Here is a 57121-nt window from a genome sequence, read left to right as displayed (position 1 = left end):
TGCGCCAGGGCATCCAGAGCCTCAACAAGGAGGCGCGCGAGCGGCTCCTGACCTCGTTCGAGGTCGTCAACAACCACTTCAAGCGCCTGTTCGTCGAGCTGTTCGGCGGCGGCGAGGCGGCGCTGCACCTGATCGAGAGCGACGACCCGCTCGAAGCCGGTCTCGAGATCATCGCAAAACCGCCGGGCAAGAAGCCGCAGACGCTGTCGCTGCTCTCGGGCGGTGAGCAGGCGCTGACCGCGATGGCACTGATCTTCGCGGTGTTCTTGACCAACCCCTCGCCGATCTGCGTGCTGGACGAAGTCGACGCACCGCTCGACGACCACAACGTCGAACGGTACTGCAACCTGCTGCACGAGATGACCGGCTCGACCGACACGCGCTTCATCATCATCACCCACAACCCGATCACGATGGCGCGGATGAACCGTCTGTTCGGCGTGACCATGGCCGAGCGCGGCGTGTCGCAGCTGGTGTCGGTGAGCCTGTCAGAAGCGGTGGACATTCTCGACCAGAACGTGGCGTGAGGCTGCGCGCGTCCCGGAACCATTGACGTCATCATCCGCCTTGTGCGCAAATTGCGCACTGGAGCGGATGATCCAGTATGCCGCGGCTTCTCGGTTGACGGCACTGTCTCGGAGTACTGGATGCCCGCCTTCGCGGGGCATGACTGCGGATGATGATAGCCCCCACCCTCCCCGCCGAACTGAAAGCCGCCCTCGACGGCAAGCTCCAGGGCTTCTCCCGCACCGACGCCGCACAGCGCTCGCAGAAAATCTCGACCACCTATCGCGCCGGCGGCGGCTCCGGCACGATCAAGTCGGAGGCCGATGCCCTCGCCTATGCGCTGGCGCGCATGCCGGCGACTTACGCGGCCGTCGCCGCGAGCCTGAATGCGCTGAGCGAGATCGCACCAAGCCTCGCCCCGGAAACGCTGCTCGACGTCGGTGCCGGCCCGGGCACCGCGAGCTGGGCCGCCGCGGAAGCCTTTCCGTCGCTGCAGGATTTTACGCTGCTCGACGCCAACGCCACGCTCAGCCGGCTCGCGCTCGAACTCGCCCGCGACAGCTCGCGATTGGCCGATTGCCGCTATTTGCCGGGCGATGCCGGCGGCAACCTCACTGAAGTCTCGCAAGCCGACCTCGTCATTGCCAGCTACATCATCGGCGAGCTCAACGAAGGCGATCAGCGCAAGCTTGCGGAGGCCATGTGGGCCAAAGCCCGCCATGCGCTGGTCGTGATCGAGCCCGGCACGCCCGCCGGCTACGCCCGCATCCTCGCGCTGCGCCAGCAACTGATCGCAGCTGGTGCCTACGTCGCTGCCCCCTGCCCGCACGAAAAACCCTGCCCGCTCACAGCAGCCGACTGGTGCCATTTCTCCCAGCGCCTGCCGCGCTCGCAGGCGCATCGCCAGATCAAGGGCGCCGAGGTGCCGTTCGAGGACGAGCGCTTCATCTACGTCGCCCTGACCCGCACGCCGCCGGCGGCGCGCCCCGCGCGCGTGCTGGCGCCGCCGGATGCCGGCAAGGTCGAGATCACGGCCAAGCTCTGCACCGAGGACGGCGTCGAGCTCACGAAGGTGCCCCGCCGCGACAAGGCCGCCTACGCAAGCGCCCGGCGCTGGCGCTGGGGCGATGCCGTCATTGCCGAAAGTTAACCTCGTCCAAGGCTTTTGCCTTGAACTCGGACGGTTCCTCACCCGACCAAGCCTTACCTCTCCTCTGCGCCGGGGCTCTCGCTCCGCGCCAATTTGGTCTACCCTAGCGCCCGCCTTCTTTCCCTTCAGGAGTTCTCCATGTCGACCGGCTGGATCGTTCTCGGCGTTGTCGTCGTCCTCGTGTTCCTGGCCTTCAGTGCCTACAACCGCCTGGTGGCGCTGAGCCAGCGCGTCGGCCAGGCCTTTGCCGATATCGACGTGCAGCTCAAGCAGCGCCACGACCTGGTCCCGAACCTGGTCGAGACCGTGAAGGGCTATGCCTCGCACGAGCGCGGCACCCTCGACGACGTCATCAAGGCGCGCAATTCGGCGATGTCGGCGCAAGGCCCGGCGCAGGTATCCGCCGCCGAGAACCAGCTCTCCGGCGCGCTCGGCCGGCTGATCGCGCTGTCGGAGGCCTATCCCGACCTCAAGGCCAACGCCAATTTCCAGCAGCTCGCATCCGAACTCTCGGACCTCGAGAACAAGATCGCGGCGAGCCGCCGCTTCTTCAACAACGCGGTCCAGGAATACAACACCGGCATCCAGCAGATGCCCGCAGCGCTGTTCGCCGGCATGTTCGGCTTCACCAGGAAGGAGTTCTTCGATCTCGGCGCCAGCCGCACCGAGGTCGAGGCGGCGCCGCAGGTGAAGTTCTGATTTGAGCCGATAGGCCGGCAGGGCATCGCGTCATGGCCGCGTATGGTCTCTACACGCACATCGCCTCGAACAAGTTTCGTTCGATGCTGCTGCTCGGTGGCCTGTTCGCGCTGGTCTACGTGCTGGTCTATGCCGGCGCGCTGATCGCCGAAGTGCTCATCGACAGCAACCGGACCGTCGCCTTCTACCTGAGCCACGCCTTCCAGGATCTGAAAGTCGCCGCGCCAGTCGCGACGGTCGTGACGGCGCTCTGGGTCGTGATCGCCTATTTCTTCCACCAGTCGATGATCGATGCGGTGACCGGCGGCCACGACGTCACAAGGCAGGAGGAGCCGCGACTCTACAATCTGCTCGAAAATCTCTGCATCTCGCGCGGCATCACCATGCCGAAGCTGAAGATCATGGAGAGCCCGGCGCTGAACGCGTTCGCGACCGGCCTCAACCCGCGGCAATATTCGGTCACCGTCACCACCGGTCTTCTCAATACGCTGAACGACAAGGAGATCGAGGCGGTGCTGGGCCACGAGCTGACCCACATCAGGAACGGCGACGTGCAGCTCATGGTGGTCGCCGTCATCATCGCCGGCGTGGTCGGCTTCTTCGGCGAATTGTTCTTCCGCCTGTTCACGAATCTGAGCTGGAACTCCGGCGGCTCGTGGTCCTCGGGCTCCTCCTCGTCGTCGCGCTCGTCCTCCTCGTCGAGCGACAGCAAGAACTCGGGCGGCGGCGCGGTGATCGTCATCATCATCGCGGTCGTGCTGATCGTGGTGGCCTGGCTGATGTCGCAGGTGGTGAAGCTCGCATTGTCGCGCTCGCGCGAATATCTCGCCGACGCCGGCTCGGTCGAACTGACGAAAGATCCGGATGCCATGATCTCGGCGCTGCGCAAGATCGAGAATCGCGGCGAGCTGCCGGGCGCAACCTCGGCGGTAATGGAGCTCTGCGTCGACAATCCGCGCGAAGGTTTTGCCGACCTGTTCGCGACCCACCCTTCCGTGCAGTCCCGCGTCGATGCCCTGGTCAAGTTCGCCGGCGGCCATGACCCGGGTCCACTGCCGGACCCGACTGAAGAGACGGATCAGCCCGAAACGGAACAGCCCGAGGCACAGGATACCCCGCCGCCGCTGTCGCAGGGGCCATGGGGCGATGCTGCCGGTCCGGCCAACCCGCCGCCCGTTCCCGCACCAAGCCCCTCAGGCGCCCCGGCAACCAATCCGATGGGACCGTGGGGCCGTCACTGAGCCACGCGATCGACCGCGGTTCGTTGCGGGTTTGACACCGATCGGGAAAATCCTCGGGAATTGCCGCAACCGGGGCGCAAGGAATTGAATTCTCCCTTGTTTCTGCCATGTTCGCGCCCAACAGCAGACTTGGGACGTCTTTTGGGACATCGATTTGGGGCCCGGCCGATTGCGACCTCGCGATCGGGGGCGCGCGTTAGGGGACAGCAATGGCAAAGCCAGCAGTGGTTGTGGTGGGCGCGGACAAGGGCGGGGTCGGCAAGACCACGGTATCGCGCACCCTGCTCGATTATTTCTCAGCCAATAACGTGCCGACCCGTGCGTTCGACACGGAGTCGCCGCGCGGAACCCTGAAACGCTTCCACCCGGACATCACCGAGATCGTCGACATGACGACGACGGCCGACCAGATGAAGATCTTCGACACGCTCAACGCGGTCAGCCCTTCGGTCACCGTCATCGACGTCCGCGCCGGCCTGCTCTCGCCGGCGCTGGCTTCGCTGCGCGACATCGGCTTCCTCGACGCCGCCAAGGCCGGCCAGATCACCTTTGCCGTGTTCCATATCCTGGGACCCTCGATCGCCTCGCTGGAGGAGATCGCCGAGACCGCGGGCTTCATGACCGGCGCGAAATATTTCCTGGTCAAGAACTTCATCAACGACACCCAGTTCTTCCAGTGGGACCAGTCGACCTACAATTCCTACTTTCACCGCATCAAGGACGCGACCGAGCTCACCATCCCCAAGCTCAACGAAATGGCCTATGAGCAGGTCGAGGTGTCCTCCGTCCCGTTCCTGAAATTCGTCGCCAACAAGGGCATCAGCGACGAGGCCGCGAACTATTCGTTCGTGCTGCGCGGCTATGTCCGGCACTGGCTGGCCAATGTCTGGAGCGAATTCGACCGCATCCGGCTGACCGACATCGTCGGTTCGAAGCCGGCGAGCCGCAACAGCGAAAAATAGTTGCGGACCCCGGACGGATACGGCTGGATTGGGCGACAAGTTCGCTCAAATAATAGCCTGCAATGTCCGCGACCCCGGTCTACATCATCTGCTCGCCCCGCCCGCAGGTCGGCAAGACCCTGCTGGCGCGGCTTCTGAGCGAATTCCTGCTGCTCAAGAACGGCAACGTCGCGGCCTTCGACGTCAATCTGAAGGAGCCGTCGCTGCTGGATTATTTGCCGAAGATCACGGAGACCGCCGACGTGATCGACACCTACGGCAAGATGCAGCTGATGGACCGCGTCATCGTCGACGATGGGCTCGCCAAGGTGATCGACCTCGGCTTCCACGCCTTCGACGAGTTCTTCAAGATGACCGAGGAGATCGGCCTGCTCAAGGAAGCGGCGCGCCGCCATGTCGCGCCCCAGATCCTGTTCGTCGCCGACACCGACCGTGTCTCGGCCCGCGCCCACGAGATGCTGCGCGGGCAGATCCCGCGGATGAACCTGATCACGGTGGACAATGAATATGTCGTGCGCGGCGAGCTGCCGCCTGCAATGGCGACCGGCCGGCTGTTCCGCCTGCCCGCGCTGCCGGGCTTCCTGAAGACCTATATCGACCGGCTGAACTTCTCCTTCACCGGCTATCTGCGTCAGGAGAAGGACCACTCCACCGAGCTGCACCAGTGGACCCGGCGCAATTACCTCGCGTTCCGGGAGCTGGAGCTCAGCCTGATCCTGCAGCGGTCGTAGACCGAAACGATCGGCCGCTCAGTGCCCCTCGAACGTCATCAGCGTGCGCACCGGGACGTCCATGGCGCGCAGCTTGGCGGCGCCGCCGAGCTCGGGCAGGTCGATGATGAAGCAGGCGGCGACCACGTTGGCACCGATCTGGCGCAGCAGCTTCACCGCGCCCTCGGCGGTGCCGCCGGTGGCGATGAGGTCGTCGACCAGGATCACGCGCTCGCCGGGCTGGATCGCGTCGACATGCATCTCCATCTCGTCGATACCGTATTCGAGCGAATAGGCGATGCGCACGGTGGTGTGCGGCAGCTTGCCTTTCTTGCGGATCGGCACGAAGCCGGCCGAGAGCTGATGCGCCACCGCGCCGCCGATGATGAAGCCGCGTGCCTCCATGCCGGCGACCTTGTCGATCTTGTTGCCGGCCCAGGGATTGACGAGCTCGTCCACCGCGCGGCGGAACGCGCGCGCGTCGGCAAGCAAGGTGGTGATGTCGCGGAACATGATCCCCGGCTTGGGATAGTCGGGGATGGTCCGGACGCTCGCCTTGATGTCGTGGTCGAAGGTCATTCGTGCCTCTCAATTGACCGGCGCATCCAGCCGGAACGCGTTTTCGACAATACGCAACCCCACCTCGCCGCCGAGCGACATCAGCGATTCCGGGTGGAATTGCACGCCGGCGACTGGCAGGGTCTTGTGCTCCAGCGCCATGGCGACGCCGTCCTCGGTGCTGGCGGTGACGTTTAGCACCTCCGGCATGCTGTCACGCTCGACAAAGAGCGAGTGATAGCGTCCGATGACGATCTCGTTCGGCAGGTTGCGCATCAGCCGCCCGCCGCGCACCTGGACCCGCGAGGGCCGGCCGTGGGCGGGATGGGTGAGCTGGCCGAGTTCGCCGCCGAAATATTCGCCGATCGCCTGCACGCCTAGGCAGACGCCGAACACCGGCAGCTTCTTCTCCAGCGCCGCATCAATGGTTTTCTTGATCCCGAAATCCTCAGGGCGCCCGGGGCCGGGCGACAGCACCAGCAAGTCCCACCTCTTCTGCTTGAGCATGTCGAGCGCATGCACATAGCGGACCACGGTGACGCTAGCACCGACCTGGCGGAAATAGTCGGCGAGCATGTGCACGAAGCTGTCGTCGTGGTCGATCAGCAGCACCTGTTTGCCCGAGCCGGTGGCATCAGGTGCAAAGGTCGAGAGCGGCTTCGGCGGATCGCCGCGCAGCGCCTGGAACAGGGCAGCCGCCTTGACCTGGCACTCGCGGTCTTCCGCAGCGGGATCGGAATCGAACAGGCAGGTGGCGCCGACGCGCACTTCGGCGAGGCCATCCTTCATGCGGATGGTGCGGATGGTGAGGCCGGTGTTGATGCTGCCGTCGAAATTCACTGCGCCGATCGCACCGGCATACCAGCGCCGCGGCGAGCGCTCGTGGTCCTCGACGAACTGCATCGCCCACAGCTTGGGCGCGCCGGTGACGGTGACGGCCCAGGCATGGGTGAGGAAGGCATCGAGCGCGTCGAAGCCGGGGCGCAGCATGCCCTCGACGTGATCGACGGTGTGGAACAGCTTTGAATAGGTCTCGATCTGGCGGCGCGCCAAGACCTTGATCGTGCCGGGCACGCAGACGCGCGCCTTGTCGTTGCGATCGACGTCGGTGCACATGTTGAGCTCGAACTCGTCCTTCTCCGAGTTCAGGAGCTGGCGGATTTGCTCGGCATCGCCGATCGCGTCGGTGCCGCGCGCGATCGTGCCCGAGATCGGGCAGGTCTCGACGCGGCGGCCGTCCGAGCGCACGAACATTTCGGGCGAAGCCGAGACGAGAAACTCGCCGTCCCCGAGATTCATCAGCGCGCCATAAGGCGACGGGTTGATGACGCAGAGCCGCTGGAACACTTCGGCCGGCGAACGGTCGCAGGGCTCGGCGAACAGTTGGCCGGGCACGGCCTCGAACAGATCGCCGCGGGCAAAAGCTGCGCGCGCGGTCTCGACGGTGGCCTGATATTCGCCGGGGGCGTGATCGGCAAAGCCCTGGCGCGGCGTCTTGAGGTACGGGCTGTCGGCGGTCTCGCGCGGCAGGCCCTCGGTGGACTTGCCCTTCCAGGCGAAGTCGTAGGAGAGCACCACGCCGCGGCCGGTGGCGCGGTCATAGGCCAGCAGGCGATCGGGCACGTACAGCACAATGTCGCGCTGGTCTTGCTCGCGCGGACGCTTCTGCACGAGGTCCTCGATCTGGAAGACGAGGTCGTAGGCGAAGGCGCCAAACAGGCCGAGCAGGCCGTCGTCGTTGGCGGAGAAGGCGGCAATGATATCGCGCACCAGCGACATCACGCTGGCGCGGCGGGTGCGCTGGTCCTCCTCGACCGGGGCATCGCCGCGGATGATGTGACCGGCAAGGCGCGTCGCCGTCTTCTCGGAGATCACCACACAGGGCTCGCGCAGGACGTCGCCGAGGAAGGCGATCAGCACCTCCCCGCGCGCGTTCAGCGCTTCCAGCTTGAAATTGACGCCGGTGGTCTCGAGCTTGAGCGGCGGATCGGAAAAGCCGAGGTCAAAGCTCTCGTAGCGGCCGGGCACGGTCGTGCCCGAGGACAGCACCACGCCGCGGCGGCGGTCGAGCAGGCTCACAAGATCGTCGAGCCTGTTGGCGCCGCCGGTAAATTGCTCCGCCGCGCGGGTGATCGCGAGACCCGCGCGGGTCGCGTACTCACTTCTGGCCGGGAGGGCAAAGACTGTCCTGTTCATGTGATCCTCTTGGGGTCCTCTTACGAGACTTGCCGAGGGAACGCCACACAGGACAAACGATTAGGCCGCCGCGCTGTGCTGGCGACCTTCGACGATTTTGGGAAAAGAAATCGCACCGGCCACCTCGTCAGGAGGTGCGCCACCAAAGACGGGCTGGGCGGACGGCGGTGCTCATGGGGGCGATACTCACCATGGCCCGGGGGCGGCGTCAAGGGTGGCGCCGGTGCCGTAGCCCGGATGAGCGAAGCGACATCCGGGTCTTTCTTCAGAGGTTTCCCGGATATCGCTTCGCTCATCCGGGCTACGGGCTGCCCTACCCCAAATGCTTCCGGAAAAACTCCGTCGCCCGGCCCCAGGCGAGCTCGGCGGCTTCGCGGTCATGCACGTCCTGGCGCTGCTCGTTGACGAAGGCGTGCCCGGCGTCATAGCGGAACAGCTCCAGCGACTTGCCGGCGGCCTTCATGGCCTTTTCGAAGCCGCCCACCAGCTCCGGCGTGCACCAATCGTCCTTGTTGGCGAAATGGGCCTGGAGCGGGATCTTGACGTCGGCGGGCTTGGCCGCCTGCTCCGGCGGGATGCCGTAGAATACGACGCCGGCGGCGAGCTCCGGGATCTTGGTCGCGCCGATGATGGTCACGGCGCCGCCGAGGCAGAAGCCGGTTAGCCCGACCTTGGCGCCGTTGCGCGACAGGTACTGCGTGGCGCCGCGCACGGTCTGCGTGGTGGCGTCCATGAAATCGAGCGAGTTCATCTCCTTGTTGGCGGAATCCGTGTCGTGATACGGCACCACCTTGCCCTTGTAGAGATCGGGCGCCAGCGCATCGAAGCCGGCGAGCGCGAAGCGGTCGCACAGGCCCTTGATCTGGTCCGACAGGCCCCACCATTCCTGGATCACGACCACCCCCGGCGCGTTGCCGCGCGCCGCATTGGCGAGATAGCCCGAGGCGTCCTTGCCATCCGGGCGCTTGAAGGTGATGGTGGTTCCCATGGTGTCCTCCGATGAGTTTCTGGGGGAGCGGTTGAGGGTATTTTGGCCGGTGAGAGGGCGATAGGCAATCGCGCCAAGCAACACACGCTCGTGTCCAACAAAAAAGCCCCCTTGCGGGGGCTTTTCCATTTCGTCCCGTCGCGCCGCTCAGTGCGAGTCGGCCCAGACCTTCTTCTTGGTGAAGTACATCATGAACGCGAAGATGATCAGGAACACAAACACCTGGAAACCGAGCTGCTTGCGCGCTTCCATGTGCGGCTCGGCGGTCCACATCAGGAACGTGGTGACGTCCTTGGAGTACTGCGCGACCGTGGTCGGCGAGCCGTCGTCATAGGTCACCTGCCCGTCGCTGAGCGGCTTCGGCATCTTGATGGCATGGCCCGGGAAGTACTTGTTGAAGTACGAGCCCTCCGGGATGGTGACGCCCTCCGGCACCTTCTCCTCAAAGCCCTGAAGCACCGCCGCGACGTAATCCGGGCCCTGCTCCTGATACTGGGTAAAGAAGTCGAAGATGAACCAGGGGAAGCCGCGCTTATAGGAGCGCGCCTTGGTGATCAGCGACAGGTCGGGCGGCGCCGCACCACCGTTCGCCGCGCGGGCAGCCTGCTCGTTCGGGAACGGCGAGGGGAAATAGTCCGCCGCCCGGCCCGGACGCTCGAACATGTCGCCGGCATCGTTCGGACCGTCCTTGACCTTGTACTCGGAGGCGAAGGCGGCCGCCTGCGCCACGGAATAGCCTGGTCCGCCGGGCTCGGCGAGGTTGCGGAAGGCGATGTAGGACAGGCCGTGGCAGCTGGCGCAGACCTCCTTGTAGACCTTCAGGCCGCGCTGGAGCGCACCGCGGTCGAACTTACCGAAAGGGCCGGAGAACGACCATTTGTTGCCCGGAGGCGTATCGCTGCCTTCGGAGGCCTTCGCGCTGTCGATCGAGCCCGCGAACAGCGAACCGGCGAGCGCCAGCACGATCGCGGTCGAGACCATCGGCGTCGAACGGCTGCCGGTCTTGGCGAGCACCGCGTCCGAGATCGAGTTCGGCACCGGCCGCGGCTTCTCGATGCGCGAGAGCAGCGGCAGCACGATCAGGAAGTAGGCGAAGTAGCAGACCGTCAGGACGCGGCCGGCGATCACGTAGATGCCCTCCGGCGGCTGCGCGCCGAGATAGCCGAGCAGGATGCAGACGACGACGAAGATCCAGAAGAACTGCTTGGCCAGCGGACGGTACTTCGACGACCTGGTCTTGGCGGCATCGAGCCAGGGCAGGAAGCACAGGATGATGATCGCCCCGAACATCGCGATCACGCCCGCGAGCTTGTTCGGGATCGAGCGCAGGATCGCGTAGAACGGCAGGTAATACCATTCCGGAACGATGTGCGGCGGCGTCACGCCCGGGTTCGCCGGGATGTAGTTGTCGGCGTCGCCGAGATAGTTCGGCATGTAGAAGATGAACCAGGCGTACAGCAGCATGAAGCAGGCGACGCCGAACATGTCCTTGATGGTCGCGTGCGGCGTGAACGGCACCGTGTCCTTTTCGGTCTTCGGCTCGACGCCATCAGGATTGTTCTGGCCGGCGACGTGCAGCGCCCAGACGTGGAGCACGACGACGCCCGCGATCAGGAACGGCAAGAGATAGTGCAGCGAGAAAAAGCGGTTCAGCGTCGGGTTGCCGACCGAATAGCCGCCCCACAGCAGCGTCACGATGCTCTCGCCGACATAGGGAATGGCGGAGAACAAATTGGTGATGACGGTGGCGCCCCAGAAGCTCATCTGGCCCCAGGGAAGCACGTAGCCCATGAAGCCGGTCGCCATCATCAGGAGGTAGATGATGACGCCGAGGATCCACAGCACCTCGCGCGGCTCCTTGTACGACCCGTAGTAAAGGCCGCGGAACATGTGGACGTAGACCGCGACGAAGAACATCGAGGCACCGACCGCGTGCATGTTGCGCAGCAGCCAGCCGTAGTTCACGTCACGGACGATCAGCTCGACCGACTTGAAGGCGAGATCGGCGTTCGGCGTGTAGTGCATCGCCAGGATCACGCCGGTCAGGATCTGCAGCCCCAGCATGAAGGAGAGGATGGCGCCGAAGGTCCACCAGTAGTTCAGGTTGCGCGGGGTGGGATAGGCGACGAAGGAGGAATGGATGAGACCAAAGATCGGCAGACGTCGCTCGATCCATTGCAGGGCCGGATTGCTCGGCTGGTAGTCGGATGGTCCGCTCATGATGCGATCCTGAGGAAATAACTACGACGAGACGGCGCGAGGCTTCGGACGTAGGTCCGAAGCTCAGCCGATCTGGATTTTGGTGTCGGAAACGAACTGGTACGGCGGCACCGGCAGGTTCGCGGGCGCGGGCCCCTGGCGGATGCGGCCGGACGAGTCGTACTGCGAACCATGGCAGGGGCAGAAGAACCCGTCGTAGCTGCCTTCATGAGCGATCGGGATGCAGCCGAGATGGGTGCAGATACCGATCACGACCAGCCACTGCTCGTGGCCGGACTTGACCCGGGCCTCGTCGGACTGCGGATCGGGCAGGCTCGCCACGTTGACGGCGCGCGCCTCGTCGATCTGCTTCTTGGTGCGGTGGCTGATGTAGATCGGCTTGCCGCGCCAGAACACCTTGATGTCCTGGCCCTCGGCGATCGGGCTGAGATCGACCTCGATCGGCGCACCGGCGGCGATGGTCGAGGCATCAGGATTCATTTGCGAGATGAAGGGCCAGAGCGCGGCCGCGCCCCCTACTGCTGCAGCTGCCCCCGTTGCAACGAATAAGAAATCACGGCGTGTCGGATGGTCCGCCGAAGACGCTGTCGTCACGATTCCAACCCTTTCTTCTCATGCTGCCGGTGGAACCGCTCCAGGAGCCCCCCAAAGGTCCCCGGAACAGCGCTGCCGGCGCCCGCGGCCCCCCGCGGCGGCAGAACTTCGCTTGTCCCCACCAAAACAGGGCGAAAACAGCAGTCCAGAATCGTTCTATTGGCACCCTTGCCGGGCGAGCGCAAGCCCGCTAACGGCGGGGAAGCGTGCAATGCACGAATTCCCGGCCGGGCGATGTTTTATTGAGACATTTCCGGCCCACAACCCACCCGCCGCCGCCCATGCAGATCGCACTTTTCCAGCCCGACATTCCCCAGAACACCGGCACGATTCTCAGGCTGTGCGCCTGTCTGGACATCGCCGCCCATATCATCGAACCGGCAGGGTTCCCGATCTCCGACCGACATTTCCGCCGGGCGGGAATGGATTACCTCGACCAAGTCACCATGACCCGCCACGACTCCTGGACGAAGTTCGAGGAGTGGCGCGCGGCACATGGCTACCGGCTGGTGCTGTTCACCACCAAGGCCGCCACCGACTACCGCGATTTTCGTTACCAGACGTCGGACATCCTGCTATTCGGACGCGAGAGCGCCGGCGTCACCGACGCCGTGGTCGAGGCCGCCGATGCGCGGCTGGTGATCCCGATCGCGGCAGGGCTGCGATCGCTCAATGTCGCCATGACCGCGGCGATGGCCGCAGGCGAGGCGCTGCGGCAGACCCGGAACCCCAGCGGCCCACAGGATTGAGGAGAGACCAGTGAGTTACGCGGTCAAGGAGATCTTCCTGACCCTGCAAGGCGAAGGCGCCCATGCCGGGCGCGCGTCGGTGTTCTGCCGCTTTGCCGGCTGCAACCTCTGGAGCGGCCGCGAGGCCGACCGCTTGGATGCGACCTGCAAGTTCTGCGACACGGATTTCGTCGGCACCGACGGCACGCTGGGCGGCCGCTACGCCTCGGCCGCGGAACTCGCCGATACGATCCACGCACAATGGACGGCATCAGCCGCCAACCGCTATGTGGTGCTGACCGGCGGCGAGCCGCTGCTCCAGGTCGACGACGCCCTGATCGAAGCGCTCCATGCGCGAGGTTTCGAGATCGGCGTCGAGACCAACGGCACGATCGAGCCGCCCGAAGGGCTCGACTGGATCTGCGTCAGCCCCAAGGGCGGCAGCGAGCTCGTGCTGCGCCGCGGCCACGAGCTGAAGCTGGTCTATCCGCAAGCCCTCGCCGCGCCCGAGACCTTCGAAGGTCTCGCCTTCGAGCGCTTCTCGCTGCAGCCGATGGACGGGCCGGAGGTCGCCGAGAACACCGCACGGGCGATCGACTATTGCCTGCATCATCCGCAATGGCGGCTCAGCGTGCAGACGCATAAATCGCTCGGCATCAGATAGGATTGGTTTTCGAACAGATGTGGGAATTGACGAAATCGTTCCGCTTCGAGGCGGCGCATTCGCTGTCGGGAACGACCTTTGGTGCTGCCAGCGAAGAGATCCACGGCCACTCCTTCCGCGCCGAGGTGACCGTGCGCGGCACGCCCGATCCCGAGACCGGCATGGTGGTCGACCTCGGCCTGCTCCAGCGCGCCATCGAGGACGTCCGGCTCACGCTCGACCACAAGTACCTCAACAAGATCGAGGCGCTGGGCAAGCCGACGCTGGAAAACCTCTCACGCTTCGTCTGGGAGCGGCTACAGCATATCGGCAAGCTGACCCGCATCAGCATCCACCGCGACAGTTGCAACGAGAGCTGCACCTATTACGGTCCGCAAGGCTGACAGTATGACATCCACGATGGACCCAAGCTCGATCGAAGATCGCAAGGCCCGCGCCCGCGCCTGGTTCGAGGCCTTGCGCGACGACATCTGCGCGAGCTTCGAGCGCCTGGAAGACGATGCGCCCCCAAACCTCTGTCCCGGCGAGGCCGGCCGCTTCAAACGCACGCCCTGGCAGCGGACCGACCACACCGGCGCGGCCGGCGGTGGCGGCGTGATGTCGATCATGCATGGCCGCCTGTTCGAGAAGGTCGGTGTGCACTGCTCGACCGTGCACGGCGAATTCGCGCCCGAGTTTCGGGCGCAGATCCCCGGCGCCGCGGAGGATCCAAAATTCTGGGCGTCCGGCATCTCGCTGATCGCGCACATGCGCAATCCGCACGTGCCCGCCGTGCACATGAACACGCGCTTCGTCGTCACCACCAAAGCCTGGTTCGGCGGCGGCGCCGACCTGACGCCAGTGCTCGACCGCCGGCGCACGCAGGAGGATGCGGACAGCATCGCCTTCCATGCCGCGATGAAAGAGGCCTGCAACCAGCCGAACGGCGTTGCCGACTACGACAAGTACAAGAAGTGGTGCGACGAATATTTCTACCTGCCACACCGGAAAGAGGCGCGCGGGATCGGCGGCATCTTCTACGACTGGCACGACAGCGGCGACTGGGACGCCGACCTCGCCTTCACCAGGGATGTCGGCCGCGCCTTCCTGAAGATCTACCCCGACATCGTCCGGCGCAATTTCGCGAGCGCCTGGACCGCTGCGGACCGCGAGGAGCAATTGATCCGGCGCGGCCGCTATGTCGAGTTCAACCTGCTCTACGACCGCGGCACCATCTTCGGGCTCAAGACCGGCGGCAATGTGGACTCGATCCTGTCGTCGCTGCCGCCGGAGGTGAAATGGCCATGAGCGCTGTGAGGCCGCTGCCGCGCGCCATGCTGATCGACATGGACGACACCATCCTGTCGGCCTATGGCCGGCCCGAGATCGCCTGGAACACGATCGCGAACGAGTTCGCCGAGGAGCTTGCGCCGCTGCCGCCGGCGCAGGTCGCGACCGCCGTGCTGGCCTTCGCGCGAAACTTCTGGGCAAACGCGGAAGCGGCGTGGCGGATGAAGCTCGCCGAGGCCCGGCACCTGACGGTCAAGGGCGGCTTTGCCGCGCTCGCGGCGGCCGGCCATCGCGCGCTGCCCGACGATCTCGCCATCCGCCTCGCCGATCGCTTCACCGCCTATCGCGAGGAGGAGATGTTCGTCTTCCCCGGCGCGCATGAAGCCATCGACAAGCTGAAGGCGCTCGGCATCAAGCTGGCGCTGGTGACCAACGGCGCTGCCGACATGCAGCGCGCCAAGGTCGAGCGTTTCGAGCTGGCGCACCGCTTCCACCACATCCAGATCGAGGGCGAGCACGGTTTCGGCAAGCCCGAGGAGCGCGCCTATCTGCACGCGATGGAGGCGCTCGGCGTCACCGCCAAAGACACCTGGATGATCGGCGACAATCTGGAATGGGAAGTCGTGACGCCGCAGCGCCTCGGCATCTATGCGATCTGGATGGACGTGCATGGCGACGGCCTGCCCGAAGGCTCGACCGTCAAGCCCGACCGCATCATCCGCTCGCTGACCGAACTGGTGCCGGAGCGGCCGTAAGCAGGCACGACAACTAAAACTGCGAAAACAACCCCATGCACAGTAGCCGGCTGCTGCAAAATCAAAGATTTACGGATTTTACGAATCGCGTTTGACCCGTCGGGCAAAACAGGGGCATAATGCCATCGTCGGGATGCGTGCGATGAACGCGCAGAACCTGGCAAGCAGTTCGCTCGCGGCCCATCCTTCGAGACGCCCGCCTGCGGCGGGCCCTCAGGATGAGGTCGCGTTTTGCTGTGAGATTCGCCCGTGTTCGGCGTGTCATGACCGCCTGCTAGCCTCCTCCCGGTCGATCAACTCGAAAGGACAATCCATGGACTTGAAAGCCGGCGATGTCGTCATGCTGAAATCCGGCGGCCAGCCGCTGACGGTTGCGGAGGTGAAGGAGAACGAGGTGCTCTGCCTCTGGATGGGCATGGAGGGCGATCTCTTCCGCGAGACGCTGCCGCTGGCCGCGCTGGTGCAGGTGGAAGAAGAAGAGGAAGAGGAAGACGAGGAAGAAGACGACGAGGACGAAGACGAGGAGTAGGCACCTCTAAAACCGCACCCTCGCGGGATCGGAGCGTTCCGCTCCGGCGCCCCTGATGTCCGCTTCTCCGCCGACGACGGCGCAATAGCGGACATCACTGGATGTCACAGAAGAGCCGGCCGCCGACATGGCAACCGCTTTGGGCGCGCAGCCTGCATTCTCCTCCGTCGTCATGTGCATGGCTGTCATCCGCGGAAATCGCTTCAACCACCGGTAGTCAGGCTCGGGAGTCTCGGCTAGCATTTTGTGGCGTGCAAACATTGGGACGGAACGTCCGTCCTTGAAAGGACATGTCATGAGATTGTCGTCAGGATTTGTCGCGCCTTCAGCCTTCGCTTTCTTGTCAACGGTCTTGCTGTGCAGCCCGGCGGTGTCGCAAACCGCAACAAGCTCCCCCACCCAGGTTCCCTCCGTCACGGTCGATGCGCCAAAGCAGGCGGCAAGACCGAAGCAGGTGGTCAACACAGGGACATCTCGCCCGACATCGTCAACCCGCCACATCCGGTCGGCAACCGCTCAACCGTCATCCGGTCGAACGCCGTCGCCAGCACCGGGTTCACCATTGGCGAGGATTGCCGCGCTGGAGAAGCGCGCCAGCAGTTGCAACGGTGGCTGTCAAACAAGCTTCAGACGCGGCAAGGATCCCTGGGTCGGGTGCAGCGAGTCGGGCGGCGGACAAACCGATGCACCCTTCTCGCCGACCTGCACAGACACCATCACGCACAAGAACTACGTGGATTGCGTCGAGACCAAGGTGTTCCTGGGCGACTACCGGAACAGAGCCTACTGGATCTGCAGCAGCCTCTCCGCCGGCAACAAGTTTCAAGTCGCCGAACTCAAGCGATCGAAGCGCTAGCGCTGGAGCATTTTCGAGCGAGCTGCGTACCGGTTCGCTCGAGGCAAGAGCATCAAGCTGGAAGCTGGAGCTCCGTTCCGATCCCATCGGGACGGAGACAGTTTTGGGCCATACCAGTGGTGAATGCTCACCCGTGCTCCACTTGGGTTGGAAAGGCACCAAGACCAAGGTCGACTATAAGTTCAGCGTTCCGAATGATGATCCGATCATACCCTTAGAGTTCGCAGTGAATTTCCCGAGATCCCTGCAAGCCGCTTCTCGTCTACACGCGACACCCGACGCTTAGACGAGCACCGAGAGGCAGCCTCGGCCACAAACCGGCTGCTTGCTTCCACAATCCAGGAACTGTTCACTCTTGCACTCATCAGTCGATTGGGGGTGCATGCTGTCCATGCGTGGATGTCGGGGACGAACAGAACGGAATGAGCTACGAACTGGTTGCATGACCGCCACCAACAAGAACGCTGACGCTGAAACCGCGATGCAGTATTTAATCTGGGCTCTCGAAGCACTCGAAAAGGCCGGCAACCAAGAAGCTGTCCACCATACCCGCATCGCACTTGAGGCGCTGCGCAGGAGCAGTGTCCCGATCAGATCGGAAGACTAACGCGCACGCATTGGCGGAGGCTCCAGATGCCTAATCGGCAGAAAGCCAAGTGCCTGACAATCGCCGGCCGAATTCAACTGGCCCTGGAGGAAGCGTCACGTCGCTGATGGGCTACGACCGGGCATCGGCGTTTTGATTTTCACGCCAGGCCACTTACGACGAGAAAGCGGCAGGATAGGCGCGATGTCCGCAGCAGGAGGCCAAGCCGATAGATGGGCCCTTACCGCACGTTTCCTTGGTACCTAAGCCCTATAGAGGGACCGCCCACAGCAAGATCCCGCGGCGGCTGATTGCCGAGATTCTGCAATGTCGGGGCCTGGTTTGGCGGTCTTTGCAGATTGGGGTAAACGAGGACGCCGTTTCTAATGACGGGCGCCGGTACATTCTGTCCTACATTCTGCGCACGAGCATCGGTTGCAATCAGAACGGCGCCGAGCACCAAGGCTGCACCTGCAAGAGAGATCGCTCTGCTAAACATGGCGGGGCACTCCTCTAAATAATCGACTTTAAGTGGAGCGCGCCCGTTGGAGATTATGCGAGGCCGCCGCTTCGCTCCAAACACCATAACGGCTCATTTCAAGGTGTAGCCGAGATGGCCCTGATATCTGGTTGTCTGGCTGGAATAACTACCGGTCGGCAATGCCGGGGTTTGGGTCTGGGTCTGGTTGGGCAGTCTTGGCGCAGTGGGGCTGGGCAATGTGCGAGCAGTGACGCCGTTCCCAACGGCGGGCACCTGCACCTTCTGCGCACGAGCATCGGCTGCAAACAGAACGGCGCCGAGCGCAAAGGTTGCACTTGCAAGAGAAATCGCTCTGCCGAACATCATGGGCTATCCTCAAAATAATCGACTTTGGGTAGAGCACGCCCGTTAGAGGTTATCAAGGCCGCCGCTTCGCCCAAACGCGATGACTACTCAATTCCACGTGTACCGGAGACCGGCTTGAACTCCGGTTGTCTGGGTCGGGCTGTACCCTGCGATCGGCTTGGAGGGCCCCTGGCCTGCCCGATTGCGTGTACCTCGAGGTAGGATGAGAAGTTTGGGCGCCAGACGACTGCAATCTTGCCGGACTCGCGATAACCAGTTGCACTCGGGGGAATTATCGGACCGACAACGCCCAGTGCGCTGGAGTCAGTGACCTGATACGCGAACAGGGAGACGGTCGGCCGAGGCGTTCGAAAATCCTGGAAATCTCATTTTGTCCCCAGACTGGAATCTCCCTCTGGTTGTTAGTGCAAAATCGACGCTTGCCTACCCATGAGCAGGAGCCTCTCCGGGATACGACCTGGTAGGCGCGACAATGGCTCTCTTCGCATAATTCGATATGGCCGACGTCTGCTGGGTCAAACTCGGAAGAACTCGTTATGGGCACAACGGGTCCGTTTTGCCCCGAACAGCAGACGTCACTGCGATCTTCCAGGGGGCCGCCTCGGGCCAAAACCGGAAGTGCTCGCCACATCCGATCATCTTGTAGTCTTGTCGCGCTTAGTGTCGGATCCCGCGTGGAGCGAGACCCCATTGGCCTTAAACGCTCTTACCGGTTAAGGGCCAGGTCAATCCAACGCGCATCGTGTTCAGAACGAGGCCGCCTTCCGGGCCAACGTCAATTTAGCTGGCGAGGCGCTGGGCCTTCACTGACAGGCCGTCGAGCATAGACGCTTCCGCTCATGTGCACCGGCGCCCCACGGCAGGCACGCCGCCCGTCTGCTGTCAGATTGTCACGCGACTGCCGTCGAAACGCGTGAAGGAGAAGCCGTCGAACGGCTCGCGAAGGGTAGCGCGCTCGTCCCGCAACATGCAGATAGCCACTTCCTCACCGATTGCCATTGAGGCGGAGGCGTCGGAACGCCAGTGGATGCCCGCCCAATTCCGTCCGAAACCGAAATTCACCGCGAGCTTGTTCAACTCTCCGCCGACCGTGAGCGGCGGGCCGCTATAGGGCACGAGCTTCGTCGGGTCAGCCGGATCGGGTTGCACCGGGTTGGTGATGACGCGGCTCTCGTCGAAAAACGCCTTCAATATGGTCGCCGTGACGGCACCAACGCTCGTGGCCCCGCCGGGATAGGTGGAGTGGAAGGGCGCGCCCTCCGGATAGGTTTGCGACAACAGATAAGTGCCGTATTTGGCCTTGCTGCGAGCGAGGGCTTCCGATTTCAGGAAATCATCATGCAGCGGGTAGTCGCTCACGCCATTGGCGAGGCGATGATGCGCCAGAGCGCCGTAGGCTTCCGGTCGCACAGTCCGATGCACGAAATACTTCTGCCAATAGGCCGCGCGGACGGAGTTACTGATCCCCGTGGCGAGCAGTGCCTGCACGTATTGCAATCCGAAGGTGGCACCCGCAGGGACCTGGGTTTTCAATTTCCGATACGGGTTCGAGGGGTAGGACACAGGCTCTCCCGGCGGATAGATCCCGGAGTAGCGTTTGTCCGCCCCGCCACCGGGTGTCGCAAGGATCAATGCTGCCGCCCACCCAAGTGCAGGACCCGTGTGGATATACTCGGCGAGATCTCTCCCTGTCGTGATGTATCGCGGTGTCGCGTCGAACTGCAACTGGCGTTTCGGTGCGGCGCCGTTCTGGATCGCCAGCCACTCCTCGTAGTCGGTCAGGAATTCATTGGCGGGCGACACGGTGCGAACTTGGGCACTGATCCACTGCGCGGCATAGGGCGCGTCCCTGAGCAGGAACTGCGAGATCAGCGGACCGTCCAAAACGCCTGGAGGCGTGACGGAGCGGCCCTTCGGGTCGCCTGCGTCGAAATAAAGCGCATTGGCGCGGAACAGTGTGCCGGGCGTGACCCGCCCACCAGACTTCGGCCCTCGGAAATCGGTAAGCTTGTTGATCTCCTCGGTTGCCGCAAGCACGTCCCGATTGGAGGTGTCGTCGCGCAACTCGGTAAGCGGAACATCACGAAGCAGGGATTGCCAATATACCTCGACCGCCTCGCCACCGCGCTCCGCACTTGCAAGAGCCGGTGCCGGGGGTATTCCAATCTGAGTAGGGTTTATGCCGCTGAGACTGACGGCCAGTGTGCCCAAGGGATTGACCAGCTTGCGCGTGCCGCCGAGCCGGATTTTCTCGAAATCCGCGGGCTCGCCCGACTGGCAAGCGGCATAAAGCGTTTGCCATGCCTCTGCTTCAACTTCGCCGCGCTTGTCGTGCGGCAGGCCCCGTGAATCGGAACCGATCTTGTTGGTGTAGCGCGCCTCATCGCCATTCGTCGGATGGGGCGCGATGGGCATTTTCTCGTTGTTGCTCGCACAGACCCCGCGGACTTCGAAGGCCCGGTGTTTGAACGCCGCGTCGAGCGGTCGGGCGTCCGCGCTCACAGGCTGCGCCAGCGCCGGGGCGAACCCGGGCATGCTCGGCGGAGACGCAAGCACGGCGGCGCCAACCGCAATGCCGGTCCCGCCAAGCAGCGAGCGGCGAGTGATCGCGGTCGACGGGCCCGGCGACGCCAGGCAGGATTCAGTTGGAACGGTGGAATGGTCAGCCATGGAGGCCTCCTCCCTCGCGGGAAAGTTTCGGCAGGATTGCGCCGGAGCCGTCCGATTACTTGCATGCTGCAGTCGCAATCATTTCTGCGGGAGGACACTGAGGAGATTGACTCAGATCAATGGTGAGTCGAGCAGACCAATTGTGCACCGGCGGGCACCACCGCCCGCCGTGTCTTTGCACAACGCAAGTGCCCACCGGAGCAATGACGTCGCCTTTGGGTCCACAAGCCGCCGATGACGGCTAAGCCGGGCGACTTCCGGTTTGGGCCCGCAAGCCGACGTTATGAGTACGAGGTTCGATCCACGGTCCAGGCGCGAATGCCAGTTGCGGTGATCATCTACACGAGCAATCGCTTCGCCGTGCAATTACGGTGACAGCACTGGCAATTGACCCGGCCCGCTTAAGCCCAGCAAGCCGACCGAAGCCCGCGCTGAAGCTTCTCAAATTGGTTCAATTCCTGCAGAGCGGATCACGCGGGCGTACTTCTCGGTCTCTTGGACGATGAACTCGGAGAATTGTTCTGATGAACCGGGGATGCTCGTTCCCCCGAGCTCTGCAATCCCAGTCTTCATACCGGGGTTCTCGAGCGCGGCGTTAACTTCTCTGTTGAGCCTTTCGACAATGGCTTTCGGCGTCATTCTGGGAGCACCTATGCCGAACCACGAGCCGGCCTCGTAGCCGGGGACGGTCTCGGCGGCGCTCGGCACGTCGGGCAGACCTGGAGACCTGTTCGAAGTCGTCACCGCAATCGGGATGAGCTTGCCTCGCCTGATGTGGGCGATCGACGAGGGCATGGGATCGAACATTGCGTCGATGCTTCCGGCCAAGAGGGCGGCGAGCGCGGGCGTCGAACCGAGATACGGCACCAGCGCAACATCGATGCCGGTCATCGCCTTGAACAGTTCGATGCCGATGTGCTGAGGCGTACCCCGCCCCGCAAATCCGATCTTGAGCTTGCCCGGGTTGGCCCTGGCGTGGGCGATGAATTCCGTGACCGTCCGGACTGGAACGGAGGGATGCACCTCGATCACCAGCGGGACCCGATACAGGAGCGCAACGGGCGCGATATCACGGGCGAAATCGAAATCGAGACCTTTGAAAAGGGTCGTGTTGATGGTGTTTACCGGTCCGCAAATGAGAAGCGTGTGACCGTCAGGTTCTGAGGTGACCACCGATCTCGTCGCCGCGTTCCCACTCTGCCCCGGCTGGTTGTCGATGATGAACTCCTGACCGAGTCTCTCGGAAAGCCATGGGGCGATCAAGCGAGCGGCGATGTCGACCGGCCCCCCGGCGGGAAATCCGACGACAAGCCGTACGCTGCGCGCCGGATAGCCCTCGGCCAAGGCGATCCGCGGCAGAATTGATGTCCCTATCGTCGCCAACGCGGCGTTCACAAGATCGCGCCTCCGCAGCCGCATGTCACTCTCCCCAACTTGCGACGGAACGACTAACGTTTGGACGACCATTCCGCTATGATATGATCGGAGCGATCTTGATACTTTCAGGGTATGGCGTTGGACCTACGTCGCCTCAGATATTTCGTTGCGGTTGCGGAGGAAGGACATATCACCCGCGCGGCGGAGCGCCTCGATATGCAGCAGCCGCCTCTCAGCCGGCAAATCAGCCTGATGGAACGAGACGTAGGCGTTCAGCTTTTCCGCCGCACGTCTCGCGGCGTCGAAATGACCGTCGCTGGTCAGGCCCTGTTAAGGGAAGCCAAGGCGGTCCTTGCGCAGTTCGATCGCGCGATCGATGCGACGCGGCGTGCAGCACGCGGAGAACAGGGCACGCTGTGCATCGGAATTGCGCCGACAGCGCCCTTTAATCCGTTCGTTCCAGATTCGATTCGCTGCTTCAGGGAAGCCAATCCGCTAGTTTCGCTGGTGTTGCATGAGGGGCTCAGCAACGACATCGTTGCGCAATTCAACAGCGACCAGATGGACGTTGCCTTCGTGCGCGCGCCTCAGATCCATGCAGACGGGGTCATCGTCGCGCCCCTTCAAGAGGAGCCTCTGGTCGCTGCCTTGCCAAGCCATCATCGCGCAGCGAGAACCAGATCGAAGGCCGTTTCCCTGAAGAGCTTTGCAAACGAACAGTTCATCATGATCGGCCCGCCCGGAACCGGTTTGCACGACGAGACGATCGCGGCTTGCCATAGGGCTGGATTTACACCTCGTCTTGGCCAGCCGGCCCCCAGGATCACATCGGCACTCGGCTTGGTGGCGGCTGGACTGGGCATGGCACTGGTGCCGTCAACGATGCAGAGCGTGCGCATGAAAGGGGTCACCTATCTCCCTCTTGCAGATGGCTCAGCAAAGGCTTTTCTCGGCCTGGCCTGGCGGCGAGACGATCCGTCGCCGGTCCTCAAGAAATTCTTGAGCCTGGTTCGGGCGATGGCAAAACAAAGGTCTTCGATCTGACTTCGCCTGCGAGGTCAGGTCGCCCGGTGGCGGATTCCGATCAGTCGGGAAGACCTGAAGCGCGCATCGCTTCGATGAGAGGTGCTGCGAGCACCGGCACGCAACCGATGGCGGAGCACTGACCATTGCTGCTGAAGTTGGGTTGAAGCTGCATGACAGGACAATGGATCAAAATATCCGGCATTCGATTATTCTAGGAAAATCTTGCGCAGCTTACCGCTCGCTGCGTTCGCAACCGCCAGCTTCGGTGAGGAAAGCATGATCATTGCCCTCTATGCTGCTGCGGCCGTCATCATGGCTGGCGGAAGCCTGTATTTCGCTTGGCGAGACAGGGGCTTTCGCAAATTCCTGGCAGGCGCATTCTTCGTATCATCGGGCATCTTGTTTTATCTCTATCTCGCCGATGTATCGGTGCCTCTGTTGGGAACAGGGTTTGTCGAGAGTCCGCAGATCAGTGGTGGCCGTTCCGCTGTCCATTTCATTTTATTCCTGGTCTGCTTCTATTTTGGCTTCCTCAAGCAGCCGAAGGCCTGAAACAAGCACCGATGGTGCGGCGGTGCGTCTCACTCCGAAGGTAGTACTACTTCTTCGCCCATTTACCGGGAACTTTCGCCCCCATTTACTAGCGAACAATTGGTAAGTTGGCTCGCATTTCTTCGGTGAGCACTACGCTCAGCCGCAGCGTAGTGCAGGCGTCGCGATTTCAGCGATAATGTTTGGTTTGCTTCTCCACGAGTCGTCCGCAGCAGTTTGCAGCAGATCGAGGGAGCATAGCATGCAAAAGCGTTTGATCATTTTCTTGCCGGTACCTCTCTCTCCGACGGGCGCCTCAAGCAGGGTAGAAAGGGCGAACGCGGAGTAGAAACAAGCTCCCGTTACGCCCCCTTTTCATGGACTGCCAGAAACTGACGACCCTCACGGCGAGCGCGACAACTTGCCGGAGAGCGGGCGCATGGAATTTCGATCACGCAGGATTTTTCGGCACCGATCGCAGGTCAGGGTGCGATCGGGCGGCCCCCCAAATGGGGATCTTTTGGCTCTCAGCATCCAATTCGGAACTGATAGGAGACGACAATGGCACTGACCATCAATGTCATCGGAAGCACGAAAATCGACGAAACGGCCGGCTTGCAGGATGATGACATCGCGCTAGCCAGCGTGCCGTCGAATGTCACGGCCGCGTTCACCGGCGCGGGAGTCAACCTTTCGAACGCAATTCAAGTCGCAGGCGGAGGGGACGACAATGATGTCACCGTCACGCCTGACACTGGTTTTACCGTCAATGGCCTCGGCTTCGTCGATCCGACCAACGGTGCGCTCGACGGGGACGCCAGCGGGCTTTTCACCCTCGAGGGCAGGCAGATCTTCCTCTACGCCGACCCCAACAACGACAATGTCGTCCTCGGTCGCGAGGGCACCGTCGGAGGGGCGGCGAATCTGAACGGCGACCTGGTTTTTGCCATCTATCTCGAAGAGACAACGACCAATTCCCTCATCACTGGCGGCAAGTTCTGGATCGCGCTCTTCGAGCCGCTCCAACACGAGCTAGCAGGTACCGATCCCGATTTCACCCTCAATCTCGACAACAAGCTCAAGGTCGCGGCGACCCAGTCCACCACCTTCTTCTTCGACAATGCGCCGTCAGGCGCCAACGAGTTCATGATGTTCGGCAACAACCCGGGGGGCGTCAGCACCAGCGGCATCGTGGTGACCGGGCGTGCCCCCGACCCGAACACAGAGGACAATGACCATTCAGGCGACACGGTCAGCAGCAGCCAGGCCGGCCCCCACGCGACTATTGGAGTGAACGGCCAGCATCTCGCGCCGGGCAATGGCTTAAGTTTCACTTTCGTAAACAATCCGGCCGAAGATTTCACGGTAGCCCCAAACCCCGATCCACACCTGCCCCAAGGTCTCGATTCAACGGAGGCCGACCATGAGGGCAACATCCAGTTTAGCGGCTATACCCAAGGCGTCACCTCGGCCTCGTTCACGGTCGCTCAGGTGAACCCGACCGGTAGCTTGGTCACAGTCAGGATTTCCGCGTTCAATGATCACGACGGTGTAGCCGAGACAGGGACAGGCTTTGTCGAGGGATTTGCTGATGACGATGCGGTCGACATCACCCAGGTCAAGGTCAATGGCGTTATTGTCGCTGCAGACCTCACCGGTAATACGGCGGTCGTCTCGGGCATCAAGAACGGAGATGTTGTTGAATACACCACCAGCGCTCACACCCGGGTGCTGATCGAAAACGTCCAACCGACGAAGGGGCCGGGTTCGAACATCACCCTCGACATCGGCGGATTTACGATCTTGAGCTCCACGGGCGCGAGCGAGTTTGCCGGCACGCAACTCCAGTTCGACGATGACGGGCCTTCGATCACGGCGACGGCAACCGGGGCGCCGACCCTGACGGTCGACGAGACCACGCTGGCAACAAACGATACCAAGTTATTTGCGGCGCAGTTCACGACGAACTTCGGAGCCGACGGGCCAGGCAGCGCGGGAGTCAGCTATGCGCTGTCGACCGCAGGCGGGGCTTCGGGTCTGACCGACACCGTGACCGGCGAGTCGGTGGTATTGTCGCTCGTCAACGGCCAGGTTGTCGGCACGACGGCGACAACCGGTTTGACGGTGTTTGTGGTGAGCGTCGACGCCAGTGGCAATGTGACGCTCGATCAGCAACGCGCGGTTGTGCACACCAACCCGGCCGATCCCGATGAATCGAGAGGCCTCACCGGCTCCGGCCTTGTGGTGCTGACGGCGAGCGCCACCGACAAGGATAACGACCCGGCTTCGGCGCCGCTCGATCTCACTCCGCTGCTCGTGTTCAAGGACGACGGGCCGACGATCACGGCTCCGTTCGACGCTGATCCCAATACTGCGGGCATCCAAACCCCTGAGGTTCTGGCCAACGCGCTAAACGCGACGGCCAGCGGGAAGTTCGGGTACGATATCGGTCATGACAGCCATCCCGCCACGTTCTACAACGCCACACACTCCGACTTTGTCGATGCCAACAGTGGCGTGGCGGGCATCCAGATCGGGCTCACTGGCACGGTCGATAACGCGCAGAACCCTGGCATCACCCAAGCGGTCACAACCCTCACGGCCGAGACCGATACATCCGCAACCTTCAACTTCTCGTTCCATTACGACAGCGACCCGATCACGGCTGGCGTGCAGGACGCTACGGCGGGCGGCACTCTTGTCTTTGACAAGGTTGCCGACACCTACACGTTCACCCTGACCGACGTGATTGACGGGTTCAGCTTCGACGTGCTGCACACCGCCGGGCTGATTGCCAAGCAGCCCACCGGCAACACGGGACACCCGCTGATCGTCGCAGAACAACTGACGCCGAACGGCGACCCAAATCCGTTCTTTGTTCAGTTCACCGGGAACTCGATCACCCAGCAGATCGGGTTCGGGTTCAACTCAACCGGCGATGGAGCTCCGACTGGACCGCCTACCGATGTCTCGTTCACGCAGGGTGCCCATGATATGGTCACCAACGTCAACGAGGACTGGGTTAGTGCAACCCAGGCGACGAATGGCGTCGCTGGAGATACGATACAAAAAGGTGAGCTGCTGACGCTGCGGTTCTTCCAAGAGAACATCCTCGGCGATGTCAACCCGGGCGCCCCGGGTGGTGGCACCGAGAACGTCGATCCGACAGCGACCGCCAGCGGCATCGTCGTCAAGTTCGACGGCATCGGCTCCTCCGAGGACCTCGTCGTGATCCTCGATTTGAAGGACGCCGGCGGCAATGAGATCACCCGAGCCATCAACGTGGAGAACTCGGACCTCATCAAGGGTAACGCCAATATTCCGGCGCCCTACAACACCGAGTTCACGCTCGACAACAATGATGCCCTGCTCATCATCGAACAGAACGACTACACGGTCGCTGGCGAGACCTACCAGATCCAGGGCATCCAGATCATGCAGAGCGCCAACGGCTTGACCGGTACCGCCATCAACCTGAACGGGGCGACCGGGACCAATGGCGGCAGCAATGCTACCGGCAGCCTGACGGCCTGGGATCCGACCGATAACGATGTCTTGAAGATCGTGGACATCGGCTTCGTGCAGAAGACCACTGGGACAATCGACGCCGACCTCGACTTCTCGTTCCAGATTGTCGACGCCGACGGCGATACGACGTCGACGCAGCATCTGGCTCTGCACGTCGGCGTGCTCAGTGCGTAGCCGGCGACGGCGCGTCGGGAGACCGGCGGTGAGCGCCGGCCGCCGGACGGGCCAAGCAGCGAATCATCCGGCGGCGCATCCTTAGCGAAGGAGCAGCGCCGCCGAACCAAAGTCGAAAGCCTATCGGAATCGATACGCGTGTTGGACATTGTGTTCGAATACGGGTCTCAAGTAGCGAGCGGCGCGCAAGCTTGGCTGGGCCAAGCGTTCGGAAGTCCGGACAGGTTGCGCGGCGCCAGCACGCTGGAGCTTGCCTTCGGCGTGGCGCCGTTCATTGTGGCGGCGATCATTCTCGTTCGCTTCGGCCTGGCGCGACGCCGGCGAGCGCGCGTTGCGCCCGGTGGCGATCGCGACGGGTCACCGCCCGTACGCGACCTTGCCTCGCCGCTTGAGGCCTGCCGCGGCGTGCTGGTCGGGCTCGGCCTGATCACCGCCATGTTGAACGTGCTTTACCTGACCGGCTCGTTCTTCATGCTGGAGGTCTACGACCGCGTGGTGCCGAGCCGCAGCGTGCCGACGCTGATCGGCCTCGCCGCGCTGGTCGGCGCCCTCTACGTGTTCCAGGCATTCCTCGACATTCTGCGCGGGCGCATCCTCGTCCGCATCGGCGAGTGGCTCGACCGCGCATTCTCAGTGCGCGCCTATGACATCGTCGCGCGCTGGCCGCTGCGTGCGCGCGCAAGCGGCGACGGGCTGCAGCCGGTGCGCGACCTCGACCAGGTGCGCAGCTATCTCTCCGGGCTCGGCCCCACCGCGCTGTTCGACCTGCCGTGGATTCCGTTCTATCTCACGATCTGCTTCCTGTTTCATCCGCTGATCGGACTCACGGCGTCGATCGGATCGCTGTTGCTCGTATCCCTGACCCTTCTGACCAACCGGCTGACGCATGCGCGCATGAAGGAAGTCGCCGGCCAGATCGCGCAGCGCAATGCGCTCGCCGAGGCCAGCCGCCGCAACGCCGAGGTCTTGCAGGCCATGGGCATGCGCGGGCGCCTTGCCGCGCGCTGGGCGGAGGCCAACGACAGCTACATGGCCACCCAGCGCAGTGCCGCCGATATCACCGGCGGCTTCGGCTCCGTTTCCAAGGTGCTCCGCATGGTGCTGCAATCGGCGGTGCTCGGCGTCGGCGGCTATCTCGTCATCATGCAGGAGGCGACCGCCGGAATCATCATTGCCGGCTCGATCCTCGCCTCGCGCGCGCTTGCGCCGGTCGAGCTCGCCATCGCCCATTGGAAGAGCATGACTGCGGCCCGGCAGAGCTGGAAACGCCTGCAACAGTACTGGGCGCAACTCCCGGCCGAGGAGGAGAAGACGCCGTTGCCGCCACCGTGCAAAGCCCTCGCCGTCGAGGCAATTGCCGTTGTGCCGCCGGGCGAACAGACCGTCGTGGTCCAGGAAGCCTCCTTCGCGCTGACCCCGGGACAGGGGCTTGGCATCGTCGGTCCGAGCGCATCGGGCAAGTCGTCGCTGGTGCGCGCCATCGTCGGCGTGTGGGCGTCGGCGCGCGGCAAGGTGCGGCTGGACGGCGCCGCGCTCGACCAATGGAGCTCCGAGGCGCTCGGCCGCCACATCGGCTATCTGCCGCAGGACGTCGAGCTGTTCGCCGGCACGGTGGCGCAGAACATCAACCGCTTCGAACCGGCCCCCGACGCGGAGGCGATGATCGCCGCCGCGCGGGCGGCTGGCGTGCACGAGATGGTGCTGCGATTGCCAAAGGGCTACGACACCCCGATCGGCGAAGGCGGCGCGGCACTCTCTGCCGGGCAGCGGCAGCGCATCGCGCTCGCCCGTGCGCTCTACCGCGATCCCTTCCTGGTGGTGCTGGACGAGCCCAACTCCAATCTCGACGCCGAAGGCGACCAGGCTCTGACGCAAGCCATTCACGGCGTGCGCGCGCGGGGCGGCATTGCCATCGTCGTCGCGCATCGCACCAGCGCGCTCGCTGCCCTAGACCAATTGATCGTGATGGCCGAGGGGCGCGTGCAGGCGTTCGGACCCAAGGACGCGCTTCTGGCCAAGATGGTGCAGCCGCGAACCGGGCCGGTGCCGCTCAAGGTCGTGACCGAGGGAGCTGGTCCATGAACCGCGAGCCGATGAACGTGGTTCCGCGCTCGATCCGCCGGCACCTGCGCGCTGGCCTCGTGGGGGTCATCCTTCTCGCCGGCGGCGTTGGCGGCTGGGCAGCGACCACGGAATTGGCCGGCGCGGTCATTGGCTCCGGCACGCTGGTGGTGGACAGCTACACCAAGAAGGTGCAGCACCCGACCGGCGGCGTGGTCGGTGAACTCAACGTCCGTGAGGGGGCCCGGGTGAAGGCCGGCGACGTGGTCGTGCGCCTCGACGAGACGGTGACGCGGGCCAATCTCCTGATCGTCGTCAAGAGTCTCGACGAACAGGCGGCGCGCCGGGCGCGACTCGAGGCGGAGCGCGACGGTCAGGATTGGCTCGGCTTTCCCGCGGACCTCGTCGGGCGTACCGCCGATCCGGACGTCGCTCGCTTGATCGCCGGCGAGCGCAAGCTGTTCGAGCTGCGCCGCGCCGCCCGCGCCGGCAAGAAGGCGCAGCTCGACGAGCGCATCGGCCAGCTTCAGGAGCAGATCCGCGGGCTCGACGAGCAGATCCAGGCGAAAGACCGCGAAACCACCTTCATCGACCAGGAGCTTCTGGGCGTGCGCGATCTGTGGCGAAAGAATCTGGTCCAGATCACGCGCCTGACGACGCTCGAGCGCGACGCGGTGCGCCTGCATGGCGAACGCGGCGCTTTGGTCGCCGCCATTGCCGAAGCCAGAGGCCGGATCACCGAGACCACGCTGCAAATCATGCAGATCGATCAGGATCTGCGCACCGAGGTCGGAAAGGATCTCGCCGAGATTCGCGCCAAGACCTCGGAATTGGTCGAGAAACGGGTCGCCGCCGAGGATCAGCTCAAGCGCATCGATATTCGCGCGCCGCAGGACGGCACCGTGCACCAGCTGGCGCTGCACACCATCGGCGGAGTCATCAGCCCCGGCGAGCAGATCATGCTCATCGTCCCCGCCCACGATGCGCTCGTCGTCGAGGTGCGGATTCCCCCGCATGAGATCGATCGTCTGTCGGTCGGCCAGCCGGTGCTGCTGCGCTTTTCGGCCTTCAACCAGCGCACCACGCCCCAACTCAACGGCGAGGTGAGCCACGTGTCCGCTGACGTCGCAGTCGACCAGAAGAGCACGGCGAGCTTCTATGTGGCCCGCATCGCCGTTCCCGAGGCCGAGCTCGCACGCCTGGGCGACCTCAAGCTGATCGCCGGCATGCCGGTCGAAGCCTTCATTCAGACCGGTCAGCGCACCGTGATGTCGTACCTCGTCAAGCCGTTCTCCGATCAGCTGATGCGCGCCTGGCGCGAGCGCTAGTGCTCAAGGTCCGCTTGCAGACACGGCCGAAGCATCCGCTGAGGTCAGTTTGGGTCCGTTTCAGACATGTCAAAGACCGAAAAATTTGATAGGGTCCGGCATTCTCAATCATGAATTTGGAGAAAGCGATGCTTATCAGGTTATTGCTTTGCACCGCCGTAGTCTCGTTGGCGACAACTGATATCGCTGCGGCTCAGCAAAATCCGCGAGCGGCGACCCAGCAAACCGCGACAATAAAGCGGACGCCACTACAGAAGTTTGACGTGCCCGGCACGAACTATGAGACCGTAATTGGAATGGCTGAAGTCATGCCCAACGTGAATATCGGACGCCACACCCATCCAGGTCCTGAGTCAGGTTTTATGCTTGATGGCGAGATGGTGCTCATGGTGGATGGTCAACCAGACAAGACGGTAAAGACCGGGGAGAGTTACCAACTTGCACCCGGTGTTATTCACGACGCCAAAGCTGGGCCGAACGGCGCGAAAGTAATCGCCACTTACGTTGTCGAGAAGGGAAAGCCGCTCGCTTCTCCGGCTCCGTAGCGATGTCCGCCTAGGGGTCATAAGCCGCCAATGACGCTAAGCCGGACGACTTCCGGCTTGCGCTCGGAAGACGACGTCTGTGCGTGGACGCCCCGTGGGGCTTCGATCCGCACCTACCCGACCAGCTGCCTCGCCGCCGCCGAGATCATCACCAGCCCGCCGGTGATGACCGCGACATCGAGGATCGCGGTATGAATGTGCACCGGCATCCGCTCCACGAACGCCTTTGCGAGGAACGCGCCGGGGATGGCGATGCCGCCGATCAACAGCGCGAAGGCGAGCACCTGCGCGGTGACGGCGCCGGCGAGGCCGAACACCGAGATCTTGATGAGGCCGGTGCCGAGCGAGATCATCGCATCGGTGGCGATCACGGCGGCACCCTCGAGGCCTGCGGCCATCAAGAGCGAGAGCAGGATCACGCCGGAGCCGGAGGTGCCGCCGACCAGCACGCCGTAGCCGACCGAGCCGGCGGCAAGGCCGGTGTCGCCGATCTTGACCTCGCGCCATCGCAGCACGCGGCGCAGCGCCACGCTCAGGATCAGCATGGTGCCGATCACGAGCGCGGCGCCGGCATTGGTGAGGCGCGTATAGCCGTAGGCGCCGAGCGCGGTGGTCAGCGCCGCGCAGGCGAGCACGATCAACGCGCGGCGGCGGTCGGCATAGCGGACATAGGCAAGAGCGCGGCTCGCATTGGTCAGCATCGCGGAGATCGCGATGATCGGCACCACCGGCTCGGCGCCGACCAGCGGCACCAGTACCAAGGGCATCAGCGCGCCGGTGCCGTAGCCGGCAAGACCGCCGATGATCGAAGCAAACAACGCCATCAACGCGACCAGCAAAAGCTGCAGGATCGAGATGTCGGCGAAGCCTGAAACGATGGTCACGATTTCTCGTCGCGGCTGACGCGTGCCGCAGCTTGATCGGCGATGGAAGCGAGCGCGGCTTCCTCTAGGGGAAAATCCGCCGCAAGCCAAGCGTCCTCGGCGAGTGTCAACACATGTCCGAGCGCGGGTCCTTCCGCCAGGCCGCGCGCGATGAAGTCGGCGGCGCGCAGCGGGAATTTCGGCGCAGTCCAGCGCTGCGGCAGCTCGGCGAGCGCGCGCCAGCGCGGCGAACGCACCTCACCGGCGGCGCGCGCCCAGCCGAGCAACACGCGATCGTGATAGCGCTCAGGGCCGAGCCGGTAGAGCAGCCGCCGCGCATGGGCCTCGTCGTTGGCGGCGAAGCGCCACCAGCGATGGCCCATCGAATCCAGCGCCTTGGCTTCGGCATTGGAGAGCCGCAAGCGCGCGGCGACGCGCTTGGCGTCCTCCGTCACGGCGACCGTCAGCGCGGCGAGGCGCCGCGTGCTGCTGGCGGGAAGGCCGAACTCGCGCTCGATCGCGATCATCGTTTCCAGCGGGCCGGTATAGGCAACGCCGCCGATCAGCGCCTGCAGCAATCCGCCGTCGGCCATGGCCAGCACGGCCGCGGAGGCGCCGCCGGCCAGCAGCAGCTTCAGCATCTCCATGCGCACCCGCTCGGCCGACAGGCTGGCAAGGCCCGCGCGTCCCCGGATGCAGGCGAGATAGCCGTCGCGGTCGGGCTCGCCGGCCCCAAAGGCGGCATGGATGCGGAAGAAGCGCAGGATACGCAGATAATCCTCGGCGATGCGCTGGTCGGGGTCACCGATGAAGCGCACGCGGCGCGCTTTCGCATCCGCGATGCCGCCGACATAGTCGTAGACGACGCCCCTTGCGTCGACCGACAGGCCGTTCATGGTGAAGTCGCGCCGCTCGGCATCCTTGATCCAGTCGCGGCCGAACGCGACCTTGGCCTTGCGGCCGAAGGTCTCGGTGTCCTCGCGCAGCGTGGTGACTTCATACGGATGGCCGTCGATGACGAGCGTGATGGTGCCGTGGTCGATGCCGGTCGGCACGCTCTTGATGCCGGCGGCCTTGGCGCGGCGGATCACCTCCTCCGGCAGCGCCGTGGTCGCGATGTCGATGTCGCCGGGCACGAGGCCGAGCAGCGCGTTGCGCACGGCGCCGCCGACCACCCGCGCCTCCTCGCCATCAGCGCCGAGCAATTGCAGGACGCGCGCGGTCCCGCCGGCGGTCAGCCAGGGCGCATCGGCAAGGATCGGCTCCGCGCTCATGATGCTGCCCCTATCTTTCCGTACCCGGCACGAACTTGCCGTTCTCGATATGAGCGGGAACGTAGGTCGAATCCGGTCCGGCGCCGGAGTAATGCGCGAGGCCAATCAGGCCCGCGATCACCAGCGCGAGCGCGACCAGGGCGAGGCGGGCGACGACCGTGACCGGCCAGGACGTTCGCGCGAACAGGCCGGAACGGGTGGCGGCCAGGAACAACGCATAGACGGCAAAGGGGATGAGGAAGATTCCGATCTCGGTCAGAACCGTCCGGATCATGATGAATAGATCCGCTCATACAGCACACGCAGCATTCCGGCCGTCGCCCCCCAGATGTAGCGTTCCGCGAACGGCATAGCGTAGTAGAACCGCTCCATGCCGCGGAATTCCTTGCTGTGCACCTGATGGTTCACCGGGTTCATCAGGAAGGATAGCGGCACCTCGAACGCATCATCAACCTCGGAATGGTTGATGGTGAGCGCAAAGCCCGGCCGCACCCGGGCGACCGTCGGCAAGATGCGGAAGCCGAAAGCGGTGCCGTAGAGATCGAGATAGCCGATCGGCTCGATGAAGTCTCTGGACAGGCCGACCTCCTCCTCGGCCTCGCGCAGCGCGGCATCGAGCGGGGACGCGTCGGTCGCGTCGATCTTGCCGCCGGGAAAGGCGATCTGGCCGGCGTGATCGTTGAGATGGGCCGAGCGCTGCGTCAGCAGGATGGTCGGCTCGGGATGGTCGACCACGGCGATCAGGACCGCTGCCGGCCGCACCGGCTGCTCGCGCGCGATGATCTCCAGCATCTTGTCGGTGCCGGGATCGCCCGAGGCCGGGATGATGTTGGGATCGTAGAGGCCGGGCGGCACGTCGAAGCCGAGCCGCGCCCGCGAGCGGGCGAAGAAATCGGCAGCGCCGAGCGCGACAGGTTCGCGCTCAGGCTCGCTATTGGAGATAAGCTTGTTCAAAGCGCAGCCCTCACCTGCTCCGCGTCGGCCATGGCGAAGAATTCGCCGGCCGACTCGACGCCGAACATCGGCTGGCCATCGACCATCCGCTCCTCGCCCATGTCAACCAGATCGTAGTAGAGCGCACGGGTCACCTTGGCCCAGAGATCGGCGCGGACATGCAAGTATGGCGTCAGCCCGCCGTCCGCCGCCTGCTCGAACCGCAGCCGGTGCGCGGCATCGCAAATGACCCAGTCGTCGACATTGGTGCGGAAGCTCAGCACGCGATGGTTGTCCTCGCCGCTCTTCAGCATCTCGACCGCCATGAACGGCGCGTCATCGACGCGGATGCCGACCTTCTCCACCGGCGTCACGAGAAAATGCTTGTCGCCCTCGCGCTTCAGGATAGTCGAGAACAGGCGGACGAGGGCGTGACGGCCGATTGGCGTCCCCATGTAGAACCAAGTACCATCGGAGGCGATTCGGATGTCGAGATCGCCGCAAAACGGCGGATTCCACAGATGCACCGGAGGCAGGCCCTTTTTGGCGCCTTCGGCACCGGCAGCACTTTTGGCGGCGGCAGTCAGCCCCTCAAGACCGCGCTCGGCGCTCTGCCCTTGGTTCGCCATGGTTTGCCCTGACTTTGTCATTTGGCACGATTGGTGCAGGTCTACGTCGTAGATTGGTGCTCGGTTCCACCCCGGATTAGTCCGGTGTGCAGGTCGCCACTTCGTGATGCCCTACATACCCTTAAGCCGATAAGGTGGGGATAGGTTAATTCAACGAATACATGGCCTTCCTGCAAGTCTAGCATAGGGCCCATGTGCTGGCGCGACGACGCAGGAAAGTGACGACGCAAGCAAGTGACGACGCAAGCAAGCCGCATGGCAGGCTGAAGGAGCGAGCGAATGGCGGAGAGTGTCGAGAAACTCGAAGACGGGATCGTCCGTTCGGCCGAGCAGGTGTCGGCCCAGGTTCGCGCGGCGAAGGAGGCGATCGCATCCGTCATCTTCGGCCAGGACCGCGTCATCGAGAACACGCTGGTCACTATTCTCTCCGGGGGGCATGCGCTGCTGATCGGCGTGCCCGGCCTTGCCAAGACCAAGCTGGTCGAGACACTCGGCGTCACGCTCGGCCTCGACGCCAAGCGCATCCAGTTCACGCCGGACCTGATGCCGTCGGACATCCTCGGCGCCGAGGTGCTGGACGAGAGCACCGCGGGCAGGCGCGCCTTCCGCTTCATTGCCGGTCCCGTGTTCGCGCAGCTCCTGATGGCCGACGAGATCAATCGCGCCAGCCCGCGCACGCAGTCGGCGCTCTTGCAGGCGATGCAGGAGCAGCACATCACCGTCGCCGGCGCGCGTCATGATCTGCCAAAACCCTTCCACGTGCTCGCGACGCAAAACCCGCTGGAGCAGGAAGGCACCTATCCGCTGCCCGAAGCGCAGCTCGACCGCTTCCTGATGGAGATCGACGTCGACTATCCCGACCGCGAGGCGGAGCGACGCATCCTGTTCGAAACCACCGGTGCCGAGGAGACGCTGGCGAAGGGCTCGATGACGGCGGACGCGCTGATCACCGCGCAGCGGCTGGTCCGCCGCCTGCCGGTCGGCGATTCCGTGGTGGAGGCGATCCTGTCGCTGGTGCGCTCGGCCCGTCCGGGCGAGGAGAGCGGCGAAGCCGGCAAGTTCATCGCCTGGGGCCCCGGCCCGCGCGCCAGCCAATCCTTGATGCTCGCCGTGCGCGCCCGCGCGCTGATCGACGGACGCCTCGCGCCCTCGATCGACGACGTGCTCGACCTCGCCGAACCTATTCTGAAGCACCGCATGGCGCTGACGTTCCAGGCGCGCGCCGAAGGCCGCACGATTCCGGACGTGATCCGGCAATTGAAGACACGGATCGGTTGATGGCCGCAGAGACCGGGCACACAGCGAAGGAGATCATTGCGATCCGACGTGCCGATGGCGAAAGCCGCACGCTCGCCGCTTCGCTGCCGCGCCTGGTGCTGGAAGCCCGCCGCGTTGCCGCCAACGTCATCCACGGCCTGCACGGCCGCCGCCGCGCCGGCTCCGGCGAAAATTTCTGGCAGTACCGCCGCTTCGTCTCCGGCGAGCCGGCGCAGAACGTCGACTGGCGCCGCTCGGCGCGCGACGATCATCTCTATGTCCGCGAGCTCGAATGGGAAGCCTCGCACACGGTCTGGATCTGGCCCGACCGCTCGCCCTCGATGGCCTTCGCCTCGAAGACCGCGCGCGAATCCAAGCTCGAGCGTACGCTGATCGTCGCCTTCGCGCTGGCCGAACTGCTGGTCGCCGGCGGCGAACGCGTCGGCATTCCCGGGCTGATGGCGCCGACCGCGAGCCGCAGCGTCATCGACAAGATGGCGCAGGCGATGCTGCATGACGATGCCGACCGCCTCAGCCTGCCGCCCTCCTTCGTTCCTTCCGCGCTCGCGGAGATCATCGTGCTGTCGGATTTCTGGTCGCCGATCTCCGAGATCAGTGCGACGCTCGCAGGGCTCTCCGGCTCCGGCGCGCATGGCACGATGGTGCAGGTCGTCGACCCCGCCGAGGAGTCGTTCCCCTATTCCGGCCGCATCGAGTTCGTCGAGCCCGAAGGATTCGGCGTGATCACCGCCGGCCGCGCCGAGAGCTGGGCGCAGGACTACACCGCGCGCCTTGCGCTGCACCGCGACCAGATCCGCGCCGAGACCTCGAGGCTGGACTGGCTGTTCACGACCCATGCGACCGACCGCTCCGCCGCCGAGCTGCTGCTGTATCTGCACGCCGGCATGCAGGTGAGCAAATCGGGCGCGCGCACCACGACGATCAAGGCGGGGCCGGCCGCATGATGGGATTGCCGCTCGCTTTCACCGAACCGCTGCTCCTGATCGGCCTCATCAGCCTGCCGGTGCTGTGGTGGCTGTTGCGCGTGATGCCGCCGCGGCCGCGCCGGATCGAGTTTCCGCCGACCCGCCTGTTGTTCGACATCGCACAGCGCGAGGAGACGCCGTCGCGGACGCCGTGGTGGCTGACTGCGCTCCGCCTTTTGGCTGCGGCCCTCGTCATTTTCGCCGCCGCCGGACCGATCTGGAATCCGCAAGTCGGCGCCGCCGGCAGCAAGGCGCCACTGATGATCATGTTCGACGACGGCTGGAGCGCGGCCTCGAACTGGGACATCAGGATCAGGGCCGCGGACGAGTTGATCGCCAATGCCGATAATGACCGCCGCGCCATCGCGCTGGTGCCGCTGTCCGAGCCGAATCGCGACATCACCCTGATGCCGGCGGGTGCCGCGCGCGTCGCGCTGCGCCAGCTTGCGCCAAAGCCCTATTCGATCGACCGCGTCGAGACGCTCACCGCGGTCGATCGCTTCCTGAAAGCCACCGGCGATTGCGAGATCGCCTGGCTGTCCGACGGCGTCGACGCCGGCCGCGGCGAGGAGTTCGTGGCTGGCCTCGGCAAGACCATCGGCGATCGCAGCCTGACCATCTTCGAAGGCGGCACGTCCTCGCCGCTGGCGCTGGTCGCGGCCGAGAACGCCGCGGCGAAGATGACGGTGAAGGTGCTGCGCACCGACAGCGGCATTGCGGTGGGCACCGTGCGCGCGCTGGACCAGAAGGCCTCGCCGATCGGCGAAGCGCGCTTCTCGTTCGGCCCGCAGGACAATGAGACCGACGCCGCGTTCGACCTGCCGGTCGAGCTGCGCAACGACATCACGCGGCTCGAGATCTCGGGCGAGCGCTCGGCCGGTGCGGTGCAGCTGCTCGACAAGCGCTGGCGCCGCCGTGCCATCGGCATCGTCTCGGGGGCGACCAGCGAGACCGCGCAGCCGCTGTTGGCGCCGACCTTCTATCTCACCCGCGCGCTGGCGCCGTTCGCCGACGTACGCCTCGCCGACAAGGGTTCGCCACAGCAGGGCATCACGCAGTTCCTGGACCAGAAGCTGCCGATGATCATCCTCGCCGATGTCGGCACCATCGCGCCTGAAATCCGCGAGCGTCTCAATGCCTGGATCGACCAGGGCGGCGTGCTGGTGCGGTTCGCAGGGCCCCGCCTGGCGCAGGCCGAAGACGATCTCGTGCCGGTCAAGCTGCGCAAGGGCGGCCGCACGCTCGGCGGCAGCCTGACCTGGGAGAAGCCGCAGCATCTCGCCTCTTTCGCCGCCGACGGCCCGTTCGCCGGCGTCGTGGTCCCCAAGGATGTCACCGTGAGCCGCCAGGTGCTGGCCGAGCCCGACGCGGTGCTCGCGACCAAGAGCTGGGCCTCGCTCGAAGACGGCACGCCGCTGGTGACCGGCGAGCATCGCGGCAAGGGCATCGTCAGCCTGTTCCACGTCAGCGCCGACATGCGCTGGTCGGATCTGCCGATGTCGGGCATCTTCGTCGAAATGCTCCGGCGGGTCGTCGACATGTCCGGCTACACCACCAAGCCCGGCGCCGGTGTTGCCAGCGAGGCGACCACTGAAACGGTGGCGCCGCTGCACATCCTCGACGGCTTTGGCGCCTTCGGCCCGCCGCCGGCGACCGCAAAGCCATTGCCTGCGGACTATCGCGACCGCGCCACCCCCGATCATCCGCCCGGCTTCTACGGTCCGGCAGAAGGACCGCTCGCCGTGAACACGCTTGCCAGCGCCGACCGCATCGCAGCCCTGAACACCGCGAGCCTGCGCGCCCGGCACGCCACCTACACCAATGCCGAGCCGCGCGATTTGCGCGGCTGGCTGCTCTCGACCGCGCTCGGGCTGTTCCTGATCGACGCCATCATCGTCGCGCTGCTCGGCGGCGGCCTCGCCGCGCTGCTGCGCCGCCGCGCCGCGCCTGCGGTGATCCTGCTCGGCCTCGTGCTTGCGGGTCTCACTGTGCTGTCGCCGGCGCCGTCACGCGCCGACAGCGCATCCGACGAGTTCGCGATGAAGGCGGTGTCGCAGACCCGCCTCGCCTATGTCGTCACCGGCAATGCCGACGTCGATTCCATCGTCAAGGCCGGCCTCACCGGACTGACGCTGTTCCTGGCGCAGCGCACCGCGCTGGAGGCCGGCGATCCCGTCGGCATCGATCCCGCGCGCGACGAGCTCGCCTTCTTCCCGCTGATCTACTGGCCGATCGTGCCCGGCGCGCCCAAGCCGCCGCAGGACGCCATCAACAAGATCGACGCCTACATGAAACAGGGCGGCACCGTGCTGTTCGACACCCGCGACGCCTATGAGGCGCCGCCCGGCGATAGTGGCGCCTCGCAGACGCCGGGCATGCGGGCCTTGCGCGACATCCTGTCCTCACTCGACGTGCCTGAGCTCGAGCCGGTGCCGCGCGAGCACGTGCTAACCAAGACCTTCTACCTGCTGCGCGACTTCCCCGGCCGCTTCAACACCGGCCAGACCTGGGTCGAGACCCTGCCGCGCGACGAGGACGAGGACAGCGCGCAGCGTCCGGCGCGCGGCGGCGACGGCGTCTCGCCGATCATCATCACCTCGAACGATCTTGCCGGCGCCTGGGCCGTGCGCCCCGACGGCCAGTACATGCTGCCGGTGACCAGCGGCGACACCCGCCAGCGCGAATTCGCCTACCGCGCCGGCGCCAACATCGTGATGTACACGCTGACCGGCAACTACAAGGCCGACCAGGTGCACGCACCGGCCCTGATCGAACGGTTGGGGCAATAGGATGCGCGTGACGAGCTTGAACCACACACCTCGTCATTCCGGGATGGTCCGAAGGACCAGACCGCAGGTGCGCATTGCGCACCGGGGAATCTCGAGCTTCCGGGTTCGCCTCTTCGAGGCGCTCCGGAATGACGTTGATAGGTCTGTCTGATGAATTACGGCATCGCGTTCACGCCGCTTGTTCCCGCGATCGTCCTGTGGCTCGCACTGGCCGCGATCGTCGTCATCGCCATCCTGCTGCTGGTGGCGCGTGCGCGCGGTGCGGCCGTGCGTGTCGCCGCGCTGGCGCTGTTCCTGCTGGCGCTCGCCAATCCCTCCTTCACCCGCGAGGACCGCGATCCCCTCACCTCGGTCGCGGCCATCGTCGTCGACAAGAGCCCGAGCCAGAATTTCGGCAACCGCAATCGCGAGGCCGCCCAGGCCCAGGAAGCGCTGGTCGACAGCCTGAAGAAGATCAAGGGCCTGGACGTCCGCGTCGTCGACGCCGGACAGGCCGACGGCGAGACCGACGGCACAAGATTGTTCGGCGCCCTCGCCTCGGCGCTGTCGGACGTGCCGGTCGATCGCGTCGCCGGCGCGTTCCTGATCACCGACGGCCGCGTCCACGACATCCCCGCGAGCGCCGCCGCGCTCGGCTTCCAAGCGCCCGTGCACGCGCTGATCACCGGACAGAAGGACGAGCGCGACCGCCGCATCGCGATCACCGCGGCGCCGCGCTTCGGCATCGTCGGCCAGATGCAGACCATCAGCTACCGGCTCGACGACCAGGGCGTTTCCGGCGAGCGCGCCAGGGTCACGGTGCGTCGCGACGGCGAGGTCATCAACGAGCGCACGCTCTCGAGCGGCCAGACCGCAAGCGTCGACGTCGACATCAAGCATGCCGGCCCGAACATCGTCGAGATCGAGGCCTCGCCGCTCGAGCGGGAGCTGACGCCGGTCAACAACCGCGCCGTCGTCGCCATCGACGGCGTGCGCGACAAGCTGCGCGTGCTGCTGGTCTCGGGCGAGCCGCATTCCGGCGAGCGCACCTGGCGCAACCTCCTGAAGTCCGACGCCAGCGTCGACCTCGTGCACTTCACGATTCTAAGGCCGCCGGAGAAGCAGGACGGCACGCCGATCAACGAATTGTCGCTGATCGCGTTTCCGACCCGCGAGCTGTTCCAGCAGAAGATCAACGAATTCCAGCTGATCATCTTCGACCGCTACGCCCGCCAGGGCGTGCTGCCGATCGCCTATTTCGACAACATCGCGCGCTATGTGCGCGCCGGCGGCGCGGTGCTGGTCTCGGCCGGGCCCGACTACGCCTCCAACACCAGCATCTGGCGCACGCCGCTGGATTCGGTGCTACCGGCCGAGCCGGTCGGCGTGACCGAAAAACCGTTCTATGCGCATCTGTCCGACCTCGGCAAACGCCATCCGGTCACGCGCGGGCTGGAGGGCTCGGGATCCGAGCCGCCGCGCTGGAGCCGTTTCTTCCGCACCGTCGACACGCGCAATTCCGTCAACCCGCCGGTGATGACGGGCCTCGACGGCAAGCCGCTGCTGTTCCTGTCGCGCTTCGGCGAGGGGCGTGTTGCGCTTCTGCTCTCCGACCACATCTGGCTGTGGGCGCGCGGCTATGAGGGCGGCGGCCCGCATCTCGATCTGCTCAGGCGGATGTCGCACTGGCTGATGAAGCAGCCGGACCTCGACGAGGAAGCGCTCCGCCTCCAGGTGCAGGGCAAGAATCTCGTCGTGGTTCGCCAGACCATGTCGGACAGCGTCCAGCCTGTCAGCGTGACCTCGCCGTCGGGCGTGTCGCAGGACCTGACGCTGAGCGCGGGCGATCCCGGCGAGTGGCGCGCCAGCCTGCCGGCGAACGAGCTCGGCCTGTGGCAGGCGACCGACGGCACGCTGAAGGCGCTCATCAATGTTGGCCCGACCAATCCGAAGGAGTTTTCGGAGGTCACCTCCACCACCGAGACATTGAGGCCGCTGACGCAGGCGACCGGCGGCAATGCCGTGCGCGTCGTCGACGGCAACAGCGTCGAGCTGCCGCGCATCGTGCCCTCGCGCTCGGCGAGCGTGTTCGCCGGCGACGGCTGGATGGGCGTGCGCATGCGCGACGCCAGCGTCGTGAAGGGCGTCGGCGTGCTGCCGATCTTCGCCGGCCTGATCGGCCTGCTGCTGCTGCTCGGCGCGTTTGCGGCGACGTGGGCGCGCGAGGGGCGCTAGTTGCCCGAAGGACACATCGGGCCGGCTGCCTGCACACGCAGCCCGCCCTGCCGTTGACATCCACGGACCGATCGCGCGATGTTACATTATAACATCGCGACGCCCTAGGGATTGGCGTCTCGCGATGCGGGGTGGCGTCTGCAGATGAAGTGGTTCCGGTCGCATATCAGGCACGGTGCCCGGCTCGCGTTGTTCGCGATGCTGGTGCAATTCGGGCTGACCTTCGGCCACAGCCACTGGTTCGCCCAGGCGGCCCCCCTCACCTCGCTCCAGCAGACGGACAACGCGAAGGCGGTCGCCTCGGTTGACCGTGCGGCGGTCCAGGAGCAATCGCCCTCTGCTCCAGATCGCGAGCAGCCGGGCGACGACAATTGCGCGATCTGCGCCGTGGTCGCGATGGCGGGCACGGTCCTGTTCGCGACGCCGCCGCTTCTGCAGCTGCCGCAGGCGATCGAGCTGCTCCATCGCACCACTGATGCCGAATTCATCCATCTGAAATCGGCCGGCACGGCGTTCCAGCCGCGCGCCCCTCCCGCGTCCTGACTTCCAACATTGCGTGATCACGCCCGGACCCGCCGCTTTCGGGCGATCGTCCGGGAAAAGTTGAAGTCGAATTCCGTCGCGCTGCGACGGCAGGCCGCCTCCGATCAGCACACCAATATGCGGACGGCGCCTGAGTGGAATCAGGACCATGTCATTTGAATTGCGACGTGCGCAGCGTCTTGCCGGAGCGAGCCTGCTCCTGCTCGGCGCCGCCGCCACATCGGCGCTCGCCCAAGAACCCGCACAGGCACCTGCGCAACCGCCTGCGCAAGACAAGTCGTCGACGGAGATCCCGGCCGTCACCGTGACGGCGCCGAGCCCGATCGTGCGCCGGGTGGTGCCGACCCGCAGCCCGGTTCGTGTCGCGCGCACAGGACGCGCGCGCAGCCAGCAGCGCACGGCGGAAGCGACGCCGGCAGCGCCCGCGACGGCCGCGCCTCAGCAGGGCGTGCTGCCAATCGTGACCAACCAGTTCGCGACCGTCACCGTGGTGCCGAACGACGAGATCCGCCGCGAGGGCGGCGGCCAGCTCGGCGATCTCCTGTTCTCCAAGCCCGGCATCACCGGCTCGAGCTTTGCGCCCGGCGCCTCCAGCCGTCCGATCATCCGGGGTCTCGACGTCAACCGCGTCGGCATCGTCGAGAACGGCACCAATGGCGGCGGCGCCTCCGACCTCGGCGAGGACCATTTCGTTCCCATTGATACACTCGCGACCAACCAGGTCGAAGTGGTCCGCGGGCCGGCGGCGCTGCGCTACGGCTCGACCTCGATCGGCGGCGTCGTCAGCGCCACCAACAACCGCATTCCGGATGCGCTGCCTTCCTGCGCACCGTCGTTCCAGACCTACGGCCTGCCGACCAAGGCCCCGCTCGCATCAGCCGCGACATCGCCTTGCGTCACCGCCGAGACGCGCACCGCGTTCAGCTCGGTCGATCGCGGCGTCGAGAGCGGCGTGCTGCTCGATACCGGCGGCGGCAATTTTGCCTTCCATGCCGATGCCTATGGCCGCACGACCTCGGACTATGCGATCCCGAGCTATCCCTATCTGAACGACCAGACGCGGCCCGTGAACGGGCGCCAGCCGAACTCGGCGACGCGCTCGGACGGCGCCTCGATCGGCGGCTCCTATTTCTTCCAGGGTGGCTATATCGGCGCGGCGATCACGCAGAACGACTCGCTCTACCACATCCCCGGCATCGACGGCGCCGACCACCTCACGCGGATCGACGGCCACCAGACCAAGATCAACGTCAAGGGCGAGTACCGCCCTGATGCTGCCGCGATCGACACGATCCGCTTCTGGGCCGGTGCGACCGACTATCGGCACAACGAGATCGGCCTTGCCGATCCCGCCGATCTCAACAGCGATGGCATCAGGCAGACCTTCACCAACAAGGAGCAGGAGATCCGCACCGAAGTGCAGCTGACGCCGTTCAACGCGCGCTTCGCCGAGGTGACCACGGCGCTCGGCTTCCAGGCCGGCCATCAGGAATTGACCGCGCCGAGCCCGGACGATCCGGGCAGCCCACTGAACGGATTGTGGGACCCAAACAAGAACGACAGGGTCGCCGGTTACGTCTTCAACGAGCTGAAATTCAGCGAGACCACCAAGGCGCAAATTGCCGGACGCATCGAGCATGTCAATCTCTCCGGGACGACGCCGGCATTCATACCTCCCGTGTTCGACGTCAATATCGACCCTGCCAGTATTGGTCCTGCCACGCCGCGGAACCTGCACTTCACGCCCAAGAGTGCGAGCATTGGCCTGCTCCAGGATCTGCCGTGGGGTCTGGTTGCCAGCGTTACCGGTCAATACGTCGAGCGAGCGCCGAAACCGGCAGAGCTCTTTTCGCGCGGCGCGCACGACGCGACCGCTACCTTCGACATCGGCAATCCGGACCTCGGCATCGAAACGGCGAAATCGATCGAGGTCGGCCTGCGGCGGGCGACAGGGCCATTCCGATTCGAACTCACCGGCTACTACACGAGGTTCAACGGCTTCATCTTCCGCCGATTGACTGGCAACACGTGCGACGAGGCGGCCTGTGTGGACATCGCCAATCCGGATCAGCTTGAGCTGCAGCAAGCGAGATATTCGCAGCGTGACGCCATCTTCCGCGGCGGCGAATTCCAGTCGCAGCTCGACGTCGGCGCGTTCCATGGCGGCATCTGGGGCATCGAGAACCAGCTCGACGCGGTGCGCGCCACCTTCACCGACGGCACCAACGTGCCGCGCATTCCGCCGGTGCGGATCGGCGGCGGCGTGTTCTGGCGCGACGACAACTGGCTGATGCGCGTCAACCTCTTGCACGCCTTCGCGCAGAACAACGTCGCGGTGATCGCGGAAACGCCGACGCCGGGCTACAATTTGCTGAAGGCCGAGGTGAGCTACAAGACCAAGCTCGATCGCAACTGGTTCGGGGCGCGCGAGATGATTGCCGGCATCGTCGGCAACAATCTCCTCAACGAGAGCATCCGCAACTCGGTGTCCTACACCAAGGACGAGGTGTTGATGCCCGGCATCGGCGTGCGGGCGTTCGCGAACTTCAAGTTCTAAAGCGCGATGAGATTTGAATGAATCGTCATCGCGCTTCCGCGCGATGATCACGCTCAAGCAAAGCCGAAGCGTGTTGACCAACCTGAATTCAACGCGCTTTGGCCCAAGCAGCCGTTTCGGGAGCATCCTCCGCCGCCTCCTGGAACAGGACGGCAAACAGCAGGCTCCACAGCGTCAGGAGAGAAATGGGGATGGTGTAGTATGGCGTCGCGATCGGATAGGTGAAAAAGAAAGCGAGATTGATCACCAGATTGGCGATCGTGAGCTGCGCGACACGGCGGACGCCGTTCGCCTGCCGCAGCAGGCAGATCGCCCCCGCAATTCCGATGACGAGCAACAACGTCTGGAGCGGGTCGGCGAGATAGTCCCGGACCACTGCGAACGAAAAATCGAGTGGCCTGACATCGGGATTGTTGCCGTAGGTCGACGCGAACGGACTGCCGGCATTGACGGCATAAGAAACGATGGTCGGCATCACACCGGCCAGCAACGCGATGCCGAACACGGCTCCTTGCAAGAACCGGGACACCGTGCGTTCTGCAAGGAACGCGACCAGGAGGAACATTCCATAGCCGGACGCCAGGAAGAGGTTGGCCAACCGGAAATCGACTGTCAATCCGAGCAAGAAGCCGATGGACGCCAACAGCCCGATCCTCGGTTGAGATTGCGGGCTCGCCAGCCATCGCGCGGTGAGACATCCTGCGAGCGCACACACGACGACCGTCGGTGCCATCGAGTAGCTCGCCTTGACCGGATTGACCATCAGGTAGATTGCAAGACAGCCGAACGTTCCAGCCAGCAGGATCGACCTCGTGGTGCGCGCGACAGAAAGGGCAAACAGCGCGAAGCCGAAGACGACAACGGTCGCCATCATGTACATGGGGACGACCTGGTGACCTCTCGGAAATAGCGCCAACACGAGGCCGACACCCGGCGGGTACTGGATGACGACCTTCCCTGTCGCCGGCATCAAGTTGTGACAGGGTGCCTCAGTCGTATCGTCCCACCTCGGGTAGTCGATCTCCTTCAGCTTTGCTTTCAGATAGCCATCGTCGTCGAGGGCGAGGTTGGTGTCGAAGCCTCGCACCAGCCCGAACCTCTGAAACAGATGCGCCTGCCGCAGGTAGCAGATGTCGTCGTAGACGCCGCGAGCCTCATTCCATCGCAACATGGTCCAGAAATGGCCGACCAGCACCGCGACAAACAGGACGGCGAAGATGACTTTGCTCGTGCCGGTTCGCTTCATTGGATCATGCCGCGGCGGGAGGTGCTGGCTCCGCTTCAGCGGAATGCAAGGTAGAGATTGGACGATAACGGGCCGAGCGACAAGCCGGTGTAACCTACCGCCGCCGACTTGGCGATCAGCGCGGTGAACGCCAGCAGCCGTTTTCGTGTCATCAGGATCAGGTTCTGCTCGTCGGTCCATTCCGACTTGCCGGTGATCATGCACGCTATCCTGAAAGTGCCATCCAGGTAGTGCGCCAGCGGGATGGCCGTGTGGTGCTCGACCGGAAAGAACCTGTTGGGCACCGTGATGAACACCCTCCTCGCAACCCGGCAAAGCTCCTTGACCAGCAGCACCTGATTTTGGTGGCTTCCGGCATGCTCGAGCACAGCATTGGACGTCGCGACATCGAATTCGTTGTCGGCAAACGGCAACCGTGTATTCGGCTCGATCTGCACGTAGCGGCAAAGCGGAAAAGCCGCCTTGAACCCGACTCCCTCGCCGAGCCCGCAGGCTGTGATCTTGTGCTGATGCGGGTAGCTTCTTTCCAGCACGTTTGCGCCGTCGTTGATCACGTCGGACACGCCGACGTCCAGGATCTCGTCCGACGCAGACGGCTGCATGTGAGCGATGAAATCCTGGAATATGCGGTCGCGCGCCGCGACGAGCAGCTTTTCCGCCGTGCTCCCGGACGCCACCTCCCGGTAATATTGCTGATCGACCGGCACTACCTTACCTCACGTGATCTGCAAAGCGATGGCGCGTCAGGTTGGCGTCTTGCTCCAGTCCGGACCGACCGGCCCCGATACGCCTTCGAACGCGCCCTCGACGAGTTCGAGGATGAGGAGCCGAGCGTAATCGACCGGGCCCGGCATCGTGACTCGCCCCTTCGGCACCGGCTTGAAGCCGACGCGGCTGTAATAGGGCTCGTCGCCGACCAGCAGCACCAGGCGGTGGCCCTGCGCCTTTGCATCCTTCAGCGCGCGCTCGAGCAGCTTCCGGCCGACGCTGCGGCCGCGGAACGGAGGTTCGACCGTCAGGGGCCCGAGCAGCAGCGCCGGCGTGTCGCCGACGCAGATCGGCAATTGCCGCACGGATCCGACCAGCAACGTCCCGATACGGGCGGTGAAGGACAGTTCGAGCACGTGATCCACGTGCTCGCGGATGCGGTAGGCGCTCAGCACATAGCGGCCGGGTCCGAAGGTGCGTTCGTGCAGCCGCTCGATCGCCTGAGCATCGCCGGCAACTTCCGGCAGGATAGTGAGTGAGAGATCGTTCATCGCCTCAATGCGTCTTCAAGCGGAGTCATCGTCGCGTCGGGAAAAAATGGTCGGCCGGCGTGGGCGGGATATCACCTCGGAGGGCGGTGGTCCATGGGATTAGGCCCGCCTCAGAGGCGATTTCAGTTCCTCCCGAGCGGCGGTTGGGACAGATAGGCGAGCATCTTCATTTCCCGCCGGCCCCGCGTCACGGTGTCGAGCACGAGCCCCGACGAAGCCGAAAGCAGCGCCATGATCATCAGCCCCATGGAGAGCACGGCGGTCGGGAGGCGCGGCACGAGGCCGGTTTCGAGGAAGGTGATCACGATAGGCAGTCCGAGAGCTATCGACAGCAGCGCGAAGACGATGGCGATCGCCGAAAAGAAGCGCAGTGGTCGCTCCGATCGGTTGAGCTTCAGCATCGTATAGAAGATGCACAAACCATCCTGCCAGGTATTGAGCTTGGAGAAGGAACCTTCCGGTCGCGCGTAATAGGGCGTCTCGATCTCGGCGGCGGGGAGCGACAATTCCAGCGCATAGACCGCAAATTCGGTCTCGATCTCGAAACCGTCGGACAAAACGGGGAAGGATTTGACGAAGCGGCGCGAAAAGACGCGGTAACCGGACAGCATGTCCTTGAAGGCGTGGCCGAACGTCGATGCCAGGAAACCGGTGAACAGCCGGTTGCCCATGCGATGACCGCGCCGGTAGGCCGCTTGCGATCGATCGACACGCAGTCCCACAACCATATCCAGATGCTCATCGAGGAGCTTGTCGATCATACGCGGCGCGCTCGGCGCGTCGTAGGTCGCATCTCCATCGACGAGCACGTAGATGTCCGCCTCGACGTCCGCGAACATGCGGCGCACGACGTGGCCTTTGCCCTGGCACCGTTCGCTGCGCACGATCGCTCCGGCCTCGCGCGCGATCGCCGCGGTACGGTCGGTCGAGTTGTTGTCGTACACGTAGACTTCGGCCGCAGGCAGTGCCTTGCGGAAATCGGCGACGACCGTCGCGACGGCGGCTTCCTCATTGTAGCAGGGAACCAGCACGGCGACCCGAAATGGCCATGAGCTCGTCGCTTCAGACAATCTCCATCCCTCATCCATACGTCGAGACTGCAGACGCCGTGATTACTAGCACAGGCCGCCCTCACCGCCACGTCGCAATCAGCGGCCGGCCATCCAGCACCTCCGCGATTCTCTGCCTTGTGCCGAGCGTGGTCCCCTCGGGCAGCGCATTGATCGCGAAGAACCCGCATTCGGCGATCTCGTGGTTGGGCTCGGGCAGCCGATCCTGCCTGAACTGCCTGACGACGTAGACCGCGACGTGGTCGCGGCGGGAGACATGGCTGTTGAGGAAGATGCCGTGCAGCAAGGGCTCGCCGGTCAGATCGATGTCGCCCTCCTCCTTGAGCTCGCGCCGCATCGCCTGCTCCATGGTCTCACCGAGATCGACGCCGCCGCCGGGCAGATACCAGCCGCTGATGTAGCTGTGCCTGACCAGGAACACCCGGTTCTCGGCGTCCAGCACCACGGCGCGGACGCCGAGGGTCATGCCGCGCACCAGCAGGAAATAGGCGTGGAAGATCCGCCGCAGCAGCGGGTCGAATTTGCGTCGAACGCGGTTCAGACGATCCCCCATCAGGCTCCCAACAGGCCCCTGTCGGGACCACGCTTGCACAGTCCTTTCGACCTTGCCATTACAGTGGACGAATAGCGAGGCAATCGCGCGCCATGGCCCCCTTCACGCTCGCCCATCTGTCCGACCCGCATCTGGCGCCGCTGCCGAAACCGCGGCTGGTCGAGCTCGCCGGCAAGCGCGCGCTCGGCTACGTCAACTGGACGCGCAACCGCCACAAGTACCAGCGCCGCGAGGTGCTCGACGCACTCGTTGCCGACATGAAGGCGCAGGCGCCCGACCACATCGCGGTGACAGGCGATCTCGTCAATCTGGCGCTGGAGGCCGAGTTCGCTCCCGCGCGCGCCTGGCTCGACGAGGTCGGGCCGCCCGACCGCGTCACCACGATTCCCGGCAATCACGACGCCTATGTCCGCGCCACCTTTCATCGCTTCGGCGAGACCTTTGCGCCCTATCTTGCGGGCGACGACGGCCGCATCGGCTTCCCGTCCGTGCGACGGCGCGGGCCGCTGGCGCTGATCAGCCTGTCGACGGCGGTGCCGACCCTGCCGCTGATGGCAACGGGCACGCTCGGGCGCAATCAGCTCGCCGCGCTCGCCGAGGTCCTCGAGCGGCTCGCGGCCGAAGACGTCTTCCGCGTGCTGCTGGTGCATCATCCCCTGAAGTCCGCCGCGCGCCAGAAGCGGATGACGGACTCTGCCGATCTTTTGGCGCTGTTGAAGCGCCACGGCGTCGAGCTGATCCTGCACGGGCACGACCACATTCATTCGACGATGTGGTTCGAGGGTCCCAACGGCAACATTCCGGCGCTGGGCGTGCCCTCGGCCTCCGCGCTCGCGCACGGACGCTATCCGGCGGCGGCGTACAACCTTTTCAGAATCGAGAAGGACAATGCCGGCTGGCGCTGCGAGCAGACGGTGCGGGCGCTGGGGGCGGGATTCCAGATTGGGCAGATCAAGCAGGCGAGGTTGATCTAGTTGGCAGTCATTCCGGGCCAGATCCAGCGGTGATCCGTAGCCCGGATGGAGCGCAGCGTAATCCGGGACAGTGCATCTGTAGCGACAGGTTTCCCGGATTGCGCTTCGCTCCATCCGGGCTACGGGAGCGTCCTCACCAGCTCCGCAAAACCGCCAGCACGGCGACGCCGAACAAGGCGGCGGCGCCGAGGATGAAGCCGAATACGAACGGCCAGATCCGCGAGCGGCGCGGCGGCGCGGCGGCCGGGGCTTGTGGTTCGGGCGGGACCACCATCGCATGCTCGCGCTCGATCATGCGGCGGGCGACATAGTCGGTGACGGCCTCGACGATCACAGCCGTGTCGTGCGATTCGGCGAGCACGATGCGACCGAAGCGGGTGTCCTGGACGAAGCGGTACATCCGCTTGTCGCGCCCCATCATGATGTGCGCGACGACATCGATCCAGAGTCTCGGCGTGTCGCCCTGGCTGATGCCGCGGTCGAACAGATCGATTTGCTCCGGGACCTGCGCGAACAGCGGATCGAGCGCATCGTTGAGGATCTCCAGCCGCGCCACCTCGGCGTCGCGCAAGTCGACGACGACGCCGGTCCGGTCGGCGGCCTCGATCCGTGCACGCAGCAGCGCATCGCGCAGCCGCACCGGGCGCGGCTGGCTGGGATGGGTCCCGCTGGTCTCGGGCTCTGACATTGTCGGCCTCGTCCTCGACTTATCCCCGTTAACCTATCAGCAACCAAGCTGCCCGCAAAGGCCTCATAATTCCAGATACTTACGGCACCCACAGGCGCGTGACTTGTGCCAAAAACAGACGATCCCACCCAGGCAGAGCCTGGATGGGACCATCCGTCCTTGGACGTCTTCTTAATTCAGGTCAGCAGGTAAGGCCCTCAGGCCGAGACGCGCGACGGCTCTTCCACGATCGAGAAGCGGACGCCTGCCTTGTGGCGGCTCTCTTCCGACACCTCACGCCAGCAGTCCTCGGCTTCCTTGCGGGTCTTGAACGGACCTTTGACCTGGGCCGAGCCTTCCACGAGCTTGTGGAAGTTCATCGAACCGAACTCGCCGCCGATCACCCAGAAATTGCTGCCTTTGGTCATTGTCAGTCTCCTCTCGAACTGCGCGATGCGTTAGCCGAACTGGTTCATGGTGTTGTGGGCGCCGCCCGCCTTCAGGGCAGCCTCACCGGCGAAGTACTCCTTGTGGTCGTCGCCGATGTCGGAGCCGGCCATGTTCTGGTGCTTCACGCAGGCGATGCCCTGACGGATCTCGGCGCGCTGGACGTTCTTGACGTAGCCCAGCATGCCCTGCTCGCCGAAATACTCGCGGGCGAGATTGTCGGTCGAGAGCGCGGCCGTGTGATAGGTCGGCAGCGTGATCAGGTGGTGGAAGATGCCGGCGCGCTTGGCCGAATCCGCCTGGAAGGTGCGGATGCGCTCGTCGGCTTCCTTCGCCAGCGGCGTATCGTCGTACTCCGCCTTCATCAGTTCGGCACGGTTGTACTTGCTGACGTCCTGGCCCGCCTCCTTCATCGCGTCGTAGACCTGCCAACGGAAGTTGAGGGTCCAGTTGAACGACGGCGAGTTGTTGTAGGCGAGCTTGGCGTTCGGCACGACCTTGCGGATGCGGTCGACCATGCTGGCGATCTGCTCGATATGCGGCTTCTCGGTCTCGATCCAGAGCAGGTCGGCGCCGTTCTGCAGCGAGGTGATGCAATCGAGCACGCAGCGGTCTGCACCGGTGCCGGGGCGGAACTGGTAGAGGTTGGAGGGCAGCCGCTTCGGACGCATCATCTTGCCGTTGCGGTTGATGATGACGTCGCCGTTGCGGGCGTTCTCCGGCGTCACTTCCTCGCAATCGAGGAAGCTGTTGTACTGATCGCCGATGTCGCCCGGCTTGTGGCTGACGGCGATCTGCTGCGTGAGGCCAGCGCCGAGCGAATCGGTGCGGGTCACGACGATGCCGTCTTCGATGCCGAGCTCGAGGAAGGCATGACGGCAGGCGCGGATCTTCGCAAGGAAGACGTCATGCGGCACGGTGACCTTGCCGTCCTGGTGGCCGCACTGCTTCTCGTCCGAGACCTGGTTCTCGATCTGCAGCGCGCAGGCGCCCGCCTCGATCATCTTCTTGGCGAGCAGATAGGTCGCCTCCGCGTTGCCGAAGCCGGCATCGATGTCGGCGATGACGGGGACGACATGGGTCTGGAAGTTGTCGATCTTCTCGATCAGCTCCTTCTCGCGGGTCTTGTCGCCTTCCTTGCGCGCCTTGTCGAGGCTGCGGAAGATGTCGTTGAGCTCGCGCGAGTCCGCCTGACGCAGGAAGGTGTAGAGCTCCTCGATCAGCGCCGGCACCGAGGTCTTCTCGTGCATCGACTGGTCGGGCAGCGGTCCGAACTCGGAGCGCAGCGCCGCGATCATCCAGCCCGAGAGGTACAGGTAGGTGCGGTCGGTCTTGCCACCGAAGTGCTTCTTGACCGAGATCAGCTTCTGCTGCGCGATGAAGCCGTGCCAGCAGCCCAGCGACTGCGTGTACTTGGTCGGGTCCTTGTCATAGGCCGCCATGTCGGCCCGCATCAGCGCCGCGGTGTAGCGGGCGACGTCGAGGCCGGTCTTGAAGCGGTTCTGCAGGCGCATGCGTGCGACGGCCTCGGCCGTCACCCCATTCCAGGTCGGCTGGGTCTTGAGGAGCGCCTGGGCTGCCTCGATCTCGCTCTGATACGAGGCCGGACGCTGGAGCGCGTTGATGCCGCGGGGTTGATAATTCATGTGCCTATCCTTTCGCTGACGATGGCCGATGGCTGGCCATCGACATTCTTGACAATGCATTGCGAGATGCGTGTCAGGAGCTAAACGCGAAAACAGAAACTTCGTATAGATGGCTTGTTTTTTATTGGTGATGTCATGTAACATCAGAACATGTAATAGATGTTATTTTGTAAATCTTGTAAAATATAGGTCAGCGAGGCTGTCCTTCATGCGCACGGAGATCTGAGACATGGCCGCCGAGTCCGGCAAGAAACTGTTCGTCGGGCCGCGCTTCCGGCGGATCCGGCAGCAATTGGGGCTGTCGCAGACCCAGATCGCCGAGGGGCTCGGGATCTCCCCCAGCTACGTCAACCTGATCGAACGGAACCAGCGCCCGGTGACGGCGCAGATCCTGCTGCGGCTGGCCGAGACCTATGACCTCGATTTGCGCGACCTCGCCACCGCCGACGAGGACCGCTTCTTCGCCGAGCTCAACGAGATCTTCTCCGATCCCTTGTTCCGCCAGATCGACGTGCCCAAGCAGGAACTGCGCGACCTCGCCGAGCTCTGCCCCGGCGTCACCCATGCGCTGCAGCGGCTCTATGCGGCCTATACCGAGGCCCGCCAGGGCGAGACGCTGGCCGCCGCCCAGATGGCCGACCGCGATGTCGGCACGCGCTTCGAGGCCAATCCGGTCGAGCGCGTGCGCGAGCTGATCGAGGCCAACCGCAACTATTTTCCGGAACTCGAGCAGGCCGCGGAGAACCTGCGCGACGAACTGAACGTGCCGGCCGAGGGGCTGTACGCGGCGCTGGTTGCGCGACTGCGCGAAAAGCACTCGATCCAGACCCGGATCATGCCGGTGGACGTGATGCGCGAGACGCTGCGGCGTTTCGACCGCCACCGCCGACAGCTCCTGATCTCCGAGCTGGTCGACCCGCCCGGCCGCGCGTTCCAGCTCGCCTTCCAGCTCGGGCTTGGCGAATGCGCGCAAGCCCTGGAGACCATCATCGGCCGCGCCGGCCCGCTCGACGATGCGCCGCGGCGGCTGTTCCGCATCACGCTCGGCAATTACTTCGCGGCCGCGGTGATGATGCCCTACCCGGCGTTCCTCGCCGCCGCCGAAGCGCTCAACTACGACATCCACGTGCTGGCGCAGCGCTTCAATTCCGGCTTCGAGCAGGTCTGCCATCGCCTCACCACGCTGCAGCGGCCGAACGCGCGCGGCATTCCGTTCTTCCTCTTGCGCGTCGACAATGCCGGCAACGTCTCCAAACGTTTTTCGTCCGGCACGTTCCCGTTCTCGAAATTCGGCGGCACCTGTCCGCTGTGGAACGTGCACTCGACCTTCGACACGCCGGATCGCCTGCTGAAGCAGGTGATCGAGCTCTCCGACGGCACGCGCTATTTCTCGATCGCGCAGATGGTGCGCCGCCCGGTCGCGCCGCATCCGCTGCCGCAGCCGCGCTTCGCCATCGGCCTCGGCTGCGAGATCCGCCACGCCGCGCGCCTGACCTACGCCGCCGGCATGGACCTCGATAAGACGGAAGGAACGCCGATCGGCGTCAACTGCCGCCTCTGCGAGCGCGAAAATTGCGCCCAGCGCGCCGAGCCGCCGATCACGCGCACGCTGATTTTGGACGAGACGACACGGCGGGTGAGTTCGTTCGCGTTCTCGAATGCACGGGAGTTGTGAGCGCGGCTGCGCGTCCACAAACTCAGTGTCGTCCCGGCGAAGGCCGGGACCCATACTCCCAGGCGGAAGTTGTGGCGCGAGTTCGGAGTTACCTATCTTCGCCAAACCCCGGCCTGTGGTATGGGTCCCGGCCTTCGCCGGGACGACTCGTGGAGAGAGCTCGCGCCAACCCTACGCCAGCGTATGCACGATCACCGGCCCCGCCACGGCGCGGGCGTCGCCGGCGAGCAGCGGGCCGAGATCCTTCTCGATCCATGCGATGGCGCGCTTGTTCGCCTCCTCGGCCTGCTCGAACTTGTCGAAGATCGAGATCGCGGTGACCGTGTCGTCGCCGGCATAGACGACGTAGTAGGCGCGGAAACCCTCGACATCGCTGATGATCGGAACGGCGCCGTCCTTGATGCGGCGCGTCAGCTCCTCCGCACTCCCGCTTTTCGCCTTGGCCTGACGGATGGCGGCATACATGGCATCCTCCCCTTCCGGCTGTCTGGACTTTCGGGCCTGGTGCCCGGAAGCCGATGTTACGCCGAAGCGCGCCGCCAATCCACGCTTGGTTAACCCGGCCCTAATCCATCTCCGAGATCTGCAACCAACGGTTAAGCACGCCTCAACATCGGCGCCTTAGTCTCGCCTCACTCACTTTTCGCAAACAACGGCGGCCTATCCTGCCGGGCGAAAGTGACATCAGGGGGTTCATCATGCGCATTGCGTTGCTGCTGACCGCGACCATTGTCGGCGCGCTCTTTGCCAATCCATCCAGGGCCGGTTCGCTCGATGCCGACGCGGCGCAGCCGCTGCCGCCGGGCTTCCAGAGCTACCGCGGCTACATGTTCGACATATCCGAGAACCGCGATCGCAAGGATGTCGACAAGCTCACCGAGAACCTGAAGAGCCAGATCGACGTCGTCGAAGGCGTCGGCCTCTCCCCGCGCGTGCTGCGCTTCTTCCACACCGTTCCGATCGTCGCGAGCGAGCTCGCCTGCCTCGACGAAGGCGCCGCCACCGCCTGCTACGGCCGGGTCACGCCGGACATGCAGCGCACCGCACCCCGGACCTTGACGGTCTGGGACCCCGCCAAGCAGCGCTGGACCAATCCCAATGCCGTCGACCTCGCGGTCGATTCGGGCCTCGGCGTGATCATGCTGCGGCCGGACATGATGCGCTACGAGAAGGAGGCCGTGCTGCTGCACGAGATGCTGCACGCCTTCCACGCGCGGCTGCTGCCGGACGGCTACGCCAACAAGGGCGTGATCGGCTATTATGCCCTGGCCAAGTCCAAGGACATGCTGCCCAAGGAATCCTACGCGCTGAAGAACCCGATGGAGTTCTTCGCCGTGACCGCCAGCATCTTCCTCTCCGGAAAGAGCGAATTCCACGACCCGAAGTCGCGCGAGACGCTCAAGGAGAAGATGCCGGACTATTACAAATATTTGGTCGGCGTGTTCGGCTTCGACCCCGATCCGGCAGCGTCGAGCGGCCCGGTTGCCTCGTTGAAGTGAGGCGGAAACACCGCCGGGACGCACAAGAGCCGCGCAAAATGCGCGGCTTTTTTGTTTTGGGTACCGGAAGCTGCGGATGACGCCTGGCCGCCAATTGCCAAGGTGGGGCCCGATCTGCATAGTCCCGCCCGCATCGATACCGTTTTCGGAGAGGATAAGAGAACATGGCGGACGCCGACCTGGATGTCGTGATCCGGCAACTGGCCAGACAGCTGCATACGGGCCTGATGACCCGCGCCAAGGAGCGGCGGGATCGCTTCAACGGCCTCGCGGCCAAGGCCAAGGGCAAGGAGACCGGCGACCGCTTCAAGATGATGGCCAAGGCCACCATGGAGCAGGCCACCGCCGCCGCCAAGCGCCTGCAGATGTCCGCCGACAACGTCGCCGACAGCTACGCGCGGTCGATGCGGCTTGCCGCCAGCACGCCTGTCACGGTGAAGGTGGAGAAGGCGAAGGAAGAGAAGCCGGCGAAGAAGGCCGCCAAGGCGAAGAAGGCGAAAGCCAAGAAGGCGAAGTAGGCGCGAGGTCCCTTTCCTTCTCCCCTTGTGGGAGAAGGTGGCGCGAAGCGCCGGATGAGGGGTTCTCTCCACTCGTAACACCGTTCGCGCGGATAGATACCCCTCACCCGTCTCGCCGCTTCGCAGCGAGCCACCCTCTCCCGCAAGGCTACGAGATTCACACATTTCGGAGGCTCCAACCATGCTTGATGGCGTGGAACTGGGTGAGGCCTCTGATCATGAC

The 57121-nt window shown here is 64.5% G+C and carries 54 protein-coding genes (1 of these 54 cut by a window edge); 30 read left to right on the top strand and 24 right to left on the bottom strand.

Translation table 11 applies throughout. The features are described from left to right. From smc to JQ592_RS36100, 6 genes are all read left to right on the top strand, one after another. On the top strand, positions 1-527 hold the 3' end of the coding sequence (gene smc / locus JQ592_RS36125; RefSeq protein ID WP_211407465.1) for a chromosome segregation protein SMC. The gene continues 2938 nt to the left of window position 1, outside the view; only the last 527 of its 3465 coding nucleotides appear in the window; its start codon lies beyond the left edge, outside the window; the stop codon is at positions 525-527. Positions 528-676: 149 nt separating this feature from the next. After that, positions 677-1657, top strand: a complete 981-nt coding sequence (locus JQ592_RS36120; RefSeq protein WP_211407464.1) for a small ribosomal subunit Rsm22 family protein — start codon at positions 677-679, stop codon at positions 1655-1657. Between the two features lie 138 nt (positions 1658-1795). Then, positions 1796-2356: a LemA family protein gene (locus tag JQ592_RS36115; protein WP_211407463.1), complete on the top strand. Its 561-nt coding sequence runs from the start codon at positions 1796-1798 to the stop codon at positions 2354-2356. A gap of 32 nt (positions 2357-2388) precedes the next feature. Further along, positions 2389-3597 (top strand): M48 family metallopeptidase, encoded by a 1209-nt coding sequence (locus JQ592_RS36110; RefSeq protein ID WP_211407462.1) that lies wholly within the window; start codon positions 2389-2391, stop codon positions 3595-3597. A gap of 209 nt (positions 3598-3806) precedes the next feature. Next, a complete protein-coding gene (locus JQ592_RS36105; protein WP_211407461.1) occupies positions 3807-4559 on the top strand; it encodes a hypothetical protein in 753 nt (250 codons plus the stop codon). A gap of 62 nt (positions 4560-4621) precedes the next feature. After that, positions 4622-5290, top strand: coding sequence for a hypothetical protein (locus JQ592_RS36100; RefSeq protein WP_211407460.1), 669 nt, complete (start codon positions 4622-4624; stop codon positions 5288-5290). Between the two features lie 18 nt (positions 5291-5308). Here the strand turns inward: JQ592_RS36100 and JQ592_RS36095 are convergent, their stop codons facing one another. The 5 genes from JQ592_RS36095 to petA all read right to left on the bottom strand — a co-directional run bounded on the left by JQ592_RS36095 (position 5309) and on the right by petA (position 11825). Then, complete coding sequence (locus JQ592_RS36095) at positions 5309-5848, bottom strand: adenine phosphoribosyltransferase (protein ID WP_018323310.1); 540 nt, start codon at positions 5846-5848, stop codon at positions 5309-5311. 9 nt (positions 5849-5857) lie between these two features. After that, positions 5858-8023: an anthranilate synthase component I gene (locus tag JQ592_RS36090; RefSeq protein WP_211407459.1), complete on the bottom strand. Its 2166-nt coding sequence runs from the start codon at positions 8021-8023 to the stop codon at positions 5858-5860. 313 nt (positions 8024-8336) lie between these two features. Continuing rightward, positions 8337-9011, bottom strand: a complete 675-nt coding sequence (locus JQ592_RS36085) for a dienelactone hydrolase family protein (RefSeq protein ID WP_211407458.1) — start codon at positions 9009-9011, stop codon at positions 8337-8339. Between the two features lie 147 nt (positions 9012-9158). After that, positions 9159-11231 carry a cytochrome b/c1 gene (gene fbcH / locus JQ592_RS36080; protein WP_211407457.1) on the bottom strand — a complete coding sequence of 691 codons (2073 nt, stop codon included), beginning with the start codon at positions 11229-11231 and terminating at the stop codon, positions 9159-9161. Between the two features lie 63 nt (positions 11232-11294). After that, positions 11295-11825, bottom strand: coding sequence for a ubiquinol-cytochrome c reductase iron-sulfur subunit (petA, locus tag JQ592_RS36075; RefSeq protein WP_211407456.1), 531 nt, complete (start codon positions 11823-11825; stop codon positions 11295-11297). A gap of 281 nt (positions 11826-12106) precedes the next feature. Between petA and JQ592_RS36070 the strand changes: the two genes are divergently transcribed. The 6 genes from JQ592_RS36070 (at position 12107) to JQ592_RS36045 (ending at position 15770) form a co-directional block, all read left to right on the top strand. Beyond that, positions 12107-12574, top strand: coding sequence for a tRNA (cytidine(34)-2'-O)-methyltransferase (locus JQ592_RS36070; RefSeq protein WP_211407455.1), 468 nt, complete (start codon positions 12107-12109; stop codon positions 12572-12574). A 10-nt stretch (positions 12575-12584) separates the two neighbouring features. Beyond that, the gene (gene queE / locus JQ592_RS36065) at positions 12585-13217 is read left to right on the top strand and encodes a 7-carboxy-7-deazaguanine synthase (RefSeq protein WP_211407454.1); all 633 of its coding nucleotides are present in this window, start codon (positions 12585-12587) and stop codon (positions 13215-13217) included. A gap of 17 nt (positions 13218-13234) precedes the next feature. Continuing rightward, entirely contained in the window at positions 13235-13600 is a 366-nt protein-coding gene (locus JQ592_RS36060) for a 6-pyruvoyl trahydropterin synthase family protein (RefSeq protein WP_211407475.1), read from the top strand. A gap of 16 nt (positions 13601-13616) precedes the next feature. Beyond that, complete coding sequence (gene hemF, locus JQ592_RS36055) at positions 13617-14504, top strand: oxygen-dependent coproporphyrinogen oxidase (RefSeq protein WP_211407474.1); 888 nt, start codon at positions 13617-13619, stop codon at positions 14502-14504. Beyond that, positions 14495-15241: an HAD family hydrolase gene (locus JQ592_RS36050; protein ID WP_211407453.1), complete on the top strand. Its 747-nt coding sequence runs from the start codon at positions 14495-14497 to the stop codon at positions 15239-15241. Before hemF ends, JQ592_RS36050 begins: the two co-directional genes overlap by 10 nt. A gap of 313 nt (positions 15242-15554) precedes the next feature. Continuing rightward, positions 15555-15770 (top strand): YodC family protein, encoded by a 216-nt coding sequence (locus tag JQ592_RS36045; RefSeq protein WP_211407452.1) that lies wholly within the window; start codon positions 15555-15557, stop codon positions 15768-15770. 6 nt (positions 15771-15776) lie between these two features. Here JQ592_RS36045 and JQ592_RS38500 read toward each other — a convergent pair whose 3' ends face one another. Further along, positions 15777-16232, bottom strand: a complete 456-nt coding sequence (locus JQ592_RS38500) for a hypothetical protein (RefSeq protein WP_246820968.1) — start codon at positions 16230-16232, stop codon at positions 15777-15779. A 100-nt stretch (positions 16233-16332) separates the two neighbouring features. Between JQ592_RS38500 and JQ592_RS38495 the strand changes: the two genes are divergently transcribed. Both JQ592_RS38495 and JQ592_RS36035 read left to right on the top strand, forming a co-directional pair. Further along, the gene (locus tag JQ592_RS38495) at positions 16333-16626 is read left to right on the top strand and encodes a hypothetical protein (RefSeq protein WP_246820966.1); all 294 of its coding nucleotides are present in this window, start codon (positions 16333-16335) and stop codon (positions 16624-16626) included. Between the two features lie 442 nt (positions 16627-17068). Continuing rightward, on the top strand, positions 17069-17233 hold the full coding sequence (locus tag JQ592_RS36035; protein ID WP_211407450.1) for a hypothetical protein: 165 nt from the start codon (positions 17069-17071) through the stop codon (positions 17231-17233). Positions 17234-17804: 571 nt separating this feature from the next. Here JQ592_RS36035 and JQ592_RS36030 read toward each other — a convergent pair. The 3 genes from JQ592_RS36030 to JQ592_RS36020 form a co-directional block, all read right to left on the bottom strand. Next, positions 17805-18059 carry a hypothetical protein gene (locus tag JQ592_RS36030; RefSeq protein ID WP_211407449.1) on the bottom strand — a complete coding sequence of 85 codons (255 nt, stop codon included), beginning with the start codon at positions 18057-18059 and terminating at the stop codon, positions 17805-17807. An 882-nt stretch (positions 18060-18941) separates the two neighbouring features. After that, the gene (locus tag JQ592_RS36025; RefSeq protein ID WP_211407448.1) at positions 18942-20729 is read right to left on the bottom strand and encodes a vanadium-dependent haloperoxidase; all 1788 of its coding nucleotides are present in this window, start codon (positions 20727-20729) and stop codon (positions 18942-18944) included. Between the two features lie 441 nt (positions 20730-21170). Beyond that, positions 21171-22148 (bottom strand): Bug family tripartite tricarboxylate transporter substrate binding protein, encoded by a 978-nt coding sequence (locus tag JQ592_RS36020; RefSeq protein ID WP_211407447.1) that lies wholly within the window; start codon positions 22146-22148, stop codon positions 21171-21173. 90 nt (positions 22149-22238) lie between these two features. On the opposite strand from JQ592_RS36020, the gene JQ592_RS36015 reads away from it, so the two are divergent. Further along, the gene (locus JQ592_RS36015; protein WP_246820965.1) at positions 22239-23150 is read left to right on the top strand and encodes a LysR substrate-binding domain-containing protein; all 912 of its coding nucleotides are present in this window, start codon (positions 22239-22241) and stop codon (positions 23148-23150) included. 40 nt (positions 23151-23190) lie between these two features. Here JQ592_RS36015 and JQ592_RS36010 read toward each other — a convergent pair whose 3' ends face one another. Then, positions 23191-23334, bottom strand: a complete 144-nt coding sequence (locus tag JQ592_RS36010) for a hypothetical protein (protein WP_211407476.1) — start codon at positions 23332-23334, stop codon at positions 23191-23193. Between the two features lie 74 nt (positions 23335-23408). Here JQ592_RS36010 and JQ592_RS36005 point away from each other — a divergent pair, with 74 nt between their 5' ends. The 5 genes from JQ592_RS36005 to JQ592_RS35985 all read left to right on the top strand — a co-directional run bounded on the left by JQ592_RS36005 (position 23409) and on the right by JQ592_RS35985 (position 31299). Continuing rightward, positions 23409-23684: a hypothetical protein gene (locus tag JQ592_RS36005; RefSeq protein ID WP_211407445.1), complete on the top strand. Its 276-nt coding sequence runs from the start codon at positions 23409-23411 to the stop codon at positions 23682-23684. 540 nt (positions 23685-24224) lie between these two features. Then, positions 24225-27365: a DUF5801 repeats-in-toxin domain-containing protein gene (locus JQ592_RS36000; protein ID WP_211407444.1), complete on the top strand. Its 3141-nt coding sequence runs from the start codon at positions 24225-24227 to the stop codon at positions 27363-27365. A gap of 435 nt (positions 27366-27800) precedes the next feature. Next, positions 27801-29447 (top strand): type I secretion system permease/ATPase, encoded by a 1647-nt coding sequence (locus JQ592_RS35995; RefSeq protein WP_246820978.1) that lies wholly within the window; start codon positions 27801-27803, stop codon positions 29445-29447. After that, positions 29444-30754 carry an HlyD family type I secretion periplasmic adaptor subunit gene (locus JQ592_RS35990; RefSeq protein WP_211407443.1) on the top strand — a complete coding sequence of 437 codons (1311 nt, stop codon included), beginning with the start codon at positions 29444-29446 and terminating at the stop codon, positions 30752-30754. Before JQ592_RS35995 ends, JQ592_RS35990 begins: the two co-directional genes overlap by 4 nt. A 110-nt stretch (positions 30755-30864) precedes the next feature. Beyond that, positions 30865-31299 carry a cupin domain-containing protein gene (locus JQ592_RS35985; RefSeq protein WP_246820963.1) on the top strand — a complete coding sequence of 145 codons (435 nt, stop codon included), beginning with the start codon at positions 30865-30867 and terminating at the stop codon, positions 31297-31299. 113 nt (positions 31300-31412) lie between these two features. Here the strand turns inward: JQ592_RS35985 and JQ592_RS35980 are convergent, their stop codons facing one another. From JQ592_RS35980 to JQ592_RS35960, 5 genes are read right to left on the bottom strand one after another with little or no spacing between them, the layout of a single operon-like run. Then, complete coding sequence (locus tag JQ592_RS35980; RefSeq protein WP_211407442.1) at positions 31413-32183, bottom strand: TSUP family transporter; 771 nt, start codon at positions 32181-32183, stop codon at positions 31413-31415. Further along, entirely contained in the window at positions 32180-33436 is a 1257-nt protein-coding gene (locus tag JQ592_RS35975) for a CCA tRNA nucleotidyltransferase (RefSeq protein ID WP_211407441.1), read from the bottom strand. Before JQ592_RS35975 ends, JQ592_RS35980 begins: the two co-directional genes overlap by 4 nt. Positions 33437-33446: 10 nt before the next feature. After that, positions 33447-33710, bottom strand: a complete 264-nt coding sequence (locus JQ592_RS35970; protein WP_211407440.1) for a DUF6111 family protein — start codon at positions 33708-33710, stop codon at positions 33447-33449. Then, the gene (locus JQ592_RS35965) at positions 33707-34390 is read right to left on the bottom strand and encodes a CoA pyrophosphatase (RefSeq protein WP_211407439.1); all 684 of its coding nucleotides are present in this window, start codon (positions 34388-34390) and stop codon (positions 33707-33709) included. Before JQ592_RS35965 ends, JQ592_RS35970 begins: the two co-directional genes overlap by 4 nt. Beyond that, complete coding sequence (locus JQ592_RS35960) at positions 34387-34998, bottom strand: DUF1285 domain-containing protein (RefSeq protein WP_211407438.1); 612 nt, start codon at positions 34996-34998, stop codon at positions 34387-34389. Before JQ592_RS35960 ends, JQ592_RS35965 begins: the two co-directional genes overlap by 4 nt. A 279-nt stretch (positions 34999-35277) precedes the next feature. Between JQ592_RS35960 and JQ592_RS35955 the strand changes: the two genes are divergently transcribed. The 6 genes from JQ592_RS35955 to JQ592_RS35930 all read left to right on the top strand — a co-directional run bounded on the left by JQ592_RS35955 (position 35278) and on the right by JQ592_RS35930 (position 45344). Beyond that, complete coding sequence (locus JQ592_RS35955; RefSeq protein ID WP_211407437.1) at positions 35278-36276, top strand: AAA family ATPase; 999 nt, start codon at positions 35278-35280, stop codon at positions 36274-36276. Further along, positions 36276-37220, top strand: coding sequence for a DUF58 domain-containing protein (locus JQ592_RS35950; protein WP_211407436.1), 945 nt, complete (start codon positions 36276-36278; stop codon positions 37218-37220). The genes JQ592_RS35955 and JQ592_RS35950 overlap by 1 nt, the downstream gene beginning before the upstream one ends. After that, on the top strand, positions 37217-40030 hold the full coding sequence (locus JQ592_RS35945) for a DUF4159 domain-containing protein (RefSeq protein ID WP_211407435.1): 2814 nt from the start codon (positions 37217-37219) through the stop codon (positions 40028-40030). Before JQ592_RS35950 ends, JQ592_RS35945 begins: the two co-directional genes overlap by 4 nt. Before the next feature lie 150 nt (positions 40031-40180). Beyond that, positions 40181-42244, top strand: a complete 2064-nt coding sequence (locus tag JQ592_RS35940) for a hypothetical protein (protein ID WP_211407434.1) — start codon at positions 40181-40183, stop codon at positions 42242-42244. 144 nt (positions 42245-42388) lie between these two features. Then, positions 42389-42787: a DUF2946 family protein gene (locus tag JQ592_RS35935; RefSeq protein WP_211407433.1), complete on the top strand. Its 399-nt coding sequence runs from the start codon at positions 42389-42391 to the stop codon at positions 42785-42787. 148 nt (positions 42788-42935) lie between these two features. Further along, positions 42936-45344 (top strand): TonB-dependent receptor, encoded by a 2409-nt coding sequence (locus JQ592_RS35930; RefSeq protein ID WP_211407432.1) that lies wholly within the window; start codon positions 42936-42938, stop codon positions 45342-45344. Positions 45345-45432: 88 nt separating this feature from the next. Here JQ592_RS35930 and JQ592_RS35925 read toward each other — a convergent pair whose 3' ends face one another. The 5 genes from JQ592_RS35925 to JQ592_RS35905 form a co-directional block, all read right to left on the bottom strand. Then, a complete protein-coding gene (locus tag JQ592_RS35925; RefSeq protein ID WP_349630521.1) occupies positions 45433-46539 on the bottom strand; it encodes a hypothetical protein in 1107 nt (368 codons plus the stop codon). An 86-nt stretch (positions 46540-46625) separates the two neighbouring features. Further along, positions 46626-47297 (bottom strand): methyltransferase domain-containing protein, encoded by a 672-nt coding sequence (locus JQ592_RS35920; protein WP_211407431.1) that lies wholly within the window; start codon positions 47295-47297, stop codon positions 46626-46628. 36 nt (positions 47298-47333) lie between these two features. Beyond that, positions 47334-47849: a GNAT family N-acetyltransferase gene (locus JQ592_RS35915; protein WP_211407430.1), complete on the bottom strand. Its 516-nt coding sequence runs from the start codon at positions 47847-47849 to the stop codon at positions 47334-47336. 122 nt (positions 47850-47971) lie between these two features. Next, positions 47972-48919 (bottom strand): glycosyltransferase family 2 protein, encoded by a 948-nt coding sequence (locus tag JQ592_RS35910; protein ID WP_246820961.1) that lies wholly within the window; start codon positions 48917-48919, stop codon positions 47972-47974. 61 nt (positions 48920-48980) lie between these two features. Next, the gene (locus JQ592_RS35905) at positions 48981-49472 is read right to left on the bottom strand and encodes an NUDIX domain-containing protein (RefSeq protein ID WP_211407428.1); all 492 of its coding nucleotides are present in this window, start codon (positions 49470-49472) and stop codon (positions 48981-48983) included. Positions 49473-49564: 92 nt separating this feature from the next. On the opposite strand from JQ592_RS35905, the gene JQ592_RS35900 reads away from it, so the two are divergent. Further along, entirely contained in the window at positions 49565-50446 is an 882-nt protein-coding gene (locus tag JQ592_RS35900) for a metallophosphoesterase family protein (RefSeq protein WP_211407427.1), read from the top strand. Positions 50447-50579: 133 nt separating this feature from the next. On the opposite strand, the gene JQ592_RS35895 is transcribed toward JQ592_RS35900, so the two are convergent. From JQ592_RS35895 to JQ592_RS35885, 3 genes are all read right to left on the bottom strand, one after another. Then, complete coding sequence (locus JQ592_RS35895) at positions 50580-51134, bottom strand: hypothetical protein (RefSeq protein ID WP_211407426.1); 555 nt, start codon at positions 51132-51134, stop codon at positions 50580-50582. A gap of 197 nt (positions 51135-51331) precedes the next feature. Beyond that, positions 51332-51541 carry a DUF4170 domain-containing protein gene (locus JQ592_RS35890; protein ID WP_008560963.1) on the bottom strand — a complete coding sequence of 70 codons (210 nt, stop codon included), beginning with the start codon at positions 51539-51541 and terminating at the stop codon, positions 51332-51334. A gap of 30 nt (positions 51542-51571) precedes the next feature. Continuing rightward, positions 51572-53206, bottom strand: coding sequence for an isocitrate lyase (locus JQ592_RS35885; RefSeq protein ID WP_211407425.1), 1635 nt, complete (start codon positions 53204-53206; stop codon positions 51572-51574). A 229-nt stretch (positions 53207-53435) separates the two neighbouring features. On the opposite strand from JQ592_RS35885, the gene JQ592_RS35880 reads away from it, so the two are divergent. Further along, positions 53436-54881 (top strand): helix-turn-helix domain-containing protein, encoded by a 1446-nt coding sequence (locus JQ592_RS35880; RefSeq protein ID WP_211407424.1) that lies wholly within the window; start codon positions 53436-53438, stop codon positions 54879-54881. A 171-nt stretch (positions 54882-55052) separates the two neighbouring features. On the opposite strand, the gene JQ592_RS35875 is transcribed toward JQ592_RS35880, so the two are convergent. After that, the gene (locus tag JQ592_RS35875; protein WP_018648871.1) at positions 55053-55346 is read right to left on the bottom strand and encodes an antibiotic biosynthesis monooxygenase; all 294 of its coding nucleotides are present in this window, start codon (positions 55344-55346) and stop codon (positions 55053-55055) included. Positions 55347-55579: 233 nt separating this feature from the next. Between JQ592_RS35875 and JQ592_RS35870 the strand changes: the two genes are divergently transcribed. Both JQ592_RS35870 and JQ592_RS35865 read left to right on the top strand, forming a co-directional pair. Continuing rightward, the gene (locus JQ592_RS35870) at positions 55580-56380 is read left to right on the top strand and encodes a hypothetical protein (protein WP_211407423.1); all 801 of its coding nucleotides are present in this window, start codon (positions 55580-55582) and stop codon (positions 56378-56380) included. Between the two features lie 164 nt (positions 56381-56544). Beyond that, positions 56545-56898, top strand: a complete 354-nt coding sequence (locus JQ592_RS35865; protein WP_211407422.1) for a hypothetical protein — start codon at positions 56545-56547, stop codon at positions 56896-56898. Positions 56899-57121 lie beyond the last annotated feature (223 nt).

This window comes from Bradyrhizobium iriomotense, from assembly GCF_018129405.1.
Lineage (GTDB): Bacteria > Pseudomonadota > Alphaproteobacteria > Rhizobiales > Xanthobacteraceae > Bradyrhizobium > Bradyrhizobium iriomotense_B.
Note: the sequence above shows the minus strand (reverse complement) of the source record. Positions and strands in the feature narration are given on the sequence as shown.

Bases quoted from the DNA above. Each gene is read 5' to 3' on its own strand.
- JQ592_RS36120 (WP_211407464.1), top strand. From the start codon at position 677: ATGATGATAGCCCCCACCCTCCCCGCCGAACTGAAAGCCGCCCTCGAC.
- JQ592_RS36115 (WP_211407463.1), top strand. From the start codon at position 1,796: ATGTCGACCGGCTGGATCGTTCTCGGCGTTGTCGTCGTCCTCGTGTTC.
- JQ592_RS36110 (WP_211407462.1), top strand. From the start codon at position 2,389: ATGGCCGCGTATGGTCTCTACACGCACATCGCCTCGAACAAGTTTCGT.
- JQ592_RS36105 (WP_211407461.1), top strand. From the start codon at position 3,807: ATGGCAAAGCCAGCAGTGGTTGTGGTGGGCGCGGACAAGGGCGGGGTC.
- JQ592_RS36100 (WP_211407460.1), top strand. From the start codon at position 4,622: ATGTCCGCGACCCCGGTCTACATCATCTGCTCGCCCCGCCCGCAGGTC.
- JQ592_RS36095 (WP_018323310.1), bottom strand. From the start codon at position 5,848: ATGACCTTCGACCACGACATCAAGGCGAGCGTCCGGACCATCCCCGAC.
- JQ592_RS36090 (WP_211407459.1), bottom strand. From the start codon at position 8,023: ATGAACAGGACAGTCTTTGCCCTCCCGGCCAGAAGTGAGTACGCGACC.
- JQ592_RS36085 (WP_211407458.1), bottom strand. From the start codon at position 9,011: ATGGGAACCACCATCACCTTCAAGCGCCCGGATGGCAAGGACGCCTCG.
- fbcH (WP_211407457.1), bottom strand. From the start codon at position 11,231: ATGAGCGGACCATCCGACTACCAGCCGAGCAATCCGGCCCTGCAATGG.
- JQ592_RS36070 (WP_211407455.1), top strand. From the start codon at position 12,107: ATGCAGATCGCACTTTTCCAGCCCGACATTCCCCAGAACACCGGCACG.
- JQ592_RS36060 (WP_211407475.1), top strand. From the start codon at position 13,235: ATGTGGGAATTGACGAAATCGTTCCGCTTCGAGGCGGCGCATTCGCTG.
- hemF (WP_211407474.1), top strand. From the start codon at position 13,617: ATGGACCCAAGCTCGATCGAAGATCGCAAGGCCCGCGCCCGCGCCTGG.
- JQ592_RS36050 (WP_211407453.1), top strand. From the start codon at position 14,495: ATGGCCATGAGCGCTGTGAGGCCGCTGCCGCGCGCCATGCTGATCGAC.
- JQ592_RS36045 (WP_211407452.1), top strand. From the start codon at position 15,555: ATGGACTTGAAAGCCGGCGATGTCGTCATGCTGAAATCCGGCGGCCAG.
- JQ592_RS36035 (WP_211407450.1), top strand. From the start codon at position 17,069: ATGACCGCCACCAACAAGAACGCTGACGCTGAAACCGCGATGCAGTAT.
- JQ592_RS36030 (WP_211407449.1), bottom strand. From the start codon at position 18,059: ATGATGTTCGGCAGAGCGATTTCTCTTGCAAGTGCAACCTTTGCGCTC.
- JQ592_RS36025 (WP_211407448.1), bottom strand. From the start codon at position 20,729: ATGGCTGACCATTCCACCGTTCCAACTGAATCCTGCCTGGCGTCGCCG.
- JQ592_RS36020 (WP_211407447.1), bottom strand. From the start codon at position 22,148: ATGCGGCTGCGGAGGCGCGATCTTGTGAACGCCGCGTTGGCGACGATA.
- JQ592_RS36015 (WP_246820965.1), top strand. From the start codon at position 22,239: ATGGCGTTGGACCTACGTCGCCTCAGATATTTCGTTGCGGTTGCGGAG.
- JQ592_RS36010 (WP_211407476.1), bottom strand. From the start codon at position 23,334: ATGCCGGATATTTTGATCCATTGTCCTGTCATGCAGCTTCAACCCAAC.
- JQ592_RS36005 (WP_211407445.1), top strand. From the start codon at position 23,409: ATGATCATTGCCCTCTATGCTGCTGCGGCCGTCATCATGGCTGGCGGA.
- JQ592_RS36000 (WP_211407444.1), top strand. From the start codon at position 24,225: ATGGCACTGACCATCAATGTCATCGGAAGCACGAAAATCGACGAAACG.
- JQ592_RS35995 (WP_246820978.1), top strand. From the start codon at position 27,801: ATGTTGAACGTGCTTTACCTGACCGGCTCGTTCTTCATGCTGGAGGTC.
- JQ592_RS35990 (WP_211407443.1), top strand. From the start codon at position 29,444: ATGAACCGCGAGCCGATGAACGTGGTTCCGCGCTCGATCCGCCGGCAC.
- JQ592_RS35985 (WP_246820963.1), top strand. From the start codon at position 30,865: ATGAATTTGGAGAAAGCGATGCTTATCAGGTTATTGCTTTGCACCGCC.
- JQ592_RS35975 (WP_211407441.1), bottom strand. From the start codon at position 33,436: ATGAGCGCGGAGCCGATCCTTGCCGATGCGCCCTGGCTGACCGCCGGC.
- JQ592_RS35970 (WP_211407440.1), bottom strand. From the start codon at position 33,710: ATGATCCGGACGGTTCTGACCGAGATCGGAATCTTCCTCATCCCCTTT.
- JQ592_RS35960 (WP_211407438.1), bottom strand. From the start codon at position 34,998: ATGGCGAACCAAGGGCAGAGCGCCGAGCGCGGTCTTGAGGGGCTGACT.
- JQ592_RS35955 (WP_211407437.1), top strand. From the start codon at position 35,278: ATGGCGGAGAGTGTCGAGAAACTCGAAGACGGGATCGTCCGTTCGGCC.
- JQ592_RS35950 (WP_211407436.1), top strand. From the start codon at position 36,276: ATGGCCGCAGAGACCGGGCACACAGCGAAGGAGATCATTGCGATCCGA.
- JQ592_RS35945 (WP_211407435.1), top strand. From the start codon at position 37,217: ATGATGGGATTGCCGCTCGCTTTCACCGAACCGCTGCTCCTGATCGGC.
- JQ592_RS35940 (WP_211407434.1), top strand. From the start codon at position 40,181: ATGAATTACGGCATCGCGTTCACGCCGCTTGTTCCCGCGATCGTCCTG.
- JQ592_RS35935 (WP_211407433.1), top strand. From the start codon at position 42,389: ATGAAGTGGTTCCGGTCGCATATCAGGCACGGTGCCCGGCTCGCGTTG.
- JQ592_RS35930 (WP_211407432.1), top strand. From the start codon at position 42,936: ATGTCATTTGAATTGCGACGTGCGCAGCGTCTTGCCGGAGCGAGCCTG.
- JQ592_RS35915 (WP_211407430.1), bottom strand. From the start codon at position 47,849: ATGAACGATCTCTCACTCACTATCCTGCCGGAAGTTGCCGGCGATGCT.
- JQ592_RS35905 (WP_211407428.1), bottom strand. From the start codon at position 49,472: ATGGGGGATCGTCTGAACCGCGTTCGACGCAAATTCGACCCGCTGCTG.
- JQ592_RS35900 (WP_211407427.1), top strand. From the start codon at position 49,565: ATGGCCCCCTTCACGCTCGCCCATCTGTCCGACCCGCATCTGGCGCCG.
- JQ592_RS35895 (WP_211407426.1), bottom strand. From the start codon at position 51,134: ATGTCAGAGCCCGAGACCAGCGGGACCCATCCCAGCCAGCCGCGCCCG.
- JQ592_RS35890 (WP_008560963.1), bottom strand. From the start codon at position 51,541: ATGACCAAAGGCAGCAATTTCTGGGTGATCGGCGGCGAGTTCGGTTCG.
- JQ592_RS35885 (WP_211407425.1), bottom strand. From the start codon at position 53,206: ATGAATTATCAACCCCGCGGCATCAACGCGCTCCAGCGTCCGGCCTCG.
- JQ592_RS35880 (WP_211407424.1), top strand. From the start codon at position 53,436: ATGGCCGCCGAGTCCGGCAAGAAACTGTTCGTCGGGCCGCGCTTCCGG.
- JQ592_RS35875 (WP_018648871.1), bottom strand. From the start codon at position 55,346: ATGTATGCCGCCATCCGTCAGGCCAAGGCGAAAAGCGGGAGTGCGGAG.
- JQ592_RS35870 (WP_211407423.1), top strand. From the start codon at position 55,580: ATGCGCATTGCGTTGCTGCTGACCGCGACCATTGTCGGCGCGCTCTTT.
- JQ592_RS35865 (WP_211407422.1), top strand. From the start codon at position 56,545: ATGGCGGACGCCGACCTGGATGTCGTGATCCGGCAACTGGCCAGACAG.